Origin of the sequence: Nostoc sp. DedSLP03, from assembly GCF_034530815.1 — a bacterium.
GTDB lineage: Bacteria > Cyanobacteriota > Cyanobacteriia > Cyanobacteriales > Nostocaceae > Nostoc.
The window spans coordinates 81,419-139,089 of the sequence record NZ_JAVRCK010000003.1; the positions used below are offsets into that span (position 1 = coordinate 81,419).

50 protein-coding genes (2 of these 50 running past the window's edge) are annotated in these 57,671 nt (G+C 40.9%); 29 read left to right on the forward strand and 21 right to left on the reverse strand.

The window, feature by feature from the left end; all coding sequences use genetic code 11:
• Positions 1 to 479, reverse strand: the 5' portion of a protein-coding gene (locus RM368_RS02350; protein WP_322692550.1) for a Uma2 family endonuclease. It extends 211 nt beyond the left edge of the window; only the first 479 of its 690 coding nucleotides appear in the window; the start codon lies at positions 477 to 479; its stop codon lies beyond the left edge, outside the window.
• Positions 480 to 1,043: 564 nt separating this feature from the next.
• Here RM368_RS02350 and bchB point away from each other — a divergent pair.
• On the forward strand, positions 1,044 to 2,570 hold the full coding sequence (gene bchB, locus RM368_RS02355; RefSeq protein ID WP_322692551.1) for a ferredoxin:protochlorophyllide reductase (ATP-dependent) subunit B: 1,527 nt from the start codon (positions 1,044 to 1,046) through the stop codon (positions 2,568 to 2,570).
• A 60-nt stretch (positions 2,571 to 2,630) separates the two neighbouring features.
• Here bchB and RM368_RS02360 read toward each other — a convergent pair whose 3' ends face one another.
• The 4 genes from RM368_RS02360 to RM368_RS02375 form a co-directional block, all read right to left on the reverse strand.
• Positions 2,631 to 3,056: a PIN domain-containing protein gene (locus RM368_RS02360; protein ID WP_322692552.1), complete on the reverse strand. Its 426-nt coding sequence runs from the start codon at positions 3,054 to 3,056 to the stop codon at positions 2,631 to 2,633.
• Positions 3,046 to 3,303, reverse strand: coding sequence for a hypothetical protein (locus RM368_RS02365; RefSeq protein ID WP_322692553.1), 258 nt, complete (start codon positions 3,301 to 3,303; stop codon positions 3,046 to 3,048). Before RM368_RS02365 ends, RM368_RS02360 begins: the two co-directional genes overlap by 11 nt.
• 626 nt (positions 3,304 to 3,929) lie before the next feature.
• Positions 3,930 to 4,733 carry a hypothetical protein gene (locus RM368_RS02370; RefSeq protein WP_322692554.1) on the reverse strand — a complete coding sequence of 268 codons (804 nt, stop codon included), beginning with the start codon at positions 4,731 to 4,733 and terminating at the stop codon, positions 3,930 to 3,932.
• Between the two features lie 549 nt (positions 4,734 to 5,282).
• Positions 5,283 to 5,705, reverse strand: a complete 423-nt coding sequence (locus RM368_RS02375) for a DUF4278 domain-containing protein (protein ID WP_322692555.1) — start codon at positions 5,703 to 5,705, stop codon at positions 5,283 to 5,285.
• Between the two features lie 664 nt (positions 5,706 to 6,369).
• Here RM368_RS02375 and RM368_RS02380 point away from each other — a divergent pair.
• The 4 genes from RM368_RS02380 to RM368_RS02390 all read left to right on the forward strand — a co-directional run bounded on the left by RM368_RS02380 (position 6,370) and on the right by RM368_RS02390 (position 12,207).
• Complete coding sequence (locus RM368_RS02380; protein ID WP_322692556.1) at positions 6,370 to 9,540, forward strand: plasmid replication protein, CyRepA1 family; 3,171 nt, start codon at positions 6,370 to 6,372, stop codon at positions 9,538 to 9,540.
• A gap of 89 nt (positions 9,541 to 9,629) precedes the next feature.
• Positions 9,630 to 9,806 carry a DUF6888 family protein gene (locus tag RM368_RS38680; RefSeq protein ID WP_416212207.1) on the forward strand — a complete coding sequence of 59 codons (177 nt, stop codon included), beginning with the start codon at positions 9,630 to 9,632 and terminating at the stop codon, positions 9,804 to 9,806.
• Positions 9,803 to 9,991, forward strand: a complete 189-nt coding sequence (locus tag RM368_RS02385; RefSeq protein WP_322692557.1) for a DUF6887 family protein — start codon at positions 9,803 to 9,805, stop codon at positions 9,989 to 9,991. The genes RM368_RS38680 and RM368_RS02385 overlap by 4 nt, the downstream gene beginning before the upstream one ends.
• Positions 9,992 to 10,389: 398 nt before the next feature.
• Positions 10,390 to 12,207: a tetratricopeptide repeat protein gene (locus RM368_RS02390; protein WP_322692558.1), complete on the forward strand. Its 1,818-nt coding sequence runs from the start codon at positions 10,390 to 10,392 to the stop codon at positions 12,205 to 12,207.
• A gap of 88 nt (positions 12,208 to 12,295) precedes the next feature.
• Here the strand turns inward: RM368_RS02390 and RM368_RS02395 are convergent, their stop codons facing one another.
• Complete coding sequence (locus RM368_RS02395; protein ID WP_322692639.1) at positions 12,296 to 13,498, reverse strand: FAD-dependent oxidoreductase; 1,203 nt, start codon at positions 13,496 to 13,498, stop codon at positions 12,296 to 12,298.
• Positions 13,499 to 13,788: 290 nt separating this feature from the next.
• Between RM368_RS02395 and RM368_RS02400 the strand changes: the two genes are divergently transcribed.
• Positions 13,789 to 14,499 (forward strand): pentapeptide repeat-containing protein, encoded by a 711-nt coding sequence (locus RM368_RS02400; protein ID WP_322692559.1) that lies wholly within the window; start codon positions 13,789 to 13,791, stop codon positions 14,497 to 14,499.
• A 270-nt stretch (positions 14,500 to 14,769) separates the two neighbouring features.
• Entirely contained in the window at positions 14,770 to 16,245 is a 1,476-nt protein-coding gene (locus tag RM368_RS02405) for a pentapeptide repeat-containing protein (RefSeq protein ID WP_322692560.1), read from the forward strand.
• Positions 16,246 to 16,500: 255 nt separating this feature from the next.
• On the opposite strand, the gene RM368_RS02410 is transcribed toward RM368_RS02405, so the two are convergent.
• Positions 16,501 to 16,770, reverse strand: a complete 270-nt coding sequence (locus RM368_RS02410) for a hypothetical protein (protein ID WP_322692561.1) — start codon at positions 16,768 to 16,770, stop codon at positions 16,501 to 16,503.
• A gap of 40 nt (positions 16,771 to 16,810) precedes the next feature.
• Here RM368_RS02410 and RM368_RS02415 point away from each other — a divergent pair, with 40 nt between their 5' ends.
• From RM368_RS02415 to RM368_RS02435, 5 genes are all read left to right on the forward strand, one after another.
• Complete coding sequence (locus RM368_RS02415) at positions 16,811 to 17,050, forward strand: helix-turn-helix transcriptional regulator (protein ID WP_322692562.1); 240 nt, start codon at positions 16,811 to 16,813, stop codon at positions 17,048 to 17,050.
• Between the two features lie 4 nt (positions 17,051 to 17,054).
• Complete coding sequence (locus RM368_RS02420; protein ID WP_322692563.1) at positions 17,055 to 20,189, forward strand: PAS domain S-box protein; 3,135 nt, start codon at positions 17,055 to 17,057, stop codon at positions 20,187 to 20,189.
• Positions 20,186 to 20,662: a response regulator gene (locus RM368_RS02425; RefSeq protein WP_322692564.1), complete on the forward strand. Its 477-nt coding sequence runs from the start codon at positions 20,186 to 20,188 to the stop codon at positions 20,660 to 20,662. The genes RM368_RS02420 and RM368_RS02425 overlap by 4 nt, the downstream gene beginning before the upstream one ends.
• A complete protein-coding gene (locus tag RM368_RS02430) occupies positions 20,662 to 22,629 on the forward strand; it encodes a response regulator (protein ID WP_322692565.1) in 1,968 nt (655 codons plus the stop codon). Before RM368_RS02425 ends, RM368_RS02430 begins: the two co-directional genes overlap by 1 nt.
• 578 nt (positions 22,630 to 23,207) lie before the next feature.
• Entirely contained in the window at positions 23,208 to 24,434 is a 1,227-nt protein-coding gene (locus RM368_RS02435; protein ID WP_322692566.1) for a pentapeptide repeat-containing protein, read from the forward strand.
• Between the two features lie 54 nt (positions 24,435 to 24,488).
• Here the strand turns inward: RM368_RS02435 and RM368_RS02440 are convergent, their stop codons facing one another.
• Positions 24,489 to 24,671, reverse strand: a complete 183-nt coding sequence (locus RM368_RS02440; RefSeq protein ID WP_322692567.1) for a hypothetical protein — start codon at positions 24,669 to 24,671, stop codon at positions 24,489 to 24,491.
• A gap of 105 nt (positions 24,672 to 24,776) precedes the next feature.
• Here RM368_RS02440 and RM368_RS02445 point away from each other — a divergent pair, with 105 nt between their 5' ends.
• Positions 24,777 to 25,931 (forward strand): HlyD family efflux transporter periplasmic adaptor subunit, encoded by a 1,155-nt coding sequence (locus tag RM368_RS02445; RefSeq protein WP_322692568.1) that lies wholly within the window; start codon positions 24,777 to 24,779, stop codon positions 25,929 to 25,931.
• An 81-nt stretch (positions 25,932 to 26,012) separates the two neighbouring features.
• Here the strand turns inward: RM368_RS02445 and RM368_RS02450 are convergent, their stop codons facing one another.
• Positions 26,013 to 27,488 carry a cyclic nucleotide-binding domain-containing protein gene (locus RM368_RS02450; protein WP_322692569.1) on the reverse strand — a complete coding sequence of 492 codons (1,476 nt, stop codon included), beginning with the start codon at positions 27,486 to 27,488 and terminating at the stop codon, positions 26,013 to 26,015.
• A gap of 59 nt (positions 27,489 to 27,547) precedes the next feature.
• Entirely contained in the window at positions 27,548 to 28,714 is a 1,167-nt protein-coding gene (gene devC, locus RM368_RS02455) for an ABC transporter permease DevC (RefSeq protein WP_322692570.1), read from the reverse strand.
• A gap of 108 nt (positions 28,715 to 28,822) precedes the next feature.
• Between devC and RM368_RS02460 the strand changes: the two genes are divergently transcribed.
• Entirely contained in the window at positions 28,823 to 30,100 is a 1,278-nt protein-coding gene (locus tag RM368_RS02460; RefSeq protein WP_322692571.1) for an oligosaccharide flippase family protein, read from the forward strand.
• Here the strand turns inward: RM368_RS02460 and RM368_RS02465 are convergent.
• Positions 30,089 to 31,204, reverse strand: a complete 1,116-nt coding sequence (locus RM368_RS02465) for an acyl-CoA desaturase (RefSeq protein WP_322692572.1) — start codon at positions 31,202 to 31,204, stop codon at positions 30,089 to 30,091. The two genes, RM368_RS02460 and RM368_RS02465, sit on opposite strands and share 12 nt — an antisense overlap.
• 304 nt (positions 31,205 to 31,508) lie before the next feature.
• Between RM368_RS02465 and RM368_RS02470 the strand changes: the two genes are divergently transcribed.
• The 3 genes from RM368_RS02470 (at position 31,509) to RM368_RS02480 (ending at position 35,620) form a co-directional block, all read left to right on the forward strand.
• Complete coding sequence (locus RM368_RS02470; RefSeq protein ID WP_322692573.1) at positions 31,509 to 32,273, forward strand: aspartyl/asparaginyl beta-hydroxylase domain-containing protein; 765 nt, start codon at positions 31,509 to 31,511, stop codon at positions 32,271 to 32,273.
• Between the two features lie 211 nt (positions 32,274 to 32,484).
• A complete protein-coding gene (locus RM368_RS02475) occupies positions 32,485 to 34,296 on the forward strand; it encodes a fatty acyl-AMP ligase (RefSeq protein ID WP_322692574.1) in 1,812 nt (603 codons plus the stop codon).
• Between the two features lie 13 nt (positions 34,297 to 34,309).
• Positions 34,310 to 35,620, forward strand: a complete 1,311-nt coding sequence (locus RM368_RS02480; RefSeq protein WP_322692575.1) for a hypothetical protein — start codon at positions 34,310 to 34,312, stop codon at positions 35,618 to 35,620.
• A 42-nt stretch (positions 35,621 to 35,662) separates the two neighbouring features.
• Here RM368_RS02480 and RM368_RS02485 read toward each other — a convergent pair whose 3' ends face one another.
• Positions 35,663 to 36,817, reverse strand: a complete 1,155-nt coding sequence (locus RM368_RS02485) for a glycosyltransferase (protein WP_322692576.1) — start codon at positions 36,815 to 36,817, stop codon at positions 35,663 to 35,665.
• A gap of 321 nt (positions 36,818 to 37,138) precedes the next feature.
• Between RM368_RS02485 and RM368_RS02490 the strand changes: the two genes are divergently transcribed.
• Genes RM368_RS02490 through RM368_RS02500 form a run of 3 tightly spaced genes read left to right on the forward strand, consistent with a single transcriptional unit; the run spans position 37,139 to position 38,666 of the window.
• A complete protein-coding gene (locus tag RM368_RS02490) occupies positions 37,139 to 37,975 on the forward strand; it encodes an abortive infection family protein (RefSeq protein WP_322692577.1) in 837 nt (278 codons plus the stop codon).
• A gap of 58 nt (positions 37,976 to 38,033) precedes the next feature.
• Positions 38,034 to 38,246, forward strand: a complete 213-nt coding sequence (locus tag RM368_RS02495) for a hypothetical protein (RefSeq protein ID WP_322692578.1) — start codon at positions 38,034 to 38,036, stop codon at positions 38,244 to 38,246.
• Positions 38,247 to 38,666, forward strand: a complete 420-nt coding sequence (locus RM368_RS02500) for a type II toxin-antitoxin system VapC family toxin (RefSeq protein ID WP_322692579.1) — start codon at positions 38,247 to 38,249, stop codon at positions 38,664 to 38,666.
• Between the two features lie 150 nt (positions 38,667 to 38,816).
• Here RM368_RS02500 and RM368_RS02505 read toward each other — a convergent pair whose 3' ends face one another.
• Both RM368_RS02505 and RM368_RS02510 read right to left on the reverse strand, forming a co-directional pair.
• Positions 38,817 to 39,644, reverse strand: a complete 828-nt coding sequence (locus RM368_RS02505; protein WP_322692580.1) for an SDR family oxidoreductase — start codon at positions 39,642 to 39,644, stop codon at positions 38,817 to 38,819.
• The gene (locus RM368_RS02510; RefSeq protein ID WP_322692581.1) at positions 39,637 to 42,909 is read right to left on the reverse strand and encodes an aminotransferase class I/II-fold pyridoxal phosphate-dependent enzyme; all 3,273 of its coding nucleotides are present in this window, start codon (positions 42,907 to 42,909) and stop codon (positions 39,637 to 39,639) included. The genes RM368_RS02505 and RM368_RS02510 overlap by 8 nt, the downstream gene beginning before the upstream one ends.
• A gap of 549 nt (positions 42,910 to 43,458) precedes the next feature.
• On the opposite strand from RM368_RS02510, the gene RM368_RS02520 reads away from it, so the two are divergent.
• Complete coding sequence (locus tag RM368_RS02520) at positions 43,459 to 44,988, forward strand: YifB family Mg chelatase-like AAA ATPase (protein WP_322692582.1); 1,530 nt, start codon at positions 43,459 to 43,461, stop codon at positions 44,986 to 44,988.
• Between the two features lie 16 nt (positions 44,989 to 45,004).
• Here the strand turns inward: RM368_RS02520 and RM368_RS02525 are convergent, their stop codons facing one another.
• Positions 45,005 to 45,643 carry a type I restriction endonuclease gene (locus RM368_RS02525; RefSeq protein WP_322692583.1) on the reverse strand — a complete coding sequence of 213 codons (639 nt, stop codon included), beginning with the start codon at positions 45,641 to 45,643 and terminating at the stop codon, positions 45,005 to 45,007.
• A gap of 232 nt (positions 45,644 to 45,875) precedes the next feature.
• On the opposite strand from RM368_RS02525, the gene RM368_RS02530 reads away from it, so the two are divergent.
• The 4 genes from RM368_RS02530 to RM368_RS02545 all read left to right on the forward strand — a co-directional run bounded on the left by RM368_RS02530 (position 45,876) and on the right by RM368_RS02545 (position 50,085).
• Positions 45,876 to 46,892, forward strand: a complete 1,017-nt coding sequence (locus RM368_RS02530) for a YihY/virulence factor BrkB family protein (RefSeq protein ID WP_322692584.1) — start codon at positions 45,876 to 45,878, stop codon at positions 46,890 to 46,892.
• A gap of 185 nt (positions 46,893 to 47,077) precedes the next feature.
• Positions 47,078 to 47,629, forward strand: a complete 552-nt coding sequence (locus RM368_RS02535; protein ID WP_322692585.1) for a DUF421 domain-containing protein — start codon at positions 47,078 to 47,080, stop codon at positions 47,627 to 47,629.
• A gap of 40 nt (positions 47,630 to 47,669) precedes the next feature.
• On the forward strand, positions 47,670 to 48,965 hold the full coding sequence (gene purB, locus RM368_RS02540; RefSeq protein WP_322692586.1) for an adenylosuccinate lyase: 1,296 nt from the start codon (positions 47,670 to 47,672) through the stop codon (positions 48,963 to 48,965).
• Between the two features lie 580 nt (positions 48,966 to 49,545).
• Entirely contained in the window at positions 49,546 to 50,085 is a 540-nt protein-coding gene (locus RM368_RS02545) for a DUF4126 domain-containing protein (RefSeq protein ID WP_322692587.1), read from the forward strand.
• Between the two features lie 224 nt (positions 50,086 to 50,309).
• Here the strand turns inward: RM368_RS02545 and hemH are convergent, their stop codons facing one another.
• Positions 50,310 to 51,476, reverse strand: a complete 1,167-nt coding sequence (gene hemH / locus RM368_RS02550) for a ferrochelatase (RefSeq protein ID WP_322692588.1) — start codon at positions 51,474 to 51,476, stop codon at positions 50,310 to 50,312.
• A 93-nt stretch (positions 51,477 to 51,569) separates the two neighbouring features.
• Here hemH and RM368_RS02555 point away from each other — a divergent pair, with 93 nt between their 5' ends.
• A complete protein-coding gene (locus tag RM368_RS02555; protein WP_322692589.1) occupies positions 51,570 to 52,193 on the forward strand; it encodes a class I SAM-dependent methyltransferase in 624 nt (207 codons plus the stop codon).
• Positions 52,194 to 52,288: 95 nt separating this feature from the next.
• Positions 52,289 to 52,807, forward strand: a complete 519-nt coding sequence (locus RM368_RS02560; RefSeq protein WP_322692590.1) for a DUF29 family protein — start codon at positions 52,289 to 52,291, stop codon at positions 52,805 to 52,807.
• Positions 52,808 to 53,149: 342 nt separating this feature from the next.
• Here RM368_RS02560 and RM368_RS02565 read toward each other — a convergent pair whose 3' ends face one another.
• The gene (locus RM368_RS02565) at positions 53,150 to 53,881 is read right to left on the reverse strand and encodes a hypothetical protein (RefSeq protein WP_322692591.1); all 732 of its coding nucleotides are present in this window, start codon (positions 53,879 to 53,881) and stop codon (positions 53,150 to 53,152) included.
• An 88-nt stretch (positions 53,882 to 53,969) separates the two neighbouring features.
• Here RM368_RS02565 and RM368_RS02570 point away from each other — a divergent pair, with 88 nt between their 5' ends.
• Both RM368_RS02570 and RM368_RS02575 read left to right on the forward strand, forming a co-directional pair.
• Positions 53,970 to 54,290 (forward strand): hypothetical protein, encoded by a 321-nt coding sequence (locus RM368_RS02570; RefSeq protein ID WP_322692592.1) that lies wholly within the window; start codon positions 53,970 to 53,972, stop codon positions 54,288 to 54,290.
• Between the two features lie 86 nt (positions 54,291 to 54,376).
• Positions 54,377 to 55,207 carry a dienelactone hydrolase family protein gene (locus RM368_RS02575; protein WP_322692640.1) on the forward strand — a complete coding sequence of 277 codons (831 nt, stop codon included), beginning with the start codon at positions 54,377 to 54,379 and terminating at the stop codon, positions 55,205 to 55,207.
• A gap of 12 nt (positions 55,208 to 55,219) precedes the next feature.
• Here RM368_RS02575 and RM368_RS02580 read toward each other — a convergent pair whose 3' ends face one another.
• The 4 genes from RM368_RS02580 to RM368_RS02595 form a co-directional block, all read right to left on the reverse strand.
• Positions 55,220 to 56,161, reverse strand: coding sequence for an alpha/beta hydrolase family esterase (locus RM368_RS02580; protein ID WP_322692593.1), 942 nt, complete (start codon positions 56,159 to 56,161; stop codon positions 55,220 to 55,222).
• Positions 56,162 to 56,274: 113 nt separating this feature from the next.
• Positions 56,275 to 56,517: a hypothetical protein gene (locus RM368_RS02585; protein WP_322692594.1), complete on the reverse strand. Its 243-nt coding sequence runs from the start codon at positions 56,515 to 56,517 to the stop codon at positions 56,275 to 56,277.
• Positions 56,518 to 56,794: 277 nt separating this feature from the next.
• Positions 56,795 to 57,067 (reverse strand): hypothetical protein, encoded by a 273-nt coding sequence (locus RM368_RS02590; RefSeq protein ID WP_322672721.1) that lies wholly within the window; start codon positions 57,065 to 57,067, stop codon positions 56,795 to 56,797.
• A gap of 290 nt (positions 57,068 to 57,357) precedes the next feature.
• A protein-coding gene (locus tag RM368_RS02595; protein ID WP_322692595.1) for an MFS transporter crosses the window boundary here: on the reverse strand, positions 57,358 to 57,671 show its final stretch. 2,800 nt of this gene lie beyond the right edge of the window; only the last 314 of its 3,114 coding nucleotides appear in the window; its start codon lies off the right edge, out of view; its stop codon occupies positions 57,358 to 57,360.

The following is a 57,671-nucleotide window of genomic DNA, read 5'->3' on the forward strand; positions in this document are numbered from 1 at the left end:
TGGTCTAAAACTTGCCAAACAATATATTCTTTGACACCATTGCGACGATAAGCCTGTTTTTTGCCATGAAGATCGATAGCTGCGCTACTAGCAGCAATTTCCACAACTAACTCTGGCGCACCTTCAATATAATCATCTTCACTCAGCCGCGTTTGACCACCGGCTTCCGGTACAATCAACAGAACAACATCGGGTTGAGGTTCGTTATCTAAGTCTAAGCGGACGGTAGGTTCAACTCCCAACGCTACACCAGGAGTCGCAGCTTCGTAAGTACCAAGGCATGTCAAAATCCAACCATGCGGTTGACCGTGACTTCGGAAACGCAAAGCAGCAGGCATAATATAGACAATCCCTTCGATTAATTCAGCTTTTTTCAGGTTAGGGGTGGCATTGTAGCGACGCTCAAATTCGTAGCGGGTGAGTTTGTCGCCATTTTCCAAAGGAGGAATTGTCCAAAGCTGGGAGGGTGTTTTCACCATATTTGTTGTGAAAATGAGCTTGTGTACATCTTAGCGAATTAGGTAAAAACGCTGCCGAGTAGGGAATGAGAGATTATTGAAGAAGAATTCAGAAGTCAGTATTCAGGAATCAGAATCACTCTTTGCGGGGATTCAGACTCGCCATTAATAGCGGGTAGAGTACAGAATTAATTTTGAATTCTGACCCCTGACTCCTGAATTCTGTTTGAACATTAAGATTTTTTTACAAAATCATCAGCAATGTGGTTGAAATTGATAGCTGTATCCCAAGCAGTAAAAAGGTTTCAGCTATATCGCCTCACCTAAAACCCGCAACAAACCTTATTTTTTTTCAGCCAGCAGGTTTGAGAAAATCAGAAACGATTTAATAATCAAGTACTTATAAGTAAATGGGCTGAATTCAAAGATAATACCTCTCTCCAAACCTCTCCCCTTCCCTGCTAAGGGCACGCTGGGCGATGCCTACGGCGGTAAACTACGCACGAAGGGGTTGATGGTAAGCTCTCATCTTATTTTTTTACGCCCACTTACTTAGTTATTTGAGTTTAAAAGGGAGACACAAACATGAAATTGGCTTACTGGATGTATGCTGGCCCAGCCCACATCGGCACTCTGCGAATCGCTAGCTCTTTTAAAAATGTTCATGCGATCATGCACGCCCCACTTGGCGATGACTACTTTAACGTCATGCGCTCCATGCTATCGCGGGAAAGGGATTTTACTCCGGTGACAACCAGTGTCGTCGATCGCAACGTTTTGGCCCGCGGTTCCCAAGAAAAGGTGGTAGATAACATTACCCGCAAGGATGCTGAGGAACACCCAGATTTGATTGTGTTAACTCCCACCTGCACCTCCAGCATTTTGCAAGAGGATTTGCACAACTTTGTCGAACGGGCGCAGTTGGAAGCGAAAGGTGATGTCATGCTGGCGGATGTGAACCACTACCGCTACAACGAACTGCAAGCCGCCGATCGCACTTTGGATCAAATTGTCCAATACTACATTGAAAAAGCCCGGAAGCGGGGCGAATTGGCAGAGGGCAAAACAGCAAAACCCTCAGTTAACATTATCGGTACTACCACCCTTGGCTTCCACAACAATCACGACTGCACCGAACTCAAACGGCTGATGGCTGACTTGGGAATTGAGGTAAATACCTTAATTCCTGAAGGTGCTTCGGTGAATGACTTGAAAAAGATGTCCCAAGCCTGGTTTAACTTAGTGCCTTACCGCGAACTCGGTTTGACCACAGCCCGTTACCTGGAAGAACAATTTGGCACACCTTATATAGACATTACTCCAATGGGTGTAGTGGAAACTGCCCGTTGTATTCGCAAGATTCAGCAGGTAATTAACGCTCAAGGTGCAGAAGTTGACTATGAAGACTTCATCAATGAGCAAACCCTCCATGTATCTCAGGCTGCTTGGTTCTCTCGTTCGATTGACTGTCAAAACTTGACTGGCAAAAAAGCTGTGGTTTTTGGTGACAATACCCACGCCGCCGCTATTACCAAGATTCTGGCGCGAGAAATGGGAATTCATGTTGTTTGGGCTGGAACTTACTGTAAATATGATGCAGATTGGTTCCGCGAACAAGTGAGCGAATATTGCGATGAGGTGCTGATTACAGACGATCATGGTGTAATTGGGGATGCGATCGCTCGTGTCGAACCCTCTGCCATTTTCGGCACGCAAATGGAACGCCACGTTGGTAAGCGCTTGGATATTCCCTGTGGCGTAATTGCTGCACCCATCCACGTCCAAAACTTCCCCATTGGTTACAAACCATTTATGGGTTACGAAGGCACGAATCAGATTACAGATTTGATCTACAATTCCTTTACTTTGGGAATGGAAGATCACCTGTTAGAAATCTTCGGTGGTCACGATACCAAAGAAGTTATTACTAGAGGAATTTCTGCTGATTCTGATTTGAATTGGACAAAAGATGGTCAAGCAGAATTGAATAAGATTCCGGGATTTGTGCGCGGCAAAGTGAAGCGAAATACTGAAAAATTTGCGCGCGATCGCGGTTTCAAAGAAATCAATGCTGAGGTGTTGTACGCTGCGAAGGAAGCTGTTGGAGCGTAAGTTAGCGGGTTAGCGATTCTTAATAATAAAGGGCATATCTTAATGAATGCCTTTTATTATTTATTCTGACTTCAGCAAACGAATAAAGCCAGCTTGTTCAAAGTGGCGATCTGTGGTTAATGCCTCTTTAATGCCAAGCTGTTGCATGACTATAAAAGAAGTGCTATCCACCAAAGACCAAGCTTTATCTTCTCTAGTTTTGAGTAGTTCCCACGCTGCTGAATCTATTGCTGGTTCAATGTAAATCAAGTTGATATAAGGAGCAGTTCTGACAGCTTCTACATATTTAAATAACTGCGAACGAGGTACGCGTAAAGGGCTATTCAGCAAAGCCACTAGTTCAATAACAATATAATTAGTTGTTACCATTGCTTGATTTTGCTGACGTTTATATTGAAACCACTGCTTTGCTTGTTCGTGGTAGGACTCAGTTGCAATAAATAAATTAGCCCAGCCCGATGTATCTATAAAGACTTTATTTGTCAATTTTCAACTCCTGCTGCAAAGTTTGCTGGAGATATTGATCGTGGTTTTCTCCTACATTAGAATTCTCAAATTTCAATGTGCCTAGTAAAGGTAAAATTGGATCGAATTCGGAGATATTTTCCTGTTTAGCTGACTGAGATAATGATTGCAGAATTAAATCTTCTAAAGATAGATTCAGTTTTTGCGCCTGAGCAGTTAATTTACTTTCTAATTCATCTGACAACTGTATTGTTAATATTTTAGCCATTTTATTCATCAGTTACGGATGTTTATAATCCCATTATATGCACGTGTAGCAAGTAGAAGACAGTGTTTGTCTTGCGTGGAAACAATCGCAACTATTTGTAAAATGTGAATTAAAGGTTTTACGGGCTATTTAGTAATAATTTCAGTTAACAATAAATCTATTGCGACACCAACAAATATTTATCTGCGATCGCGTTTTCAAGGAAATCAACGCTGAGGTATTGTACGCTGCGAAAGAAGCTGTCGGGGCGTAGATTTGGGATTAGCTAGCAGACTTTGATTGATATAGGGGCGTTACTTAGATAAAGTCAAGTTCATCAGAAGGTGAAGGATCATAATATGAATTATCTATAAGCTCTGATAAATCATCACCATAACCACTACTCAGATAATTAGAACTAATTCCATTAATTCCGCCTTGCATTGTAACACCCTCTAAACTCACACTTCAATCGTATTTTTTAGCTCAACGAGTTACCTCAGAAAATCTTCGGTTAACAATGCAATAAATAAGTTAGTCCATCTCGATGTATCTAGGAAAGTAAAAGTACTGTTTTTTTAAAAGACTGAAAAACAAGAAGCTTTTCAGTCCGTGATAATTTTTTGCACAGTTGGGTTAACTGAAGCTTAATTTAGTGTTTGTTTTTGGATTTGTTCCCATTCTCCTTGAATAGTTTGTAATGTCTTCAAGCTACGATTTAAACGAGCTTTCTTTAACTCAGGAGGCTCTTTTTGGAATAAACTCGGAGAATTTATTACTTTATGTAGTTCAGATTGAGTAGAATGCAAGCGATCGCTCAAACAGCGTTTAAAGATTTCACCATTATCACTACTCACATTTTCTACTAATTGACGATATATATAGTCTTTAGAACTGATTTTATCTTTGAGGTCAGTATTAATAATTTCCTCAATTAACTTGTGGTAGCAGTCAGATAGTGCGGTTAGCATAGGTTCTGCTGCTAGATTATTTGTTTCAGAAGTAGATGGATCGGATATTTCTTCTTTAGTTGGCGTTACGAAAGTTTCCTCAGAAGTAGGGGATTCTTCTTTAGTGGGTGTTGGTAAAGTTTTCCGAGAATTTGTAGGTGAAGAATTTGCTTTATAATTAGATAAATAATAATCTGCTAAAGAGCCGCAGAGAAATTCTTCACGAAAGCGGTTTATTTTGGCACGTGACTGGATTTTGTGGTAACGACGTTTCTGATACCATAAACCAGAAACTAGTAAGCCTGCGATCGCTCCGATGCCAACTCCTACCATAGCAACTTTAGCATCTTCTAAACTTTGATTTTGTTGCCCAGATTCAACAGTCTGATTGGAAGATGTACTTTCAGCAATAGCATAGTTACTCACTGAACTTAGCTGCACGCTAGTGGCGATCGCCGCAGCCGACAGTATCAATCTAAATACTAACTTTGATTTCCACATAATTTTACACTTTAAAAATATGTTGTCTATTTCTGGAGACTAACCGCCTCCCCAAGGAGTGAATAGTTAATAATCAAACTAACTAGATATCTCTTTTACTAAAGAAGTTCCACTTCACTTATATAAAAAATAAACTTTCTCAATAGTAGTATCCACAATATTTTCTTATTTTTTAACATTATTTGCGGTTTAGGAATCTTGACAAAGCCATAGTATTAATACCATTTCTCAAAGTATCTGTATGAGGTATTTCGTAAAATGGTTGTGATTTATAGCGATCGCATAATCAAGCAGCATTGAGTTCGGTAGGCAATAGTCGAGGATGTGCGATCGCTGCTAGGCTGTCTCTTGATATCGCATGTTGCTGGGCATAAAGTCTATAATGACATTAAATTGCAGGTGCTACAGCAGAATTTAGCATAAATAGCACCAGTACCTCATCGGTAGTGTAGTGTTAGCGATCGTTATCGCCCATTGTAGACATCGCCTCTTGGATTTGGAAGGTATGAGCCAATAAAATGTAAACTTTCAAAGACTTGCACCAAGTTTCTAACCACTTTGCTCTTTAATTTCTCTGTGTGTAGTTCTATTTATAGAATAGGTACTTCCTCGAAAGCTCAACTTATGAGTTACTTGTGGTGTAATGATTCCAGTCGATTGAATATTAGGATCGGCGCCAACAACATAAGTACATCCCCGAAAGCTCAACTTATGGGTTACTGATGCTGTGGTTTCCCCATCTAATTTGGGGTTGAGGTCATGACGATAGGAAGCTCCACGGTAGATTAAGTGATAATCTGGTTCTGATTTGAGTACTGGCTGTTGTGTAGATTGTGTTTCTCTGTTGACTATTTTGTTTGTATGATACTCATAGCTTGCACTGATAAGAATAAGAATTAATAGTAGAAGTAAAATCTGCCAAGGAGCTAACATTAAACCCAAAATCAGGCTGATAGCTGCAAATACAGTCACTAAATGTGAGATTTCATTATTTCTATTTTTGAATAAAAAATAGCCGGTGATGAAACAAGCACACGGAAAAATGAAAAAGTACAAAGCCATATTTCCTACATTCGCAACTAAAAGCAAAGGGTTTATAAAGCAGATTGAACTTATTTTAAAAGTTGTTGTTTATTTTACCTCCAATCAGCTTGAGAAGTTACCGTACTACTGGAGTAAAAGTTTTACGTTGAGGTATCTGTATTAGCTGCGATCGCAAAGAAAAATTAATACTCAAGACTATCTCAAACCTTTGGAGCAGAGTTCAAGGGCTATGTAGAGTGAGCGTTTTGTATTTATTCAGAGAGGTTACAAGCGTGATATAGAGTGGATGCTCAGTGTAAAGCCTTTGCTGAAGGATATGAAGATATTATCTCATAGCGATGTTATAAGGCGATCGCATTCCTTAACGCAGAAATTTACTGATAAATAAAAATTAAAAACGAACAAATATCACAATACAAAATTATTACTTCGGGGATCTAATAGGCAGAATAACCCACTACAGCTTTAACCGATGTGTCTCCGGCAACGAAGTAAAAAAAGCATCATAAAAGCATCGCAATCTCGCGTATTAAAAAAAAGCAGATGCATGTTACTGTTTTAATCTCATTGTCTTCCCTTCGCGCCTTTCCCTATGCATCTGCACTATTTACACCCCCAACACCTTGAAGAATTAGTCAAGAGTAGTGGTATAGACTTACACTTAGTGCATCTCAATTTTAGGTCGCTTCAAGGTGTAACAGCTTATGAGTACCTGTTGATTTCTGAGCTACTTCCCCGCACCAATACCGGAATGGTGAAAAGTAGTTGGTTGCAGCGTTACGCTCACATTACAGAAGGTGGTTGGTGGTGTTCGGGACTAGACCCTCTGAATAATTGGCAAATGATGGAATGGGGATGTTTTAAGCCAAACCAACCCCGACAAAATCACAATGGCAAGTCTATCAAATACGAGCATCCCCCTAGCACGCCAACGCGGGTGTTTTGTTTGCGGGTAACATTGCAAGTGTGGCAGCAAGTCGCTGGGCGTTACAATCTGGTCATGCCTGATAATATCACCATTACTCCTGATGGCGAGGCTGGAGGCTTTTGGCAATGGGTGATGCAACAAAACATTCCCCTTATCATCTGCGAGGGTGTAAAGAAAGCAGCCACATTGTTGACGCAAGGATATGTAGCCATTGCCATTCCTGGAATTACCAGTGGTTATCGGGTTGTAAAAGATGAATTTGGTAAAGTTACCCGTCGTCAGCTAATTCCTGATTTAGCCGCGTTTGCGATTACAAAGCGCAGCTTTTACATTTGCTTTGATTTTGAAACTCAACCCAAGACAATTGCTGCTGTAAATAATGCTATTTCTCAACTTGGCTGTTTATTTCAGCAAAAAAATTGTCCTGTAAAAGTCATCGAACTTCCAGGAATAGAAAAAGGGGTTGATGAGTTTATTGTTGCTAAGGGTGCAAATAATTTTGAAAGAGTTTATCGCCAAAGTGTTGATTTAGAAATCTATCTTGCTCAAACCAAACCCCACACCGAGTTAAGTATTCCTGCTGCACTTACCTTCAACCGTCCTTATATAGGTGAAATACCTTTCCCCACCTCTGGATTAGTAGGAGTCAAATCAGCGAAAGGAACGGGGAAAACTACGGCACTACAAGGCGTTGTTCAACAAGCAAAAAGTCGAAACCAACCCGTTTTGTTAATTACTCACAGAATCGTACTTGGACGATTCTTATGTGAAAAGATTGGTATTCAATGGGGAACACATAAAGAAGATGGGGAGAAAAAGATTAATAAAACACTTACCCCTGCTGCTCCTCCCATCTTACGCTCTCTATTCCTTCAGCAATCTCTCGGCTTGTGCGTTGATTCGATTTGGAAACTTAATCCAGAACATTGGCAAGGAGCAATAATAATTCTAGATGAAGTGGAGCAATCTTTATGGCATCTTTTAAATAGTAATACTTGTAAGCACAAACGTGTAAAAATATTAAAACTATTCCAGCAACTAATAGAGACAGTTTTAACAAGTGGAGGGTTAGTAATTGCTCAAGATGCTGATTTGTCAGATGTTTCACTAGAATATTTGCAGGGATTGGCAGGAATAAAATTAACACCTTGGGTAGTCCTCAATCAATGGAAGCCTCAACAAGGTTGGGACGTAACTTTTTATGATTCACCAAACCCAACACCGTTAATTCACCAACTAGAATTAGATTTACTTGCTGGACGTAAATGTTATGTTACTACCGATAGTCGCGCTGGGCGTTATAGTTGTGAAACAATTGAACGGTATTTGAAAGAAAGGCTACAAAAATTACGGCGACAATTTCCTAAAACGCTGGTGGTTAGTAGTCATACAACAAATACACCTGGGCACGCAGCAGTTGATTTTATAGCAGCGATTAATCAAAAAATATCGGAATATGACGGCGTTTTTGTGACTCCTAGCCTTGGTACGGGAATTAGTATTGATGTCCAACATTTCGACCGTGTTTATGGCATTTTTCAAGGGGTAATTCCTGACTCAGAAGCAAGACAAGCGTTAGCAAGAGTCCGGGATGATGTACCGCGTGTTGTCTGGTGTGCTAAACGAGGTATTGGTTTAATTGGTAGTGGGAGTACAAATTATCGCTTGTTATCTGATTGGTATCAAGAAAATCAAAAAGAAAACTTAGCTTTGTTGAGTCCTCTACATAAAATAGATGTGGATTTGCCCTTAGTTTATGACCCAATTCATTTGCGAACTTGGGCAAAGTTATCTGCAAGGGTAAATGCTTCTATTCGCCTCTATCGGCAATCGATGCAAGATGGTTTGATTGCTGATGGACATCAAATTCAGGTACGAAGTAATGCAGTTCACAATAATATTATTCGAGATTTGCGTCTGGCATTTTTGGCAACCGATGCCGATGATTTAGCTACGCGCAAAAGGTTAATTTTAGAAATTGTTAAAGTTCAAAAAGATTGGGCACAAACTCGTCAAAAAGCTAAAGAAATTAAACGCAAAATTAAAGAAATTAAGCAGCAAAACCAACTATCGGTAGCAACTGCTGTCGCTAATGCTAAAGATATCGATTATGTAGAATATGAGCAGATGTTAGTTAAGCATTCTCTAACGGATGGAGAACGCAACCAAATTAACAAATATATTCTCAGACAGAGGTATGGTGTAGAAATTACTCCTTGGCTGAAATTGCAAGATGAACAAGGATATTATAGTCAACTTTTAATTCACTATTATTTAACTCACGAGAGCGAGTATTTTCACGTTAAAGATGAGCAAGAATGGCATCAGCAATTGTCTTGGGGTGAAGGGAAAGTTTTTCTCCCAGATTTAAAAACTTATACGCTCAAGGTTGAAGCTATGAGAGCATTAGGAATGCTTCAGTTTCTCGAAGAAAAACGCAAATTTACTGAAAACGATCCAGATTTAATATTGTTGAAAAATATTGCTTTTCAGCATAGTAAGCATATTAAAAGAGCGCTCGGTATTAATTTAGTCGGCGAAAAAGAGCAGGTTTCAGCAATCAAAATACTTGGGCGACTATTAAATTTGTTGGGTTTGAAGCTGAAACGAGTGAATCAGGTTTATCAAATTGATTTAGAAACACTATATGATGGCAGAGAAAAAATATTTGCTGTTTGGCGTCAACGAGATGAGGTGATGTTGGCTCACGTTAAGAGTGTTGGTTATGAGTTACCCGATTACTCTTCTGACTGGAAATTTGAAATTATGCAAACGAAGTCTGGGAAGGCCAACCAGATGGTGTCTATGCCCACTCTTCCGTTATCAACGATATAGTAATACCAATTGACTTATGAGAAAATACGGAACCCCAAAAACCCTAAAATAAAGGAGTTGAGTAGATTCTGAATAATAAATAAGGTGAAATGGAGCCAACACCAGAGCAGTTGAAATCCTTCTACCGAATATCAGTAAGGATGAGCAATTTGCTGCGACCAATAAATCTGGTGCGAATGGACGAAAGGATAAAACGCATAGTAATGTTGGTTGGAGAGACAATAGAGATAGAGATTTATCTTAACGGGGAGGTGGTTACAAAATGACACAGCCCAATTTTGCAAATATGACGGATACTGAATTACGAGCCTATGTATTGCAAAACCCTGAAAATACTGAAGCTTTTCATGCGTATGTCGATCGTTTGCACGCGGCTAATCCAAATCCAAGACTAATGTCGATTGAAGAGGCTGAAGCTGAATTGGAAAGGAGAGTTAATCAAGGTCAATAATAGTAAGTAAATTAAGAGTGCTGGGTGAAAATCTAGCGCTCTTTATTTTGTTTAAATCCCATTATCGGGAATCATTTATCTGAAAGTTTGTAGGATTTCAGTAGACATTATTCCCTAGTAAAACTCGTTTAAATTGTGCTACTTGAGCGATTGTTAGATTACAACAGCAAGGAATTGACCAAACACGCTTTAAATAGTTGACAGTTAACCGTTGATTAATTGTTTTAGAAGATAATTAAAGATGAAAGTTAAAAAATATATAGTGATAATTCGTTAGTCTCTGCTTTTAAATAAACCTCGTTACAACAGGTACAATAGTAGTTGGAATGATTTGAAAAACATATCGTTAACAATCCCGATGCTTTAGGCTAGAAAATGTCAAAAGCCAAAAAAATTATATGAATGCGGAAGATTTTTTCAACCAAGGATTAAACCAAAATTTGCAAGGTGACTATCAAGCAGCGATCGCAGCTTACACCCAAGCAATCAAGTTAAATCCTGATTATGCCGAAGCTTACCATAATCTAGGACTGATTTTAAGTGGTCTCAAAGATTATCGCAATGCGATCGCTAACTTCAATCGCGCCATCGAAATTAATCCTAATTTTGCCATAGCCTATTACAACCGCGCGAATGCTCGTTACTTTTTAGCCGATTATGAAGGCGCGATCGCCGATCATAACGTCGCATTACAAATCGATCCCAATCTGGCGCAATCTTACCACAGCCGCGGCAATGCCTACTTTGCTTTGGAAAACTACGATAAAGCAATCGCAGATTATATCCAAACTCTCGAAATGAGTACCCAATTAGCTGATAATATCAATATTGATATTGCCAATGCTTATCATAATCGCGGCGTAACTCGTTTTGAACGTGGCGATCGTCAAGGAGCCATCGCAGATTTTCAGCAAGCTTTACAATGGCATCCCCATTTTGCCGCAGCTTACAGCAATCGCGGCAATATTCACCATATTTTAGGCAATTATCAAGAAGCGATCGCTGACCATAACCAAGCATTACAATTAGATCCTAACTTGGCGGAAGCTTATCATAACCGAGGTAATGCCTACTACGCTTTAGCAGATTATCAAAGTGCGATTGCAGATTACAACCGCGCCTTAAAAATCAATCCCAACTTTGCCGGAGCGTACTATAATCGGGGTTTGGTGCTTGCTCACCTCAAAAACTATCATGAAGCAATCGAAGACTTTAACCAAGCATTAAAGCTGAATCCTAATGATGTGCAAGCTTATTGTGAGCGAGGTCTGGTTCGTAGTACTCTTGAAGACTATCAAGGTGCGATCGCAGATTACGATCGAGCATTACAAGAAAATCCGACTCTAGCTTTAGTATATGGCTTTCGCGCAAATGCTCGTCGGCGATTGGGAGATTATCAAGGTGCAATTGAAGATAGCAATCGCCTATTACAACTCAATCCTAATTTAGCAGAAGGATATTGCGATCGGGCGGCGGCTCGTCGTTCTATAGGAGATTATAAAGGCGCAATTAAAGATTACGATCGAGCATTGCAAATTAATGATAACTTAGCCGCAGCTTATTATGGTCGGAGTATTGCTCGTGAAGCCTTGCACGATTTACAGGGTGCAATTGATGATAACACTCAAGCTATAGAGCTTGTTCCTGACTTTTCTCAAGCGTATTGCAATCGGGGAAATGCTCGTCGTCTTTTAGGAGATGAACAAGGAGCGATCGCAGATTATAACCAAGCATTAAAAATTAATCCTGATTTAATTGAAGCATATTACAACCGAGGTTCCACTTATTATGCTTTAGAAGCTTATGAAAGTGCGATCGCAGATTACACCCAAGCTTTGCAAATAAATCCTCAATCTGCTGCATTTTACAGCGATCGCGCTAATGCTCGCTATGCTCTAGAAGATTATCAAGGGGCAATAGAAGATTACAGTCGAGCGATCGCGATCGACCCCAGCTTTGCCGAAGACTGGTACAATCGGGGTCGTAGCCGTTCTCTGTTGGGAGACTTACAAGGAGCGCTTGCAGACTTAAATCAAGCTTTACAGCGTCAGCCTAATTGGGCTTCAGCTTACATCCTGCGAGCAGATGTCTACCGAAATTTGGGAGACTCTCAAAGAGCAATTAGAGATTTCCAGAAATCCGCAGACTTGTATTATCAAGAAGGGAATATCCAATATTATCAACAAATTGTTGAGCTTATTGAACAGCTTAGATGAGGAGATTTGTCATTTGTCATTGGTTATTCTCCCCCTGCTCCCCCTGCCTCCCCTGCCTCCCCTGCTCCCCCTGCTTCTTACCCACTTTCTACTCTTTTGTTTTTTCAAAGCGAAAGCGTTCCATAAAGCGACGGTCAATCCAATCTTTGTAATGCCACAAGAGTTTGTGGGGTGGTAAAGTAAAAGTGCCTCGTGTTGCGATCGCTCGTTTATCTCCTGTACCAATTAAACTCAAATATTGTTTCTGTGGCTTATAAGGTTTGAGCGACTTATCTAATAAAATTCGCCGCAAATTCTCAAACAAAGGTTTACCTTGTCTAACAGCAAATACCCCAGCTTTTGGACGCGGATGATTTACCATTGTGGCAATGTCACCAGATGCAAATACCTGCGGGTGCGTTTGAGATTGCAACGTGTATTCTACCAAAATAAAACCTTGCTCATCAGTTGCTAGTCCAGCGTTTTTTAACCATTCGGGTGCTGATGCTTGTGTTACCCAAAAAATCTTGTTGCACTCTACTGTCAAACCAGATTCACATTTAATTTCAAATACTTCTTTAGCTTCATTCTCGGTTTTAGGTGCAATTTTACACACAGATTCTCTCAGATGTAACTTAATCCCTCGGTCGGTTAAAATTTGCTGAAGTTGATGCCGTACTGATTGATGATAATTGGGCATCAGTTCTTGTCCGCGCTGGAATAAATGAATTTCTAGGTTTTGAATAGGTTGTTGAGTTTCATCTAAAATCCGATGTAAACGAGATTGCATCGATAGCGCTAATTCTACACCGCCAGCGCCACCACCTACGATCGCAATCCTAATTGGTTCTTGAGGATTTTTACCTACAGCTTCAATTAGTTCATACCAATGCTCTAATAACTGCGATACTGGTTTAGCTGCGATCGCATATTCTGCCGCACCTGATACAGACAGTATGGCTGGAGTGCTGCCAATATCAATAGACAGCACATCAAAATCTACCGCAAGTCCGTTATCACAAAGAACTTTGTTGTTTTTTAAGTCAAGGGCAACTACTGTGTCAATATACAATTGTACTTGAGCAAAGTTCGCCAAGCGTTGCAAGTCAATATGACATTCATTGTGGCTGTAAAATCCGGCAATATGTCCAGGTAACATCCCAGAGTAGGCTGTCTCTGATGCTGTGGTAATCAGTATCAAACGTACTCCTGTTAACGGTTTGATACCAAACATTTTTATAACAATAGCATGGCTGTGACCGCCACCAATTAATACCAGATTTTTAAGTATTGGTTGTATATTTTGTTGGATTTTAATAGTCATCTTTAGTTAATGAATGATTATAAATAAATCAGAATTATCATGACGAGAGTTAATTGTCCGTGAAGAAGAAAGACTAGTGAATACAACTGATTATTGGGAATGGCAAGAGTAGGTATGCTTATGTTTACTTACTTAGAAGTTATATTTTCCATTTTGTTTGTTACATAAAAATTTTTCATTACTAAATATGTATGAAACAATAGCAGACGTAAATAATTTATTCAATAAAAATTAGATATTAAAATTCATTTTCGTTAATTATTAATGTCTTTAATGCCATGAAAAACATTTTATCAAAAAGTCACATCCAGCTATCCCAAATATTCCTGCGGATACCTGTTTTTCAGAAACAAGTTAAACAAAATCAGCATCAGTCGCTAAAACGACGCTTCCGAATAGCAAGCGAACAGCTAGAAAATAATACTCTAGAAATCAGTCTAGCTGTAATTAATGATTTAGAACAAATTGCTTATAGCTATCCACAGTACCATTGGACGATCGTAGATATTCTTACTAGTTTTGTCCGAAAAAATGCTTTTTATATGCCCCAAGAGGAAATAACCAGCCACCTGTCAACAAAAATTCGTTTAGATATTCAAGCCGCGCTAACTGTTATCGCCAGAAGAGATGCAAACAAAGACCCAGTAAATGAGCAACTTGATTTGAGCTTCACGGATATCAGAGGAGCAAACTTGAAAGGGGCGAATCTACAACAGATAAATCTCTATCAAGCAAATCTAGCTGGGGCTAATCTTAGAGAAGCAAATCTAGCGGGGGCAATACTTAGTGCAGCTAATCTAGAAGGAGCTAATTTATATCTAGCGAACTTAGAAGGAGCAATCCTCAGTGCAGCTAATCTAGAGAAAGCTAACCTTTCTGAAGCTAACCTGCATCGTGCCAGTTTATATCTAGCTAGCTTGCATGGAGCAATTCTCTATGACACCATACTTGATGAAGCAAACCTCAGAGAAACCAAATTTTCTGAGTAATATCATATCCGCTTGATTGCTGATTGAAAAATTTTTCCCTACTCTTTAGTAGAGACGCAATTAATCGCGTCTCTCCTCATTCTCTATTTTCAGCATAATTCGGAATTTTTGTAGCGTAAGTGTTTCTTGATGTGTGACGTAAAATTATATTAGATATAATTCCCTAGTTCAATAAGTGTTTTGACACCTATTATAAATTTCTGCTAAATGCTATACTATTTTTCCTCAACATCTAAGTAATAATTCTAGGTTGTAAGGAAAAATTTTACCATGTCTTCTAAAAAGACAGACGCTCTTTTGAATTGGTTGATAACTTTAACAGCTATATTTGGCTGCTCGTTGACTGTAATTTTCTTTGCCTTGTCCAATATTAAAGAATTGTCAATTCAAGAAAAAATCCAGTATAGAAACCAAGCTTTAACAACTACTGCAATAGTTTTTCTGGCATCGGCAGCAATGTTTAATACTTATTATGCAGCAAGGCGTGCCCAAGCGATGCAGAAGAGTGCGATCGCATCTGAGAAAAACTTAGAAATTGGCTTGCAAAATGCCAAACTCAATCAAGATAGATTGATTGCAGAGCGCTTTATGGGCGCAATTGCCCAGCTTGGCCATGAAAAGGTGGAAACTCGGACAGGTGCAATTTATGCTTTAGAAAGGGTTGCTCAGGATTTTCCTCAAGAACACTGGACAATTATGGAAATTCTCACTGCCTTTGTGCGAGAGAATGCACCCATCCAGCACCTAAAAGGCGAGCAACAAAAGCCAGAATATCAAGGAGCAATTTACTCAAGTCGGCGTAAAATTGGGTCGCGTCCAACGCCGCAGTTGGAGCAAAATCTCCATGAAGAATTTCCCAAAATACGCACTGATATTCAAGCAGCCCTGACTGTTATCGGTAGGCGTAATTTACTCGAAGACCCAAAAGATCAAAAACTTGATTTACGTAACACCGACATTAGACAAGCAGACCTACTAAAAACCAACCTGCAACAAGCAGACCTGCGTGGGGCTGACTTGAGTGGGGCTGACCTGCGTGGGGCTGACTTGAGTGGATGTGACCTTACTGGCGCTAAACTCATTAGGTCGATTCTTTATGAAACCAAGTTACTAAAAGCTAGTTTATATGGAGCCAACCTTTGTTGGGCTAACCTGAATCGCACTAACCTCTCTGGAGCTAACCTGCGTGCAGCCAACCTCTCTGGTGCAAGTCTGCGTGCAGCTAATTTACAGGGGGCGAACCTTTATAAAGCTAACTTGCAACAAGCGACCTTAAAAGTCGCTAACCTCTCTGGAGCAAAGTTGTTTTTAGCTAACTTGCAAGGAGCAAAATTGGGTAAAGCCAACTTGCAGCAAACGGGTTTGATTGGTGCTAACCTCTGTGGAGCGAACTTAAATGGAGCTAACCTTTCTGGAGCTAACTTAAATGCAGCCAAACTCCACCAAACAGAAGTCTATTTTGCCAATCTCTCAGAAGCTAGCTTAACGGAAGCTGACTTATATCAGGCTAATCTAATTGGAGCAAACCTGTATAGGGCAACCTTTTATCAAGCTAACCTGACTCAGGCAAACCTCATGGGAGCTAACTTTTCACAAGCTAATCTCAATGATGTCAAACTGGAAGGGACTATTTTGACAGGAGCAAAAAACTTAGAGTTGCATCAGATTAGAGAGGCAGTTGGCGATCGCACCACTCGCCTACCTGATTATATCGAAGCACCGGCACATTGGCGGCAATTGGGTTAAGCGATCGTAGCATCATTAGTTATTTGGGCGTATTCTACCGTTTTCACTTAGTGGGATAGTTTTTACCAAAATTCTCCGTAAAATCTTGGAGATGAAGAAGATGAAAGCTATATTCAATAACAAGACAGACATACCGAGAAATTTGTTTATAATTCTAATTTTTAGTAGATCGAATTAAACTCATTCTTCTGGCGATCGCACAACCATCCTACCGAAAAATCTTCAACTACCCGAATATTGGAGAAAGCTCAAGTTTCACCCTTGGATACTGAAACTTGAAGCTTTGAGCTTCATCGTTGAACCTTTGAGCTTCATCGCCGAACCTTTGAGCTTCATCGTTGAACCTTTGAGCTTCATAGCTGAACCTCTGAGCTTCATCGTTGAACCTTTGAGCTTCACCGTTGAACCTTTGAGCTTCATAGCTGAACCTCTGAGCTTCACCGTTGAGCCTTCGATCTCAAATGGTTTGGTTAGAGACAAAAACAGAGAAAATATTCCCTGAGTAAGAGACAATGAATAAGACATCTGTCCTACGCTAATTATCCTATGGGGATAAAACACAGAGATGTCTCTAACAAAGCGGCTGGAAATTTTAGATTTAATTCGGGAACTTCGTCAGCAGCTCAATCTTTCTCAGAAACAGTTTGCTGCTAAAGTAGGAGTTTCATTCAAAACAGTCAACCGTTGGGAGAATGGGCATACAGTCCCTTCACGCATAGCGCTAAAACTAATAGAAGAAATGTTACGGAAGATGGGTGAACCTGGCAAAAAACTGCTAACTCAGTATTTTCCAGAAGCAGAGTAGGGTTATGAGTCGTAAGGCAAGGGCATCTGAATCGCAAACAATCTTTGCTGGCACTAGAGACAAGGGCGCATTCATCCGGGAGAAACTGCTGCACTATGGTGTTGCTTCCCTATCCGTTGCCTTAGCCCTATGGGCAACTCTGCTACTTAATCCATATCTCACGCCAACGCCTGCGGCACTGTTTTTTGCTGCGGTGATGGTAAGTGCTTGGTATGGTGGCTTGGGGCCAGGGTTACTTGCTACCCTTTTGTCTACTTTTGCAGTCAATTACTTCTTTTTTAAGCTACTCCACGCGCAGAACATTACAAATTTGAATATTCTAGTTCCCTTGGTAGTGTTCATGCTGACAGCAGGGTTAATCAGCTGGCTTAACGAATCACGCCGCACAGCCCAACGGCAAGCAGAGGCGAGCCTGAAGTCACTACGCGAAAGTGAGGCACGGTTTAGTCGCTTAACCGAGTCCAATATTATTGGGATGATTGTGGCTAATCTGAACGGCTTAATCATTGAAGCCAATGATGCCTTTCTCAAAATGCTCAATTATACACGCGAGGATTTGCGCTCTGGTCGAATCCGGTGGGGCGAGATCGTTCCGCTCGAATATATTGAGGTAAGCGAGCAAGCGATTCAAGAACTGACAATGACTGGGAGTTGTAAGCCTTTTGAGCAGGAATACATCGGCAAAGACGGCTCTTTAGTTCCCGTTCTAGTTGGTTTTGCTAAACAGGGAGATCGGACAATCATTGGTTTTGTACTTGACTTAAGCGAACGCAAACAAGCCCAAGCAGAAGCCCAGCATCGCTCCCGCCAAGCAGAAGAAGCCCAAAGCATTTTACAAATGCTCCTAGAACACGTCCCAGAGGGAATTACGATCGCTGGCGGCCCTCCTGATTTTCCAATCATCGCTAACAGCAAACTCGCGCAAAAACTTTTAGGCAGACCGAGTGAATCTCTTGTTGGCATGTCTTCTGAATCTTATGTTCAGCTTTACAGTCTGTTCTTGGCTGATGGTGTAACGCCTCTCACCTTAGAGCAACTACCTTTATACCGTGCAACGCACTATGGTGAAATCATCCGCGATGAAGAATGCATCATTGAACGTCCAGATGGTACTACAATTACAGCGATCGCCAATGTCGTACCAATTCGAGATTCCCAAGGTGAGATTATTGGTGCAATAGATTGCTGGCGCGATATCACCAACCGTAAGCTCATAGAAGAAGCACTGCGCCAACGAGAAACAGAACTTCGTTTAATTACAGATACGCTGCCAGTTCTGATTACCTTTGTAGATTCAGAACAACGCTACCGCTTCAACAATCAAGCCTATCAAGATTGGTTTGGGCATTCAACGGCAGAAGTTTATGGAAAGCATCTTTGGCAAGTTTTGGGTGAATCCGCTTATGAAGTGATTCGTCCTTATGTGGAACAAGTACTAGCAGGAGAGCAGGTAACATTTGAAAGTCAAGTTCCTTATAAAGATGGTGGCACGCGTTACATTAATGCCATTTACGTTCCCCAGTTTAATAAACAGGGAATCGTTGAAGGGTATGCGGCGTTAGTCACTGACATCAGCGAACAGCAAGCTGCGCTACGCGATCGCAACCAAGCAGAAGCAGCGTTGCGCGAAAGTGAAGCCCGCTTTCGCCAAATGGCAGACACTGCTCCCGTACTGATTTGGATGTCCGGCACTGACAAACTTTGTAACTACTTTAATAAACCCTGGCTAGATTTTACCGGGCAGACTCTGGAGCAAGAGATGGGCAAAGGGTGGACTGAAGGCATTCATCCTGATGATTTTCAACGTTGCTTAGATACATACACCCATGCTTTTGATGCCCGACAAAATTTTCAAATCGAATATCGCCTCAGACATTGTGATGGCCAATATCGTTGGGTTTTTGATACTGGTGTGCCTCGGTTTGCACCAAGCGGGGAATTTCTCGGCTATATCGGCTCCTGTGTTGATATCCACGATCGCAAGTTGGCAGAAGAAGCGCTACGTGACAGCGAGGAGCGATACCGAATTTTAACGGAAGTCTCACCACAGGCTATTTGGATGGGCAGTAGTGATGGTGGTATTACCTATTGCAATCAACACTGGTTAGATTTCACCGGACTGACAATGGAGCAGACTACAGGCTATGGCTGGATTTATGTCATTCACCCCGACGATCGCGATCGCGTCTTTAAAAGTTCGATGCAGGCTGTTGCTAACGGCACCGACTACGAAATAGAAATTCGCTTTCGTCAAGTTTCTGATGGTAGCTATCGTTGGCATATTGTCCGGGGTTTACCATTTCGAGATCCAAGCGGACAGATTATCAAATGGGTGGGCATCGCCAGCGACATTCACGATCGCAAAGTTGCCGAAGCCTCCCTGCAACAACTCAACGAAATGCTAGAGCAACGAATTCAAGAGCGCACTGCCCAACTCGAAGCCTCTAATAAAGAACTCGAATCCTTCTCTTACTCAGTCTCTCACGACTTGCGGGCACCACTGCGCCACATCGCCGGATTTGTCGAATTGCTTCAGAAGCGCCAGAGCTCAACAAGCTTAGATCAAACAAGTCAGCGCTATTTGAAAATAATTGCCGATACTGCCAAACAGGCAGGAATACTGATCGATGAGTTGCTGACATTTTCTCGGATGGGGCGCACCGAAATGCGCTACATCAACTTGAATATGCAGGAATTGGTACATGAGGTAAAACGCGATTTAATTGCAGAAACTTCAGGACGCACAATCCATTGGCACATAGAGCCACTGCTAGAAGCGCAAGGCGATCCCTCGATGCTGCGACTGGTGCTTCGCAACTTGATAGGCAATGCCGTAAAATATAGCCAGACTCGAAACCCAGCAGAAATTACTGTTGGCAGTATTGACAATGAAAACGAAGTTATCTTTTCTGTACAAGATAACGGTGTAGGCTTTAATATGCAATATGTCCACAAGCTATTCGGAGTATTTCAACGCCTGCATAGCGACCCACAATTTGAAGGCACTGGTGTTGGATTGGCAAACGTGCAACGCATTATTCATCGGCATAATGGTCGAGTTTGGGCAGAGGCTGTAGTTGACAGTGGCGCCACTTTTTATTTCTCGCTGCCTAAATTGTCCAAGAAGGAGAGTGAATGAAAGAATTGAAGCGAATTTTGCTAATTGAAGACAGTGCCAACGATGCCGAGTTAATCCTAGCCGCCTTGTCAGAAAACCATCTCGCCAATGAAGTAGTGGTGGTACGTGATGGCGAAGAAGCATTAGATTATCTTTATCGCCGGGGATTGTTCCGGTTGCGAATGGAAGGGTATCCTGTTGTAGTGTTGCTCGATTTGAAACTGCCTAAAGTTGATGGACTAGAAGTGCTGGCGCAACTCAAATCCGATCCAGTAATGCGAGTAATTCCAGTGGTGGTACTGACTTCTTCCCGCGAAGAGCCTGACCTAGTTCGCTGCTACGAGTTAGGGGTGAATGCTTATATTGTCAAACCAGTAGATTACCGTGATTTTGCCGATTCTATTAAAGGTGTTGGCTTGTTTTGGGCAGTGATCAATCAGCCTCCAGTTGGGGCTTTACCTCCAGCACCTCATCCACAAAAGGAGAGCAACTGATGAATGTTCTCCGTTTTCTCCTTTTGGAAGACAGCCTGTTAGATGCAGAGCTTGCTCAAATGATATTAACCGAAGGGGGAATTAATTGCGAACTGATCAGAGTCGAAACCGGTGCTGATTTCCTAGCTGCCTTGGAAACAGACGCTTTCGATTTAATTCTTGCCGATTATGCCTTGCCCTCTTTTGATGGAATTTCTGCCTTGGAAATTGCCCGCAACCGTTGTCCTGAGATTCCTTTTATCTTTGTCTCTGCCGTACTGGGTGAAGAATTAGCGATCGAAGCTTTGAAGAACGGTGCAACCGATTATGTATTAAAGCAACGAATAGGGCGGTTAGTTCCCTCGGTGCAACGCGCATTGCGGGAAGCTAAGGAGCGGCGTAAGCGCAAGCAAGCAGAGGAGTCTTTACAAAAGAGTGAAGCCAAGTATCGCCGAATTGTTGATACCTCTTATGAGGGAATCTGGATGATTGACTCCCAAACCCGAACAGAGTTTGTGAATCAGCGGATATCTCAGATGTTGGGTTATCCGGCAGCAGAAATACTCGGTCGTTCTATATTTGATTTTATGGATCTGGCTGATGAGATCGCCGATGAAGCAAAACTGGAGTGGTTCAAAGGAGAAGAGAGCGATCTCAAAGAAGGGCGATTGCTTTGCCAAGATGGTTCGTACATCTGGACACTGATTTCTACCAGAGCGATTTTGAACGAACGAGGTGAGTGCTTGGGTGCGATCGCCATGCTAACTGATATCACCGATCGCAAACGCAGCGAATCAGAACGCGATCGCCTTTTGCAACTTGAGCAAATAGCTAGGGCGGAAGCTGAGGCTGCTAACCGAATCAAAGATGAGTTTTTGGCAGTACTTTCTCATGAATTGCGATCGCCCTTGAATCCGATTCTCGGTTGGGCAAAACTATTGCAGAGCCGGAAATTTGATGAGGCATCGCTCAACAAAGCACTGAAAACTATTGAGCGCAATGCCAAATTACAAGCTCAATTAATTGAAGACTTACTAGATGTTTCTCGCATCCTCCAAGGCAAACTCAGCCTCAACACGATTCCAGTCGATCTGGTATCCACCATTGAAGCCGCAATGGAAACAGTGCATTTAGCAGCAGAGGCTAAAACTATTCAGATTGAGACGATGCTCGATCTAAATGTAGGGAAAGTTTTGGGCGATCCAGCCCGCTTACAGCAAGTTTTCTGGAATCTTTTATCGAATGCCGTCAAGTTTACTAAGACTGAGGGAAAAGTAAATGTGCAATTGCAGCGCATCGACGCTCAAGCGCAGATTACCATCAGCGATACAGGTAAGGGCATTCACCCTGACTTTTTACCTCATGTATTTGACTATTTCCGTCAGGGTGACAGTACAACAACTAGAAGGTTTGGTGGATTAGGGTTAGGTTTAGCGATCGCTCGTCACTTGATCGAAATGCACGGAGGAACGATTGGGGCGGAAAGTCCTGGCGAGGACAAAGGAGCGATTTTTACAGTTAAGTTGCCGCTAATCAAAGATAGTGCGACGATCGAGGATGACACAAATACTGATTTCTCAACTGCCGCTTTTTCCTCCTCTCCCCTGATGGGTTTACAAGTGCTGGTTGTGGATGACAATGATGATACCCGCGACTTTTTCAGCTTTGTGCTGCAACAGTTTGGCGCGATCGTCACCGCAGTAGCATCAGGAGATGAAGCATTACAAGCGCTAACTCAGTCAAAGCCAGATATCTTACTCAGCGATATTGGAATGCCAGAGATGAACGGCTATATGTTGATGCAACAGGTGCGGACTTTGGAAGCAAAAGTCGGGGGAAAAAAGATGCCTGCGATCGCTCTGACTGCTTATGCAGGCGAAATCAATCAGCAGTACGCACTAAAAGCAGGATTTCAACAGCACATCGTTAAGCCTGTAGCACCAGAGGAATTGCTCGTGGCGATTTCTAACTTAGTCCAATCTACTTAAGTTAGGGTTTGCGAGTAATCTGAGTAATTGAACTGGTTTAAGGTTACAGATTTGAAACTATTCTTCACAAGTAATATGGTTTTTTTAATTCCCTGGAATACTCCTGGTAATCCCGAAAAATATTGTGCCCCAACAGCGTGTTGATATAAAAAGTTTATTCTCTTGCAAAAATTTATCTCATCCTATTGACAGTACTTTTCAAGTAATTGAACTACACTACTTTTCATTCTCCGTCTGGATCGTGGACTAAATACCTGAAAATTTTATCAAATTAATCTGAGTGAAAAAGAGTGTAGAGATGTAGCATTACTAAATCTCTACACGGTTTCTGGATACAGCATATTTAATTTCATCAGATGTCTAATCATTCATGAATCATCAGATCCCTGACTTCTCTAGAAAGTCGATAATCTTGTCGAGCGTCAATGATTCAGGATTGGTATATAGATAATTTTTATCTATTAGATTTAATAGTTCGCCAATTTTATCCGTGTTTGTACTCTATCATAACTTTACGGATACTCTTAGAATCAACCTAAATTTATTTCCGTAAGGAGTCGGATATGAAGACTTATGACATGTCTTTCATAAGAACCAATGGACTCACGACCTTGTTGGCATTTGTCTCAGTTATATTTATTTTATCATTCACTTTAATTATATTATTTTTTGAAAATATTCAAGGATTTTCAAATCAAGAAAAAATTGAATACATCACTCAAGCTTTAACAACAATTGCCATAATTATTGGGGGATTGGCATTAATTCTTAATGCTTACTATACCTCTAAACTCTCTATAGATGAGAATCACAGCTTGTTAACGCAACTACTAGCTGGAACAATAGCTTGGGATAACAATATCGTAAATTGTATCAATCAGACACAACCAACTCCACAAGAAATTGTTTCCGAACGCTTTTCTAAAGCGATTGAACAACTGGGAAATGAAAAAATTGAAACGCGATTTGCTGCAATTTATGCTTTAGAACGAATTGCCAAAGATTCCCCGAAAGATCATTGGACAATCATGGAAATCCTCGCTGCTTTTATTCGCGAGAATGCCCCGGTGAATAGGGAATATGAGAATGAGTCACTGCAATCATCAAAACTTCCTACAGATATTCAAACAGCCTTAACTGTCATTGGCAGACGCGATTCGTCTAAAGATCCAATCAATCAGAAACTCGATTTACGCAATACAGACCTTAGCAATGCAGACTTAACAGAAGCGAATCTCTCTAGAGCAATTTTTGTCGGAGCTAACTTGCAATGGGTCAATTTTACCAAAGTAAACCTTTCTGAAGCAGACTTATCTGTTACCTGTCTTTGTGGCTCAATCTTTTATGAAGCCAACCTGCAAAAAGCAATTCTCCCAGAAGCCAATCTCCAAGGCGCAGTTCTTAGAAAAGCAAACCTTTCCCAAGCCATTCTTTACGATGCCAACTTGGAAGGGACAGTTCTTTGTGATGCCAACTTGAAAGGAGCAGTTCTTTGTGATGCCAACTTAGAAGGAGCAATTCTTTGTGATGCCAACTTAGAAGAAGTTAACTTTGAGGGTAGCAATCTCCAAGATACAAACTTGATTGGCAGTAACTTGCAAAGGGCAAAATTGGCTGGCGCTAATCTAGAAAGTGCATTACTGAGTACAGCTAACCTCCAAGAAGCTAATTTTCAAGAAGCTAACCTCTGTGGAGCCAACTTGAGCGGCTCGGAAAATGTAGAATCACAGCAGATTGAACAAGCAGTTGGCGATCGCACAACCACCCTACCGGAAAATCTGAAAATACCCCAACACTGGCGGTAATAACAAGCTAAAGTTTCAGCATCTAAAACTTGATTACACGATCGGGACGCACACCTATGCGTCCCGATCGTGTTTAATTTGGTACTCAAAACTAAATAAATTGCCAAAAACCTGATAAATATTCTCTATCAGCCTAAATTTGACGCAATTTAAATCACGAACAATTATGAAACGCCGAGAGGTTTTTAACACAGCTGCGATCGCCACTGCAACTGCTGCTAACTCAAATAGAGGCATTATTTTTACATCATATCTAAAACCGATATTTTGCACCAATCATCATTAATTTGTAAATAATAATGGGCAAAATAAGTACCTTGGCAAGCTAAATCTATACTGAATATGAAAGCGATCGCTTTGCTTTTGTCTACTGGTGTTGTTACTGTTTGTACTATTTTTGGTATTAGTTCGCGTAGTTATTTCAGTAGCAACCAAAACAACCTACAGGAAACCTCAAGTAATCAGCAGACTATAAGTCATGTAACAGCTTTGGGGCGCTTGGAACCTCAAGGAGATATCATTCATCTGTCTGCTCCAGCCTCTAACCAGCGTTTGGCTGAACTGCGCGTGCAGGAAGGCGACCAAGTTAGGGCAGGCCAAGTCATTGCGATTATGGACAATTTTAAACAGTATCAAGCCCTTGTTGAAAATGCTAGAGCAAAAGTGAACGTAGCGCGATCGCGTTTAGCTCAGGTGCAGGCTGGTGAGGAGTTTGGCCAAATTGAGTCCCAACGCAAGAAAGTTGCAGAAATGGAAGCTCAATTGCTTGAGGGTATAAAGGTTCAAAAAGCAGTCATTGCCCGTCAGCAAGTGGAAGTACGCAAAGCCGAAAATGACTATGAACGGTACAAAACTCTCTCGCAAGATGGGGCTGTTTCCGCAGTTGACACTGAAACCAGACGTTTGCAGGTAGAGATTGAGAAAGAAAAGTTGCAGGAAACAAAAGCAAAGCTGACTGAGCAAATTAGTACGGGTAAGGAGCGTGTCAAAGAGTCTCAAGCAACTTTGGAAAGTCTCAATCATGTGAAGCCAACAGATATTCTGTTAACCAAAGCAGAGTTGAATGAGTCGTTGTCTCAATTGCAAAAAGCAAAAGTCGATCTGGAATCTACATATATCCAAGCACCTGTAGCAGGACAAATATTAAGTGTCAACGCTAAAGTAGGTGAAGTTGTGGGTAGTGGTGGCATTGTTGACATTGGCCAGACACAGCAGATGTATGTGATGTCTGAAGTTTACGAAAGCGATATTCAATACATTAAGGTAAATCAACCTGCAATAATTGTCAGCGAGTATGGAGGGTTCACTGGCGAAATCAAAGGAGTTGTCGATCGCATTGGATTGCAAATCGATCAGCCGGGAATCGTGAATGATGACCCCTCTGCTAAAGCAGATGTCAGGATTGTGAAAGTTAAAATTCGTCTCCATCCAAATGACAGCGAACGGGTGAGAACCCTAAATAAGCTACAGGTAAGAGCATCGATTCAAATTCGTTAAACCAATTCACAATCACGCTGAACTAGAAAAGCTAAGAGAGGAGGACAGTATACCTTAGAGACTCTTTGCAAAACATCGATGTCAAAAATTCATCAATCGGTGACGAAGTACAGAAGCAACAATATCCTGATTTGTATTAGATTTGAAAATCAGGCTACAAAAACTTTCTCGATCGATTACCATTACTTCTACTTCGGTTAGTCCGGCTCGAACTGTAAAGGGATAGTTTTCCCCATTAACCAGCTGTGCATTACCAAAGTATTCCCCTGGTTTGAGCTTAGATGATGTGAATTTATCATGGCGATCGCTCATTAATGCTTCAACTTCTCCTTCTAATATCAGGTAGAATTTATCAGCGACTTCACCTTCTTTAACAAGAATAGAATTAGCTCCATATCTAATTACCTTTGCTTGAGCGGCAACTGCTATAATTTCAGATGGATCGACATTAGGTAGTGCATTTGAGAGATGACTTGTCATCACACGTTGATGCAAATGCCGCACAATGTCAGCTTTGGTTAATTCTGAATTGCCAAGGAAAAGCCGGAAAAGTTCTTCCTCAATCACCATCACTTTGACTTCTGAATTTCTAGCAACGCGTACTGTTGCTGTCCGTTTACCATCTCGAAGCAAACCAACTTCGCCAAAATAATCCCCGCGACTGAGATGATTTATCAGGCGAGGCGGTTCATCAGGCAATTCCTGGATAATTTCGACTTTACCTTCTAGAAGAATATAGAATTTATCGGCTGGCTCACCTTGATGAACAATTACTTGCTCTGATTCGTAAGTTAAAACGATTGGTTTAGTTGTTGCTTTTTCTAGCAAAGCTTCATCAAAACCAGGTAAGACCAGTGAAAGTTCTTGGTTGAAAGCTAAACCCAATTTACCATCTTCAACATTAACAATCCGATCTGCCAAATCAAGTATCCGATTATCATGGGTGACAATCAGAACAGCACTACTCTGCTCTTTAGCCAAACGATGCATTAACGCTACTACATTGCGTCCTGCTATTTTATCCAGAGATGCTGTCGGTTCATCGGCGAGTACTAACTTGGGTCGAGTTACCAAAGCACTAGCGATCGCTACCCGTTGCTTCTGTCCTCCAGAAAGATTAGCTGGATAGGCATTGAGCTTCTCTGCTAATCCAACAGCCTCCAATATAGCTGCTGTTTTTGCACGAGCTTCTTTAGGTGAGAAGTCTGGTTGCAATTCCAATGATATCTGAATATTCTGCTGAACTGTTAAGAAATCCAACAGATTACTTGATTGGGTAATATAACCAAAATTTCGACGCATTTGGACTAATTGCTCTCTGCTAGCACCATTTAGTTCCTGTCCTAGAATATTGAGGCTTCCTTGGCGAACAGAACGCAGACAACCAATTAAACTCAGCAATGTACTTTTTCCCGAACCTGAAGGCCCGGTCAAAATCACGAATTCTTTGGCTTTAACTTCCAGATTAATGTCAGATAAAACTTGTTTTTGGAGTTCACCTTCTCCAAAGAAGTAATTAAGATTTTGAATCGAAACAACTGTTTTGTCGTTTGTCATTGGTCATTAGTCATTGGTTATTTTTTCCTCATCCCACTCTCCATTCTCAAATTCTCAGTTCAAAACAAGTCTGCTGGGTTAGCATCTTTGAGTTTATTCATAGTAATAGTGCCGGATGTAAAGCACATAATAATTGTTAGTAAAAGTACTAATAATGCTCTTGTAAATGTCATGTACATAGGCAAAGCAGTTGCATCTTTGACAATTTCATATAATCCTATAGAAACAATTAGTCCAGGAATATAACCTAATACTGCTAAAATAAGCGCTTCCTGAAATAAAACATTTAAAAAATAACGATGCTTATAGCCTCTGGCTTTGAGAACAGCGTAGTCTGGTAAATGATCGGAAACTTCGCCATATAGAATTTGATAGACAATAATCACTCCTACTAGGAAACCAACGAAGACTCCTGTACTAAAAACAAATCCAATGGGAGCGCTGGTAGCCCAATAATGTTTTTCATAATCAATAAATTCTTGCCGTGTCATCACCTGAACATTACCGGGAAGTTGAGTGCTGATTTTTTTGGCGATCGCTTTTTGATCGACACCAGATTTAAGGTTCACTAACCCGATAGTGATATTGTTTGCAGAACGTTCTGGTAACAAATAATTAAAAGTCGTACTGCTGGTAATTACATTACCATCATCGGCAAAGGAAGCACCAGCAAAATCAACTAAACCGCTAATCCAAATTTGCCGATTGCCTATTTCTGCTGCAATTGATTTTCCTGAATCCAAATCCTTTAAAATATTGCCATATTCTTTTAAGTCAGAGTTGCGATCGAATAAAATCACACCTCTAGTCCTCAACAAATGAGCAACTTGATTGAATTTGGCAATTTTAAAGGGAGAATTATCTGGATTTATACCCAAGATAATAATTCCTTTTCCTCCACTAACATTGCCATACTTGAAAGAATTCTGTCCGTGATACACATAGTTAACAGAGTCAACTTCACTAAAATTAAGTGTGCGATACAAATGTTGTCGAGGAAAATCTCTGGTGTTAGCCAAAGTCTTCATTTCAGGGTTAATTAAAATCAAATCAGCTTTAAGACGAGTGTGTAATGCTGTTTGGCTATCGTAGAGGGAATCTAAAAAAGCCAATTGCATAAAAATGAGAATTGCTGCAAAAGCAATACCTATAATCGCTACCAACAGCCGCAGCTTATAGCGAGTGAGTTGCAACCAAGCTAAGGGGATTCTTCCAAAAGAATTCATGTATTATTTTTAAATCGAAATTGATTATATTGATTTGTTAGATCCCAACTTTACTAGTTTGCAATGATGAAGCGATGGTTTGCCGACAGTATTTTCCTCAGCAGAATTATGAAAAATGCTACTTGGCTGCTAGGGGGGCGCGTGATGACTGGAATCAGCAGCTTAGTCTATTTAAGTATAGTTACTCGTAATCTTGGTGTTACAGGTTTTGGCACGCTGGTTCTCATCCAAACTTATATTCAGATCGTTATAGATTTAACCACCTTTCAATCTTCTCAGGCAGTAATTCGTTACGGCACTATTTATCTTGAGCAAAACAATAAAGTAGCTTTGCAACAGTTATTAAAGTTTACCACCCTACTGGATTTACTAGGGGTGCTGATTGGTTTAGCGATCGCAGTTGTTTTTGCGCCTTATATTGGTTCCTATATGAGATGGAATCAAGCGACAATTGTTCAAGTTCAGTGGTGTAGCTTAATTATTCTTTTTACAAGCGTAGCAACACCTAGAGGCTTGTTACAGCTTTGCGATCGCTTTGATTTATTAGCGTTACAGATTACTGTTCCAACGTTTATTTCTATGTTCGCAGCGTTCGTCGCTGCTACTCTGAATGCTCCTCTATGGGGATATCTTTTAGTTTGGTTTATTTCACAGACATCTGGAGGGTTACTGTTATTCGTAATTGGTTGGCGAGAAGCCTGGAAACGAGGAATGTTAAAAAATATGAATTGGTCTGCGATCGAGTTGAGCCAGCATCATCGCGGCTTGTTGAAATTTTCCATCGTGTCTAACTTTGATTCTTCCCTTCCAACGATCATGAGACAAGCCAGCCCCTTAGCAGTGGGAATTTTCGCCACTCCCACAGCAGCAGGACTGTTCCAGGTAAGCTATGAATTGTCTACTCCACTCAAGGATCTAGCTCAGATTTTGACTCAATCTGTATATCCAGAACTGGCTCGGTTAGATGTTCAAAAAAAGTGGCGCTTGTTCGTGGTGTTGCTGCTCAAATCAAGTGCGATCGCCGCCGGAATTGGGCTAGCAATTTTGATTGCGATTGTTTGTCTGGGACAGATCGTCTTGAAGTATGCTTTTGGCGAGGCATTTATTTCTGCTTATGGTATTTTACTGCTGTTAGTAGCAGCAGAAGTCTTCACAATGGGAAATTGTGCTTTAGAACCTGCCTTCTATGCAATCGGTAAGCCCAGTTTTCCTTTGAGAGTAAATGCGATCGCTATTTTGGGAGTTTATTTGCCGTTGTTGTTGATTTTAACTCCATCTTTTGGCATTGTCGGTACAGGAATAGCAACCTTATCGTCTACAGCATTAATTCTAATTCTTAATAGCGTACTAATCTGGCGTCAGCTGCGTCAAAACTTACGAACATAGGCTGGGATTAGTGTTTATCTCTGTGGGCGGATCGCCCAACTTCTTCAACATAGAGTAGTGCGATTTGATTGCACTAAAAAATGTTGGGTAATAGTTGTATGGTACGCCATGTTTTTGAGCCACCTCACGTACAATTTGGCTGATTGTCGGATAGTGAATACTGCATACTTGTGGGAACAGATGATGCTCAATTTGGTAATTTAACCCACCGATAAACCAAGATAGCAATTGATTTTCATGGGCGAAATTAGCTGTAGTTAACATCTGATGAATCAACCACGTATGCTCGATAGCGTTGTTTTCATCTGGCACAGGGAATTCCAGCCCCTCAACTACGTGTGCTAACTGGAACACTACACCGAGAATGAGTCCTGCCGTGATATGCATGACTGTAAACCCAATGAGAAACTGCCACCAAGTTATATCCAAAATTAGCAGTGGAATTGCGATCGTGTAGGCGTAGACGAATAACTTTGTCCAAATCAGGTTTACGACCTCAGCACGAGAGTGTACTAAATCTTTGCATGGCCCAAAATCTCGCAGTTGAAAGCAAAGAAAATCCTTCATGAAAAGCCAGTTGAGCGTGGCGAAGCTGTACGCAAAAAAAGCATAGATATGCTGATATTTGTGAATAGGTTTTAGGGGAGTAGCCGATGAAAACCTGATCAGCGGCGAAACCATCAGGTCTTGATCTATTCCGGGGATGTTGGAATATGTGTGGTGGATAGTGTTATGAGCGATCTTCCATATATATCCGTTAGCACCCAGTAGATCGAAAGTATAGCCAATGAATTTGTTCACCTGTGGGTTTGGTGAGTAAGCTCCGTGCAAAGCATCATGTGCAATACAAAAGCCAATACCTGCTATTCCCACACCCATTAATACAGCCAGCCAGAGCATCTGCCATGCCGAAAATTGGTTGCTCAAGATTAGTCCATAGCTGCCGTAGGTGATTAAAAGAAAGATAATTGTTTTGAACACCATTCGCGAATCAGCCTTTGACGAGCGACCTGTTACTTCAAAATAATCTGCAACTTGTGTTTTGACTTCCTGTGCAAAAAGCGTAGCTTCATGGTTGGAAAAGCGGATCTTACTAATTTGCATAATTTCTCTCGTGGATAGCTAATGATTATGACAAACAAAGCGATTTCCAATTCAAAATCTAAAATCTAAGCGTATACTATAGCAGTCCTATTTGATTCGTGAAAAATATAGAAAAGTAAATGAACCGCCATATCTACGAGAGGCTTGTCTATGACACCTGCGCGTAGCTTGCTTCTCCTTAAAAGTACGCCAACGTGGAGCGTCTTTTTAGAGAAGGACTTCAAAAGAAGAAATAACAAAAAGATATATAATTTTTACAAATGATTTAAGATTGCTATAGTTTTATAGTTTAGGAGATAAACTAATGATTTCACCTCAAGAAATTAATGAATCTTACTTGCGAAAAAAATCTCGATTTCGGGATTTTTTCTTAAAGTACGGTGAAAAACTATTACGAAGTTTAGAAAGTCTGATTGGTGAATACTCTCTAATTGGCAATTCAACATTTTTTAATTCTCAAGATTTTAGCTGGGTTGAGAATGTAGAAGCAAACTGGATGAGAATTAGGGATGAGATGAATCTGCTATTAAATCAGCTAGATAATATCCCCAATTTTCAAGATATTTCAACCGATCAAGTAAGTATTACCTCTGACGATCGCTGGAAGACTTACTTTTTGTTTGCCTATGGAATTAAAGCCGAAAAAAATTGTCACAGATGTCCTGAAACAACTCGGCTCGTTGAACAAATTCCTGGAATGAAAACGGCATTCTTTTCTATTTTATTACCTCACAAACATATTCCAGAACATCGAGGCCCATACAAAGGCGTGGTTAGATATCACCTAGCCCTAAAAGTTCCTGAAAACAAAATAGACTGTAAAATTCGGGTTGGTGAAGATTTTCGTTATTGGGAAGAAGGAAAAAGCTTGATTTTTGATGATACATTTTATCATGAAGTTTGGAACGATACAGATGAAATTAGGGTGATTTTATTTTTAGATTTCATCCGACCTATGCCTTTTCCTTTCTCACTCCTTAATCAAGCGCTCGTGAAGTTAATTTCTTGGTCTCCTTACGTCCAAAGTGGAAAAAATAACTTCATCAAATGGGAGAATAAATTAGGGTAAGTTATTGAAAAGCATTTGTGATGGGCATAGTGAATTTGCATTATTTAGAAAGAAGGTTTGGGTTATCATATTAGAGTTGATGGGCGTAAGCTGCAAATACTGTTTAGCCAACTAAGCAATATTATTTAATATATCTAGAGAAAAGATATAAGGTATGTTTGTAAAGATTATATTTTCTGACGTTGCTCTCTAGTAGAAAAGTTTCGTTAAAGTGTTATCTAATTCTTTTAAATCCCTAATTGAACTCCTGAGCGATCGCGCTCAAAAACAACCCGATAATCAAGTTTTCACATTTCTTAAGGATGGAGAAATAGAGTCAGACAGCCTTACATATCAAGCCCTCGATCGCCAAGTTCGTGCTATTGCTGCTAGTCTTGAGTCTGTGACTTCGGTTGGCCATCGCGTTTTATTAGTTTATCCGTTCAACGCCTCTCTGGAGTTTATTGCAGCCTTGTTTGGCTGCTTCTATGCTGGCGCGATCGCTATACCGACAAGACCACCTCAAAATCCAGAAGAATGGGTAGATTTTGGCTTTCGCATCCAGGAATGTCAAGTGGGTATTGCTCTGACTTCTGCCGCACTCATAGATAAGTTACAGGATTCATGGTTAGGGTGGTTGGCTGAATCTTTGGATCGTCCACAACTGTCTTGGATAGCCACGGATCGAATTTCTTTAGATGCTAGCTTTAACTGGCAAAAGAGAGAAATCGATCGTGATGCGATCGCTTATTTTCAATACACCTCTGGTTCCACAGGTATTCCGAAAGCAGTGACAATTTCCCACGGCAATGTGTTGCAAAACTGCGCCAATTTTCAGCAGATATTTCCTACTTTTGATTTTCGAGGAGTGAATTGGTTGCCTTTAACCCATGACATGGGTTTGGTCGCTGGCATTATGCTAACCATTTATGCTGGAGCTTGTACTGCTTTAATGTCACCAATAGCCGTTTTTCAAAACCCCAGTCGTTGGCTCAAAGCAATTTCAACCCATAAAGCAACCATCAGTGGCGGCCCTAATTTTATCTACGATCTCTGCGTTCAAAGAGTTAAACCAGAACAAATCCCAAATCTCGATTTGAGTAGTTGGGAAATTGCCGGGAATGCGGCTGAACCTATACGACCTGAAACTTTGGAAAAGTTTACAGCCTTATTTGCACCTTATGGCTTTCGACGAGAAGCATTTTATTTATCCTATGGTATGGCAGAAGCAACTTTGGGGATCTCTGGAGGTTTTGTAAAAGAGCTATCAGCCATTCAGTTTGTAGATGAAAAAGCCTTAGAACAGAATCGAGTAGTTACCGTAACAGAAGGGCAACCTGGGGCGCGAATGCTGATTAGTTGCGGTCATCCGTGGCCGGGAAACCGAGTGATAATTGTCAACCCAAAGACTAAGAGTCCTTGTTTACCTGATGGTGTCGGTGAAATTTGGGTGCAAGGCGCTGGGCTGAGTCGCAGTTATTGGCATCGCCTTGAAGAAAGCGAGCAAACTTTTCAAAGTTATTTGGCAGATAGTAATGATGGCCCCTTTTTAAGAACTGGAGATTTAGGTTTTATTCATGATGACCAACTATTTATTACTGGTCGTCTCAAAGACATGATGATTTTTTGGGGACGCAATTTCTATCCTCAAACTCTGGAGCAAACCTCAGAAAATAGCCATCCAGCTTTATCAGTTAATGCCAGTGCTGCTTTTTCCGTAGATGTAGAGGGAGAAGAAAGACTAGTAATTGCTCAAGAAATCGATCGCCAAGCGCTCCGCAAATTAAATTCCGAGCAGATTGCAGAGATAATTGGTGCGATTCGGCAAACTATGGTGATGCAGCATTTAGTCGAAGTTTATGCGATCGCACTTTTAAAACCTGCTACTCTTCCTAAAACCCAAAGCGGCAAAGTACAACGCCGTCGCTGTCGAGATCGGTTTTTAGCAGGTACGCTAACGGTTGTTGAACAATGGTTCTGCCCGATATCGGAGCGATTAGATCCGACTGATTTGACTAGTTTACCAGGGATTGAAGAAGCTTGAACGCACAAATTATATGTCTGATGCCGCCAAAATTAAAATTTTGATTGTCTATGAGCGATCGGGAATGGGTCATGAAGTTATGGCTAATATTCTCACCAAGGAAATCTTACAGAATGGTAATTTTGAAATCATCAACTACACTATAACTGAATTACTGCAAGACCCTTTGAGCGAACTATTGACAAAAGCCTGGGTTAGTGCGTGGAATTTATTTATGCGCCATAACTGGATCGAGTTGGCGGATATATTAATTAATTATTTGATGCGCTTGATTTTATTGCCAATTGGTGAGGTTAGCTCAGTTGCAGCCATGCACCAGACTTTAGACCAAATTGCACCAGATATTCTAATTTGCACTGCCGATACTGCTGGTAAATGCTTGGGTAGTTGGGCTAAAGAAAAGCAAATCCCCTTTTTTCTCGTAATTACAGATTTGTCTATTTTTATAGATTTAGTTTACCCAAATGCTACCCATATTTGCTATTTTCCAGAAACTGCGAATGCTGTACAGAGTTTCCCCTTTACACTTACTTATTGGTCTTATAAGTTAACCCGTTATACTAGATTATCTGAGCAGATCCAATTTATTGGTAGATACCTTTATGATTTTGTGATTTGCTATCCACAGAATAGAATTTATCGAAATATAGATAGAGATTACAAACCCCAAAATCAGGCTCGTTGCGAGATAATTGGCCCTCTGCGTGAAACCAAGCATTTTCAAATTAGAGAGCGAAAAAAACTGCGCGATCGCTTTGAGCTATCCGCGACTGATACTTGCATTTTGATTGTTAGTGGTAGTTTTGGCGGCAACTTTTGTGTAAAATACCTGAAATGTTTACAAAACCTATTTATAGACTCATTAGTTGTGATTGTGGCTTGTGGTAGGGATGAGAATCTACGGATAAAAATCGAGCAGATAGCTGGACAAAAGCAAAATTGCAAAGTGCGAACACCTACAGTGTGTGAGACGCGAATGCTAGGTTTTGTAGATAATCTTGATGAATGGATGTCTGCTGTAGATATTATTCTGGCTCGTCCTTCAGCAGGTATTTTATTAGAAGCAATGCTTGCTCGTACACCATTGCTGCTTCCCAAAAAAGCAGCAGCTAACGATAGAGGAGCTATTAGCTTTGTCGAAAAATATCAATTAGGTGAGTGCTTTAGCGATCGCCAGGATTTGAATTTGAAAATAAGACGTTTGCTAGATGAAAAAGAACTCTACCAAAATCGTATCGATGCCTTACTCAAAAAGTATCCATCTACCTTTGAAGAACAAAGGGCAAACTTGTGTAGGATATTATTGCGATCGCTTGAGAGTTAAGTAATATCGTGCCTGTTTTTATTTATTGATAGAAGATAGCTTTTACTTGGTATCAATAATACGCTGTAAAATATCAGGAACTTCAAATACAGCTTGGTTTTGAATAGCTGCAAGATTCGCCTTGTAGCGAAGCCAATTCTCAGATTTTAAAAGTTCCTCAACGGCTGGAACAATCTGGCGAAAGCTTTTAATTGCCATACCAACTTGTTTTTCTAATATCCACTCAGCATTGTATTTTTCATTGATGAGTGTTGAAGAATTGTGTTCGACAATCACAGGTAAATTCATGACCATCGCTTCACTAATACTGACAGAACCAGGTTTGCCAATAAAAAAATCGGCTAGACTCATAAAATATGGCACTTCATCAGTAAAACCTTGTACGTGTTGCCTTAATGAAGTTGGGCGTTTTTGTAATGCTTGGGCAAGTTTTTGATTATAACCGCATAAAAAAATCAACTGCACTCGATCGCTGATACAATCTAAATGTTGGGCAATGTTGAGCATTGTTGTACAACCTTTTCCTCCAAACAAAACAATTCCCGTTACTCGGTCTGGATCTAATCCTAAACGCTGTCTTTCTACACGGTTATCTTCAGACATAGGTTGATAAAAAGTAGGATGTACAATCATTCCTGAAGTTTGCATAATGTGTTCTTCTGATACATCTAAAGAACGTGCTTGCTCAGTGGCGCGATCGGTTCCGCAGATTAAGTAACTTTTAGTTTTAGGTTCTATCCAGAAATGGGGAGGACTATCTGCAAAGTCAGTCATGATTGTAACCATTGGAGTGTTGACTTTAACTCGTTGCAGACTGTCCCAAATTGCTCGGTTATAGAGGGGAATTAAAGAAATGACTAAATCAGGGGGAAGTTGCTGTCGCCAATGTTGTTCGCCCAATTTAACACCAATGGGATGCAACAGGCGAATAAAAAACTTATCAAAAAACATCATCACTGGATGTAGCCATGTCCAATCTGCACCGATCATCTCGTTGTAAAGTTCATTACCGTCTGAACCGAATAGCTTTTTATAAGGGTCTAGCGGCTCTGATAGTTGACCGATATCTGTTACAGTGATTTGCCAAGGTCGTTTTTGTTGCTCGGCGATCGCACTTAAGGCTTTTAGGGTAGCGTAGTGCCCTCCACCTGCATTGAGTGTAAAAATATGCAGTGAAAAGGTTTTTTCATCACTCATAATTCATCCAAATTGTAACTGTGGGATTTGTTGACGCGGTAACTTATGACGTGCAAGCGATGTCTCCGACGGGCTATGCTTACGCGAATTTTTAAAGGTTGATATTCGGAATTATTCTGGACGATATCCACAATTGGTCAGCTATGCGGAAAACTTCTGTATAATGTCCGAAAAGGGATGTTACGGAGACAATTCTATATTACTACCCTACACTGAGGAGTTATGCGGAAAGGTCTTGTATAATAACTAGTTAAGTGGCTTATTCTTTGGTAATGACAGTACTTTAAAATTATCAGTATGGCACTCAAGGTGGGTTGAAGTGTGAAGATATCAGAACAAACAATATCAGCGCTCGGCTCTATTATCACTGGTGATGCAAAGCTTTCACCCTATCGCTCTGGTTCACAACTCGTTTTGTTTTTTAATGAATTTGGTTTAGAGAATATATACGGTAGTGGTTTTCCTTCTCGTTGGTATTACGCCGAAGAGAAGTTGCGTGAGTTCAATGACACGCCAACCATGAAAAATATAGTGATTGCCACATTTGATCCTCGTCATTTTCTTGGAAAAGAACACAGTATAAATGCTGCGGTTGAACACTTCAACCAATTTATTGAATTTGATAACTATCAATTGCGACCTGCGGGTAAGAAGTGGGAAGTTTACCAGCTAGGTGGCTCTCAAATTAATTTGTCACATCCCTACAATAATTCGGTTGAGATAACACACATTTTTATTGACGAGCAAATTAAAAAATGTGACAAAAAACTTACTGAAGGCGACTTTGATGGAGCAATAACTAACGCACGATCTTTCGTTGAAACAGTCTTATCTGCAATTGAAAAAGAGTTTGATATTAATCCACCAGAATATGATGGAAACCTTCCAAAGCTTTATAGGAGGGTTCAAAAACATTTGAATCTTTCTCCAGGTCAGGAAAATCTTGCAGAATGTTTGCAGCAAATTCTCTCAGGGCTAACAAGCATAATTTCTGGCTTGGCTACTTTGCGAAATACGATGAGTGATTCTCATGTCATTTCCTATAAACCATTGGAGTATCATGCAAGGTTAGCAGTTAATTCGGCTAAAACGCTGTGTGACTTTTTATTTGAAACGAAGGAGTATCAAATGCAGAAGAAGAAAAACAGCGCAACCTAACACTTCGGCACAGCGCACGAGCAAAATAAAATTAGAGTTCAAATGAGGTTTGTTGCCAATGCCAGAACAGTTAGAGGAACGGGTAGCCAATTTAGAAGCTGAAGTGGCACTGCTTAAAAACAAGGTAGAATCCAATTCATCTTCTATACCCTGGTGGGAGCAAATTGCTGGAACATTTGCTGACAACTCAGCTTATGATGAGGCAATGCGGTTGGGGCGTGAGTATCGTGACTCTCTGCGCCCAAGTTCTATACAGGCATCCGATGAGTAGATGTACATTTTCGATACTGATCATCTCAGTGTTTTAGATCGTGGAGGAGTTCAAGCTCAACGCCTGATGCAAAGACTGGCAAACGTCAGTTCCACTCAAGTAGCGGTGAGCATCATTAGCTACGAGGAACAAATGCGGGGGTGGTTGAGTTATGTAGCGAAAGCTCAGACTGTGGAACAGCAGGTTGAAGCGTACAAACAGTTAAGGCGACAACTAGCAAATTACTGCGCGATCCCGATTCTGGAATTTAATGAACAAGCTGCTCAAGAGTTTCAACGTCTCAGGAAAACGTATCTACGACTTGGCACGATGGATTTAAAAATTGCATCGGTTGCGCTGGTGAATCAAGCAGTTGTGTTGACTCGGAACAGCTCTGATTTTGGACAAATTGCAGGTTTATCCATTGAGGACTGGACATGAAAATGGTAGCTTTTTGCCAGCAGTACAACGATCCTGTTGGAGCCGATGGCATCAAGCAGAAATTATCGGCGGTAGCTCAACTTAGTCGGTAATATTGTTAATATTTTCCACTCATTTAATGTATTAAAAAAACTATAAAATTATTATCAATTACTCATTATTATCGCCTTTCTTGATATTGCGCGATCGCCACACAACACGGTCAAAATACCATTGCAATATCGGTGCAAAAAAACTGTGAAACTGCAACAGTAAAGACATTTCTATTCCTGGTGTAATTGCAAACACTTTTCGTTTTACTCTCAGTAAGATATCAAAGGCGACTTTCTCGGCTGTCATGGTTTGGGCGGATTGGGTAATCAGTTTGGTTTCCATTGGCTTTGTTTTATTTTCGGCTGCCAATTGAGGCGTATCGGTATCTGGTGGGTAAACAATGGAAATGTGGATACCTGCGGTTTTGAGTTCGCCCCGCAGCGACTCAGCTAATCCTCGCACAGCAAATTTACTGGGACTATATGGCGTATAACCGTATAAACCAATCAATCCGACTCCCGAAGAAATTACGACAATATGACCTTTTCCCTGGTGCATCATGCTGGGTAAGACAGCCTTAATACTATAAAGAGTCCCAAAGTAATTGATCGCCATTGTTTGTTCAAAAATCGTCACAGGTAGTTCGGCGAAATACCCTGGATGGGCAATCCCCGCAGAGGTAATCAATAAGTCCGGTACATCTAGCTGAATAATGGCAGATGCGATCGCATTTTCCACTTGTTCGCGTTCAGATACATCTGCGGAAATAACTAATATTTGCTGATTGGGATCGGTTTTAAAGGTTTCGAGTTCTGCTTTGGTAGAGTTGAGCTGAGTCTGAGTGCGAGCAATGATAGAGATACTACTACCAGATTGCACCAGAAGTTTAGCGATCGCTTTCCCAATACCACTGGAGCCACCAGTAATAATTGCGTGTTTATACATCTTCTATGCTATTAGGTACTTGGGTAAATGCGATCGCCAAGGCTGCGATTGTAGTGTTAATTTGTTCTTCTGTGTGAAGACAACTGATAAAAAATCGCAGACGTGCGGCATGATTGGCAACAGCTGGATAAATGATTGGTTGAACGTTAATACCTGCTTGAAAAAGAAGATGAGAAAGCTGAATACAGGTTAAAGAATTCCCCACCACAATGGGAATAATTGGAGAATTTTGGCTTGTGGCTGTATTCCAACCTTTAGCTTTAGCCTGTTTTAAAAAGTATTGCGAGCGCTGTTGTAAAATTTTAACTCGTGTGGGTTGGGCTTTAAGTAAACGCAAGGCTGTTAAGGCGGCGGCGGTATTGGCGGGGGATAATCCCACACTGTAAACAAAACCAGGGGCAGTATATTTTAAATAATTCACCAAGGCTTTAGACCCGGCAATATATCCCCCACAACTGGCAAAAGCTTTACTGAGAGTTCCCATCCATAGATCGACATTCGCTGGTTGCACACCAAAAAACTCACCAATACCCCGTCCTTGCTGACCCAGTACGCCAATAGAATGGGCTTCGTCTACCATGAGTAAAGCTTTGTGGCGTTGCTTCAGTTCAATAAACCGGGGCAAGTCCGGGATATCCCCATCCATGCTGTAAATGCCTTCAATGACAATCAGAACTCGCCGATAGTGTTGACGTTGGTCTTGCAACATCTGATCTAGAGCTTGCCAATCATTGTGGGGAAAAGGCACAGTCTTCGCACTGGATAAAGCGCAGCCTTGCAAAATACTATTGTGACTCAGGGCATCATAAAAGATTAAATCCTGGGAGTTAAACAGGTGTCCAATGGTAGTAACGTTGGTTGCATGACCGCTAACGTAAACAATGCAGTCTTCTACGCCAAGAAACTCGGCAATTTCTTGTTCTAGTTCTTGATGTAGAAGACGTTCACCTGATGCCAAACGGCTAGCACCAACCGATGTACCATAGCGATCGATCGCATCTTTAGCTGCTGCGGAAACTGCCGGATCTCCTGATAAGCCCAAATAGTTGTAAGTGGAATAATTAATCAGTGTACGTCCCTGAACTTGAGTGCAATCCCTAGTTAGGGATTCCTGCATCTGAAAATAAGGATTGGGGATTTCCAGAGTTTGAATTTGGATTAACCGTTGCTGGAGTTGTGCATATTCTGGAAAGCACTCAAATTGATAATGTTCAGGTGGAATTTGAGTTAAAGGCTGGTGATTGTGGTGAGCGAGTTCTTTAGTGAGATATTGGGCTAAAGTGGCGATCGCTCCAAATGTTTGCAGTGTAGAAATGTTGAGTAAATAACCTGACCAAGCCTCCAAGTCTTGAATAAATTTTGCTACTTGAATAGAATCCAAACCATAGGTTTCAAAAGATTCCTTTTGGTCAATAGATTGTATGGGAATATGCAATTTTGCAGCTAGCCACTGGGATATCCAATCTTGGATTGACTCTACACTATAGGGCTGGGCATACTTGTTGAGGTGAAGAGGAATATCTGTCGATTCTGAGTTTATCGATGACAAATTACCCGCTAATAAATTCTCCCGACAGATAAGGCGCTGAATCTTGCCACTGGAGGTTTTGGGGAGAGTTCCGGGTTTGAGCAGCAAAACTCGATAAACTTGTAGATCGTGTTCTCTTAATACTTCTTTTCTAATGACTTTCACAACCTCGTCAACATTGAGATTCCGTAGATAAGTTCGCTTCACTTCAGAAACAACAATCAAGCAATCGCTTCCAGCCATTTCCACAGTAAAGGCTGCACTACCGTGAAAGGCTAACCCTGGATGACTAATTTCCACTGTTTGTTCAATGTCTTGAGGATAATGATTTCGTCCTCGAATTACCAACAAATCCTTGAGACGACCCGTAATAAATAACCCAGCTTCATCCTCCCAAAAACCTAAATCTCCGGTTCGCAAAAACGGCCCCTCTCCCGTATCAGCCAGATAAGCACCAAATGTTTTCTGAGTTTCCTCAGATCGATTCCAATATCCCTGTGTGACACTCTCACCAGCAACCCAGATTTCTCCCACTTGTCCTGCTTCGCATTTTGTTAATGAAACTGGATTGGCGATCGCTACAATTTGCTTTAACCAAGGATGACCGCAACTAACTAATTTCCGATAAAGGCGATCGCGATCGCAGCTAACTACTTGGTTTTGCTCTAAAACCTTGGCATCGCAAACCTTGATGGTCGGTACTTCTGCTTTCTTCACTCCAGTTACTAGCAGGGTTGTCTCTGCCATTCCATAGCAGGTTTTAAAGCTACTGGGGCGAAATCCGTAGGGCGAAAATAGCTTGGTAAAAGACTCTATAGTTTCGGCTCGAATCGGTTCGGCACCATTGAGGGCAATTTCCCAACTGCTGAGATCGAGGTTGTCTAATTGCTCTGGCTTAATATTTTGCACGCAGAGATCGTAAGCAAAGTTAGGCGCTGGACTCACTGTTACCTTGTAAGTTGAGATTCCCTTTAGCCAACGCATCGGGTTTTGCAGAAATGCCAATGGTGGCATGAATATTAAAGGAAATCCCGCAGATAGAGGTTGGAGTATACCTCCGATTAATCCCATGTCATGGTAGGGCGGTAACCAAGAGAATCCAATATCGGGTTTTTTTTCAAAGAATTGACCGATGGCGGCGCAGTTGTGGATCAAATTGCCGTGGGAAACCATGACTCCCTTGGGAGTACCAGTTGAACCAGAGGTGTATTGTAATAAAGCTAGGGTGTTGGATTCCACCGCTACAGGGGTAAAGTCGTGGGAAGAAGTTACTATTCGATCGGTTAAAACCCAATGCAACTGTTTAAATGTCGGTTCATTTGTTCCATATTGCTCAATTACTTGGAACATATCTGCGGTGGTTAATAACAAGGTAGCTTGAGCGTCTCGAATAATCGCTTGCAATCGAGATAGTTTTTGATTTCGTTTGGGTGGATAGGCGGGAACGGCAACAATCCCTGCATACAGACAGGCGAAGAAGCCTGCGATAAAGTCTAATCCAGGTGGGTAAAGTAGCAAAGCTCTATCTCCTAGTGAAGAGAACGATTGGAGATCAGCCGCGATCGCCTTTACTTTATTTTCCAATTCCTGGTAGGTTAGACGGTTAGTTTCTATTTCACCATCTTGAAGAAATATGTAAGCTGGTTGATGCGGTTGGTTTTTAGCCCTTTGGTATAGCAAATCTATCAGTGTTCTTTCCTGTCCAAATAAATTAGATTTAGTTTGAAATTCGAGCATTATGATTATCAATTTAACAACTAGGTGTAAACAAAATCAACTATTACACTAATACCATTTCTCTATGAAGCTGCGCTAAATTATCAACAATGGTAAATTTGGTTTCAGAGTGATGGATTTAAGATTACAAGTTGAAATAAAAAAGAGTCAAGAAGAATTAGAAAAAGCGGTTAAATACGCTTATGAAGAAAGCAGCAAAGAGCGATAACCAATGCTCTACTCACGAAAACTTGGTCAGATGATGCTGAGACTGATGAAAGCTGTTTACGGACGCGCTCGCTTCTGTTATAGATGGAAGAAACAAATCAAATCCTCTTTGGTTGTTGAGCGTAGTCGAAACACTACCTCATAAAATTGCCACGCCACCCAAAGAAAAAGCCACCGGATACCCCAGCGACAGCAGTACCAAAGCACCAGCAAACATCACTGGCCCCAGCCATTCATAAGCCAACTAGCCTTAATTCCAAAAAATCGTCTATGTGGTTTCACTAATGACAATTTATCAACTCATCTGCTAGAGATGTCTATTGGTTTACTGTTATATAAGCAATGCTTGCTAGAGTCTGGAGTGCATCAATTGTGGGCATCGATGCCGTCAAAGTCGGCGTGGAAGTCGATGTGTCAGGGGGATTACCGGGAATTATTGTCTTGGGACTTCCAGATTCAGCGATTCAAGAATCCAGAGAAAGAGTCAAAGCAACTTTGAAAAATACTGGCTTTGCCTTTCCGATGCGAAAGATAGTAATTAATTTAACCCCGGCAGATTTGCGCAAAGAAGGCCCCTGTTTCGATTTGCCTATTAGTGTAGGAATTTTGGCGGCTTCTGAGCAAGTTAGCGCTGATTTGTTGGGGGATTATCTATTTTTGGGCGAGGTCTCTTTGGATGGCAGTTTACGTCCCGTGGCTGGTGTATTACCGATCGCAGCAGCAGCGCAAAAGATGGGAATTGCAGGTTTAGTTCTCCCTGCTGATAATGCCCAAGAAGCGGCAGTGGTTGAAGATTTAACTGTTTACGGCTGCAAACATCTGTCTGAGGTGGTGGATTTTTTAAATAATCCGGGGCGTTACAAACCTGTGCAGATAGATAGTACAACACAGACAACAACAGTATCCTACCCTGGCACAGATTTGCATGATGTCAAAGGACAAGCTCATGGGCGTCGTGCTTTAGAAATTGCTGCGGCTGGTGGGCATAATTTAATTTTTGTCGGGCCGCCCGGTAGTGGGAAGACGATGTTAGCAAGGCGCTTACCGGGAATTTTACCGCCATTGAGCTTTGCCGAATCTTTGGAAGTGACTCGCATTCATTCGGTAGCTGGTTTATTAAAAAATCGTGGTAAATTGGTACGCGATCGCCCTTTTCGCAGTCCCCACCACTCGGCATCCGGGCCTTCTCTTGTAGGCGGTGGTAGTTTCCCTCGTCCTGGCGAAATATCATTATCCCACAATGGGATCTTATTCTTGGACGAATTGACAGAATTTAAACGTGATGTTTTAGAGTTTCTGCGTCAACCTTTAGAAGATGGTTTTGTGACGATTTCCCGCACCAAATTATCAGTTGTTTTTCCCGCACAGTTTACTTTGGTAGCGAGTACCAACCCCTGTCCTTGCGGTTACTATGGCGATACTATCCAACAGTGTACTTGTTCTCTTCGGCAACGCGAGCAATATTGGGCAAAACTTTCCGGGCCGTTGATGGATCGGATTGATTTACAAGTGGCGGTGAATCGCTTGAAACCAGAAGAAATTACTCAACAACCGACGGGGGAAGCATCAACATCGGTGCGTCAACGAGTACAAGAAGCACGCGATCGCGCAATTACTCGTTTTCAAAAAGAAGCAAATCTGCGTTGCAATGCCCAAATGCAGAGTAGTCATCTGCAAAAATGGTGCAAGTTAGATGATGGAAGTCGCAATTTATTAGAAGCAGCAATTAGAAAATTAGGTTTATCGGCAAGAGCAAGCGATCGCATTCTCAAAGTAGCACGGACTATTGCAGATTTAGCAGGAGAAGATGAGCTACAAACCAATCATGTAGCGGAAGCGATTCAGTATCGCACGATAGATAGAATGCAATAAAAGGGAAAAGGGAACGCTAAGACGTAGGAGAAATTAACTGACCAATACGCTTGAGAATTTGCAAAATGGCGTACAGTTCTCTCGCGGATGTAAAGGGAGCAAAAACTCTTGACAAATCATACTGTGGTGTATTTGTTTGCGTCACTTTGATAAATAAAATATCGTCTCCATTCGTCACCATCCCAAACACAGGTTTATTGGGATTGGGGTTAACCATCATATAAGCTAGAGCTTGCGGTACAGCCGACCAAACTGAAAGTGTGGTTTTTTTCGACTCCAACACCATTACCCATAACCGATCTTGCAACACTAAAACATCAATCCGTCCACGCAGTGTCTCCTCGCCATCATCCAGAATTAGTTCCACGGGTGATTCAGCCTTAATTCTGAAAGGAGGATCGTAAAATCCAGAGAGTGCAAGTATTGGTGACACCAACAATATGACTGTCCCTTCTAGTAAATCACCTCCGGCACGGTGATAAAGATACCTGCGACGCACGACATCCACAGAAGCTTTTTCCGCTTCTGTAATTTCAGACAATCCCTCATACCACTCTGGGAAAAATTGCTCGTTTTCAACACGGACAAAACCAAATCGATTTTCTGCATCCTCTAGAGTGGTAATCGCTTCTGTAATTGCTGCGGTCTGTGTCATTGCTTCTAGGTAAAAATTACTTTGCTATATCAACATCAGCGCATCTTTATTATCGCCAATTAGCGCCGCAGCTACGCCCGCCCTTAGACATCGCATTGTCATATCACTATAAAATTCTAAATTCCTCCCCAAGGACGCTTCACAAACACCCTTGGGGGGATGCCGTAACTCAGCAAATCAGTATCCAATATAGCAGGGACTAAGCAACATCCCTTACAAGGAGACTGATTGGATGAATTTGCAAGAAATTTGGAAGTTACTACAAGAGACATTCAAAGAATGGAGTGACGATAAAGCCTCGCGGTTAGCGGCGGCGTTAGCTTATTACACGATTTTTTCCATTGCACCGTTGCTAATTATTGTAATTGCGATCGCAGGTGCAGTATTTGGAGAGGAAGCGGCAAGAGGTCAAATTGTCGGGCAAATTCAAGGTTTAGTCGGGGTAGATGGCGCCAAGTTTCTCGAAACAGCCATCCAAAATGCTAACCAACCAAAGACAGGAGCGATCGCTTCGATTATTAGTGTCCTAGTTTTGCTATTGGGCGCTACAGGCTTATTTACTGAGTTGCAAGATGCCATGAACACGATTTGGGAAGTGAAACCCAAACCTGGACGTGGCATAAATAACATGATTCGCCTCCGCGTTTTGTCCTTTGCAATGGTGATTGGAATTGGCTTTTTACTTTTAGTTTCTCTCGTAATTAGTACGATATTAGCGACCTTAGTAACATACTTTAGTAACTTATTGCCAGGTTTCGATTTCATCTGGCAGATTGCTAATTTAGTCATCTCTTTTGCAATAACTACAGTACTGTTTGGACTAATTTTTAAAGTTCTACCAGATGTCAAAATTGCATGGAGTGATGTTTTAATTGGAGCGTCTATCACCTCAGTTTTGTTCTCTATTGGGAGATTTTTATTAGGACAATATTTAGGTAATGGTAGTTTTGGCTCGACCTATGGTGCTGCTGGTTCACTGGTGGTGATTTTAGCTTGGGTTAACTATGCCGCACAAATTCTTTTCTTCGGTGCAGAATTTACTCAAGTTTATTCCCGAAGGCATGGCAGCGGCATAGTCCCAACTAAAAATGCTATACATGTATCTGATAACACAAACTATAATGGCAAGGCGCCAACAGAACAAGTATCGAATAAGAAGAAGCCATCTTCTCGCTTTATTAATCGCTTTTTTCAGTATTTTAGGAAGCCTAAACGCTTAAAAAAGAGAAGAAACAATCAGCGTTTTTAATCTTTAATTACTGGAGATTTATATTGATAAATCTGATAGATATTGAAGTATCTAATATCCCATCCAAGTAATTAGTTATTCTTGCCATAGGATATGAATAAAGTATTCAGTAATTCTGAATTCTGACTTTTTTTATACTGGATTTTTTCCAGAAGCCCATTGAACAAGGAAGAAAATCAGTACTAATGGAAAAATGGTTTTTTATCAATTGGCAAGCAATTTTTATTCCTAGCATCAGCATCTTTGAGTTGATTATCCGCGGATCGCTAGTCTATTTAGCGCTGTTCTCAGTGCTACGCCTACTTCCTAGCCGACAATTAGGAACACTAGGAATTACTGATTTACTCGTAGTTGTATTATTTGCGGAAGCTGCTCAAAATGCTATGGCAAGTAATTACACATCAATTACTGAAGGTGCTATCCTAGTAGGAACAGTGATTTTTTGGAGTTACTTGCTGAACTGGTTGGGTTACAAAATTCCCCAGTTCCAACGTTTCCTGAATCCGCCACCGCTGCTATTGGTAAAAAACGGTCGGATGATTGAACGCCATCTGCAACGAGAGTTAATTACAGATGATGAGTTAATGAGCAAGTTACGTCAGCAAGGTGTGGAATTTTTAGCTGATGTGAAGTTCGCCTATATGGAAGCTGATGGCAGGATTAGTATTATCATGTCGGATTCAAAAACTGCTTCCGTCTCTGAGCAAAAAGTAACGTTAAAAAGCGATCTACATTAATTAAACTGTAAAATATGACGGTTGTATTCTGTGCCGAACTGTGATTGAGCGTTATACTTTGCCCGAAATGGCTAATCTGTGGAGTGAAGCCTATAAACTAAAAACTTGGCTGCAAGTCGAAATTGCTGTTTGTGAGGCTCAAGCTGAACTTGGTTACATTCCATCTGAGGCGGTTGAGGAAATTAAGGCCAAGGCAGATTTTGATCCAAAGCGGGTGTTGGAAATTGAGGCTGTAGTCCGCCACGATGTCATTGCTTTTTTGACAAATGTCAATGAATATGTTGGTGATGCCGGACGCTACATTCACTTGGGTCTAACTAGTTCGGATGTTTTGGATACAGCTTTAGCACTGCAATTAGTTGCCAGTCTGGATATATTATTGCAACGTCTGGAAGATTTGATTCAGGTAATTCGCCAAAAAGCACGGGAACATCGTCATACAGTAATGGCTGGCCGATCGCACGGTATTCACGCTGAACCGATTACTTTTGGTTTTAAACTAGCTGGTTGGTTAGCAGAAGTGTTGCGACACCAAGAACGCCTGAGAATACTCCGCAAAACTATTGCGGTGGGTAAAATTTCTGGTGCAGTGGGAACATACGCGAATATTGAACCGCGCGTAGAAGCGATCGCTTGTCAAAAACTCGGACTCGAACCCGATACAGCCTCAACTCAAGTTATTTCCCGCGATCGCCACGCTGACTACGTGCAACAATTAGCTTTGGTAGCCGCAACCATTGAACGCTTTGCTGTAGAAATTCGCAATCTCCAAAAAACAGACGTTTTAGAAGTTGAAGAATTTTTCGCCAAAGGTCAAAAAGGCTCCTCAGCCATGCCACACAAGCGCAACCCCATCCGTTCGGAACGACTGACGGGAATGGCACGACTCGTCAGAAGTCATGCTGGTGCAGCTTTAGAAGACGTTGCTTTATGGCATGAGCGAGACATTTCTCACAGTTCTGTAGAACGGGTAATTTTGCCAGATGCTTGTACGTTGACGCATTTTATGTTGTCAGAAATAACCGATTTGGTGAAAAACTTGTTGGTCTATCCTGAGAACATGAAACGCAATCTCAACTGTTACGGTGGCGTTGTGTTCAGCCAAAAAGTGTTACTAGCTTTGATAGACAAGGGAAGCAGCCGAGAAGAAGCTTATGCGATCGTTCAAGAAAGCGCTCACGCCGCTTGGAATCAGCCAGAAGGAAACTTCCAAGACTTGATTAGCAAAGATCCGCGTGTTACCCAAAAGTTGTCTCCAGCAGAACTAGAGGTTTGTTTTGATCCCCAGCAACATCTGCGGCATTTAGAAGAAGTTTACCAACGATTAGGTATTTAAGATTAATTTACTTGTAGTAGGCGTTTAGGCGCTTACTATAAGTAAATTACCCCAAAAATATGCAGATATCATCAAAAAAGATATATAGCCGTAGCTATATAGGTTAGGACAATGTTGATTGCTAAAAGCCTTGATTTCACGCTTGTTTCTACTCAAGAACTGCCTTGAAAATAAGGCAGGAGGCAGGAGGAAAAGACATTTTCATTGTTCCTTGTGAGCGCAGCTCATGGAGTCTCTTGCAAAAATGTTTGCAATAAATTTTCTTGTGGGATGGGTGTCCTCACACGTCCGGGCGGGCTTTCCGGCCCACCCCACAAGAGCTAAATTTTATGGAAAAAGGAATAAAAAAACCTTTCCCCAATAAAGATGAGTCCCTTTTCCCGCAAGAGTGCAAAAGTTACTTTTGCAAGAGGTCTAATGTTTAGGATGAGCCTGTCAAGAAAAACTGCGCCTGAATTCTATTATATAAAGATACCAACAATATTTAATATTGCAATCTGTTTGATGCTCGAATTATTGCTAGCACTGGGTAGTATACATTACAAATACTTGCTTATTTATTAATACTACGAGTGCTTTGATGATTGAAATCCTAGCCACACTTTCTGCCTCTGCGGCAGCAGGAATGAGAATAGGTATACCTTTGCTAATTATTGGATTATTGCAGGGTAGCAACTTGTGGTCACAAGTCCCAATCTTATCTCACATTTCTCCACCAATATTATTATGTTGCCTCACCAGTTGGTCATTAATTGAATTATTAGCCTCAAAAAAGCTTTGGGGGCAAAGATTGCTCCAAGTGGTTCAGTTATTCATGTCTCCCCTTGTAGGCGCAATTATGGGGTTAGCAGTAGCTACAGCAACAGCAACCCCAAACTGGCTGATTGCCATAATTGGAGGTTTATTAGCTTTGGTACTCCAGCTCGTCCAAATTGGTTGGTTCTATCGGTTACGTGGCTTACCTTTGTGGGCAGTCTTCCTTCAAGATACCTTGTGCATTGCTCTAGTACTATTTGCCTTTGATGCTCCTTGGCAAGGAGGAGTAATTGCTTTAATACTGCTTTGGTTTGCAGTTCGTAGTGCTAAACAGTGGTATGACTGGTATCGGCTAAAAAGTTAGGAGTTAAAAGTGAGAAGTTAGGAATGAAGATAGAAGTTAAAAGTGAAGAATTAGCGAGAAAAAGAAAAGTTAGGAGTTAAAAGTGAGAAGTTAGGAATGAAGATAGAAGTTAAAAGTGAAGAGTTAGCAAGAAAAATTAAAAACTCCCAACTCCTAACTCCCAACTCCCACCCAACTCCCACCCAACTCCTAACTCTTAACTCTTAACTCCCAACTCTTTTCATTTACTGCAAAAGCCCAATCATGTGCAAGAAGCCGTGACCGGTAATCAGCTCTACGATTAAAGCAATAAAACCCAGCATTGCAATCCGACCATTCCATACTTCAGCACTAGTTGTCAGACCCCATTCCCAACGCTCTTGAGGGTACATTTTGACCATTTTTTTCATTTGAGCAGCTTGCGAAAGCTTGAAACTGGGGTTTCTCAGCGCATCAATCACTAATTCGGCTAGTGCATTAATAAATACTGGATGGGTATTAGGAGCAGGTACGCGGCGGAAGTTGTGAATTCCTGATTCTTCGGCTACTTCTCGATACTCAATATCAATTTCTTGTAGTGTCTCGATATGCTCTGAGACAAAACTAATTGGCACAACAACCAAATCTTTCACGCCTTGCGCGCCTAGTTCTTTGAGGGCATCTTCAGTATAGGGTTGCAGCCATTCTACTGGCCCGACACGACTTTGGTAAGCTAAGGTGTGGGCATTGGGTCGATTGAGAGTCTGCATAATCAACGCAGTACATTCTTCAATTTCCGCCTGGTAAGGGTCGCCTGCTTCTTCAACGTAGCTTTTCGGAACGCCATGAGCGCTGAAGAATATATGAACCTCATCCGGGTTGGGAAATTGCTCAAGTTCTTGGGCTATGAGTTGCGCCATTGCTTGAAGATAGCCCGGTTGTTTGTACCAAGAAGGAATAACGGTGTAATCAATCGGTTGAAGTTTTGGATCTTCTCGCCAAAGCTTGTCTAAAAGCCGGAAGCTGGAACCACTGGTGCTGATAGAAAACTGGGGATATAGTGGTAATATTACCAGGTGTTCTACCCGATCTTGGGTAATTTGTGCGATCGCCTCTTCTGTATAGGGATGCCAATAACGCATTCCCACGTAGATATTAACTTCTTGCCCCAAAGAATCTAACTGTTCTTTTAGAGCTTCCCCTTGGGCTTCTGTAATCCGCCGCAATGGGGAACCACCACCGATTTGCTTATAATTTTCTTGAGATGTTCTGGTTCGCCGTGTGGCAATAAACCAAGCTAGGGGCTTTTGCAACCAGCGAAATGGTAGGCGAATAATTTCCGGATCGGAAAATAGATTGTACAAAAACGGCCCGACATCTTCTAGCTTATCAGGGCCACCGAGATTGAGTAATAAGACGCCTACACGACCCATAGCAGTTACTTTCCCCCAATCTTTTCAGGTTTTTTACTAATGTTAACAATATATCTTTATTAAATATAAAGCTTAATAGCAAGGAAATATGCAATGGCAACAATTTTAAGAGATTGGAGTTACCGCTATCAGTGGTTCTATGATGGTATCTCTCGTTTAGCAGCCTTAAGTGTAGGTGGTGAAGCCCGTTTTCGGCAATTTGCTTTGCAAGGCTTAACAATTCACTCAGATTCTCAGGTTTTAGATTTATGTTGTGGTAGTGGCCAAACGACGGAGTTTTTAGTAAAAACTTCACAAAACGTAATAGGATTGGATGCTTCACCCAAGTCTTTGCAACGGGCGCGGTTAAATGTACCGAAAGCTTCATACATAGAAGCTTTTGCTGAAGAGATGCCATTTGCAGATAATTTGTTTGATGTGGTGCATACCAGCGTTGCATTACACGAGATGCAGCCTCAGCAATTACGAAAAATTATTAAGGAAGTTTATCGGGTGCTGAAGCCGGGAGGGGTGTTTACGTTGGTGGATTTTCACGCTCCGACAAATCCGATATTTTGGCCTGGGATATCGGTGTTTTTGTTGTTGTTTGAGACGGAAACGGCTTGGGAATTACTGAAAACTGATTTAGCTGAGTTGTTAGCTAAGACTGGCTTTAAAGTCAGTAAGTCTACTTTATATGCAGGTGGGAGTTTGCAAGTGATACAGGCGAATAAATGAACAATACTACTTTATTAATGGCAGCTAAGAGACTCTGCTATTAATAAAGTATGGGTGATTTTTTTATAGTACTTAAGCAGATAGGCGGTGAAAAAATGACGCAGGAACTAATAGACCTCAAAAAGAGTATTTTGGAAGGACGTTATACAGATGCTTTAGCAATTGTAGACGAATTTGAGGGAATGAGTAAACAAGCTATTATGCGGAATATCCGAGTTTATTTAAGGATTCTGCTGATTCATTTGATTAAGAACCAAGTAGAACAACTATTAACTGGTTCCTGGGCAAGTTCTATTCGTAATTCAATCAGAGAAATTAAAAGTCTTAATATCAAAGATAATAAAAAATCTTACTATATTAATTTATGTGAGTGGGAGAATTTGATAGAAGAGGATGTGATTGAAGATGCGATCGCTGATGCCAGTGATGAAGTGATGAACGGTAAATTTACTCGCTCTCAGTTGTCTGCGATGCTAGATAAAAGCCAGATTTTAAGTACAGCAACTAGTTTACTGGCTTTAACATATACTTATTCGCCAAAAGAATTATCAGCGATTATGGATGATCGTCTTAGTCAGTTAGCTGGTGGAGAAGATTGGATAAATCGGGGTTGAGGAGTGTTTCAATCCCTAATAGGGATTTTGATGAATTGCAATGTTGTGCCATAATTCATCCCGATGGCTTGTTAGTTTCAATCCCTAAAAATCGTGGTTGCGCTACGCGCAACCACGATTTTTCATTGGCGGTTGCACTAATTTTTGGATGAAAAGCACCCGGATTTTGATAACCGCAACTTGGGTTAATAGTACTTACAGCACCTACTAAAACTATTTTTTATTATCATGAAGTAATCTTTAAAAGGAGTAGTGTGACAGGTAAGAAAACGCTTCACTTAAATTCGCATTAGCGGAGATATAAATATATAAAAAATGATGATCGTAATATTTTTGGCTGCTTTATGGTGTCTTTGATTCGCCTTTTAAAACAGGTTGTACTTTAAATTTATTTGATTTTTCCTCTGGTGCATCATGCCAATATTGGTCATCTAATAAAATACTTCTACTATCTATATCTTGTTTAGAAATTACAAAGCTACTATGATTATTCTCGAAATCATAGACATGAAATTCCATTTCAGTAAAAGGAGCATATTTTCTTGCGACAATGAAAGGTACAAATACTATTTGTACTTGACTAGGTTGGAGAACAACCATCGACCTTACATGCTCTGTAGGAGGAACTTGTAAAATTCTAGATATTTTCTTTCCATCCGGTGTTATTTTTACTCCACGTCCTAATTCTCTTGCAGATATTACGACACCTTGATATTTATTTTTATCACCCTCAAAAGTTATAAATACTTCGACTTTCTTAACGGGAAAGTTCCCATTGACTGATGTAAAACCAATCCTGGGGTAGTATCCAATCCCTTCTACTTCACCTTCCTCGGAAGAAAAACTTGTGTTTAGAACAGATGAAAGACTAATCAATTTACCTTCTACTTGTGGCTTTTTGAATTGTTCATATACATAGGGAGAAAGCCAAGCAAATGCACCTATTAAACTTAGGGTTAATGTTGTTATTTCTTTCCAATGATTTGCTTTAAAAAATTGAGTTAATGCAGACCTTTTAGGTGTCTGTAAAGAAGTTGGTTGATTGGCATTCGGTGAAGAGGGTGGTTGATTCATATAGTAATTTTTATTAAATACTCAATTTATAACAAATCATTAAATATACAAATTATGAGTTAGGTGTAATGCCCTTGAGATCCCAAAAATGAAAGTAGACGGCAATGGACAAGGCAAAATATTAAGGAAAGACGAATTAAGGCGATTATTCACCGAGGGATTTTTGACCCCACGCGATCGCGCTCTGTTTGGCATCTGCCTATTTACTGGTTGTCGCGTATCAGAAGCGTTGGTTCTGTTGATGACTGATATCAAATCAGGAACCATCACTTTCCAAAAATGTACCACGAAAGGCAAGTACAAAACACGGATTAATAGGGATTTTGATGAATTGCAATTTGGCAGCGTAACCGCAACAATACTAATACAACAACTACTTAGACAGCAAATGAAGCTAATATTACAGTAAAATGATTCATAAATTGTAGTATTTGTTATCGTAGTATTGTACGTATAACAAAGAATAAAAGTTTTCGCCAATTCAACATAGAGATGATGAAAGAACTAACGCGCCGCAAATTTATTGCAACAGCGACAGTGGCGACAGGTTTTGCCCTTGCAGTACAACCCATTTCTGCCGGAGTCATCACTACTGATGCCAAGGGGTTAGTAGCTGGTGCAGTGAAAATTCCTGTCAAAGATGGCGAAATTCCTGCCTATAGAGCAGCACCAGCTACTGGTGATAATTTCCCAATCGTTCTGGTAATTCAGGAAATTTTTGGTGTACACGAGCATATCCAGGATATCACTCGTCGCTTTGCTCGGTTGGGATATTTAGCGATCGCACCTGAATTATTTATCCGTCAAGGTGATGTCTCGAAGTTAAGCAATATAGACGAAATTCGTCCAATTGTCGCCAAAGTACCAGATGCCCAAGTATTATCCGATCTTGATGCTACAGTAAATTGGGCAAAGAAGTCAGCTAAGGGTAATGGCGAGAAATTGGGAATTACAGGCTTCTGTTGGGGCGGTCGTATTACCTGGTTATATGCAGCACATAATCCCCAGGTAAAAGCTGGTGTAGCTTGGTATGGGCGACTTGTGGGCGATGCTACCGAACTTCAGCCCAAGTATCCTGTCGATATTGCATCAAAACTGACAGTTCCCGTTCTCGGACTCTATGGTGGCAAGGATACAGGTATTCCTGTTGATACAGTAGAACAAATGCGCGATCGCTTAAAGTCTAGCAGTAGCAAATCTGAAATTATCGTCTATCCCAATGCACCTCACGCATTTTTTGCCGATTATCGCCCCTCCTACCGCGAACAAGAAGCTCAAGATGGTTGGAAACGCCTCTTGGCATGGTTTAAGGAAAATGGTGTTTAAAAAATTAGCTACTTATGAACTGTGACGCTGAAAAAAGTCCCAAATTGTTTCACTGGCGTTCAGCCCCAACTTCGCATTGAATTTGTTTAGGTTCTCGTCAGTTGAAGAACCACCAGGCCAGAAATGTCCACCGTTGACTACCGCTAGCTGCCAAACTTCGGAATTGCCACTGCAACCTGTGTAGATAGCGGTTTTCACTTTATCTTCAGAAAAATTTGGAGATTTATTTGATAAGGTACATCGATCGTGCGATCGCCAAAACTGTACCATGTCTGAGATCGAAACCAGTGCTCCTCGTTGAGTGCGATCGTCACCTTCATAAAGTACATCGCGATCGTTTGTACCGTTGATCGTTAACATCGATATCGGAGTTTGAGGCTGGCAACTAGGTTTGAGTCTAACTGGGAGCGAACCAGCTACTGATGCAAAGCCAGCAATTTTATCAGGTAACTTACAAGCTAGTGCTTGGGTAAGTATACCACCTCTAGAAAAACCGGTGGCATAAACTTTATGACTATCAATATTAAGCTGCTGCTGAAGATGATTAATCAAAGCACTGACAAATAAAACATCATCTACCTTTCCTTGAGCGTTACCTCTAAGACTCCATTTTTGGTCAATTCCATCTGGATAAACAACAATAAATCCTTTTTGCTCTGCTAATTTATTGAAGCGAGTCACGTTACTGATAGACCGACCATTACTATCATCTCCATGAAACACTAAAACTAATGGTATCGGGCGGTGTCGGTTATAAGATTTTGGAGTGTAAAAATAGTAAGTACGTAACTTTCCTTGATCGTATAATTCTCCATAATTATCACCAATCAAGATTTTTTCTTTATTTATATTTTTTTCGTCAGCCTGAATGGAATCGCAGGCTGTTACAAAACTAATTCCTAGTACAAATATTACAAGCTTTTTTAAAAGATGAGATTTTTGAGATATATTCATGTTGATTAAATTGACTTATGTTAACTACTTGTATTTAATTATAAGTCTTCTTCCGCAATAAAGTTTTAACTAATAGAGGCTAACAACTAAAGTTGTTAGCCTCTATTTAGATATTAAACTCTGACATTTACATAACGAGCAGGAACTCTAACTTTAACCCATCTGTTACCGCGTCGTACTGTTTCCCAATGTGCAGGAATTAACTTCCGTTGGTATCGGACGACAACAGGTTTACGCACAATAGCAGTTCTATGAACATTGGGTCTGACAATGATTTCTGCTGCTGATGCTTGTGACGGTAAAGAGGAAATTGCAAATGGGAGAGCAAGTAATGTACCTAATAAAATACGTTTCATATTCAAATCTCCATCAATTAATTTGCTTGAGTTTTATACAGCATTTATCAATAATTCGCGAACAGATATTCTTACTCATTAGCTTTACAGTAAGCTTTGTTTGTTACACGACTTAATTGATTTGCTGTATTGCTCTCAGTTTAAAATGCTGAATAAGAAAACACAGTGTAATAAAGTCATAATATCAGTATGACTTTATTCACATTTTAAATTTTGGACAAAAAAAAGGAGTTTAGAATTCTCCTTTGAGTATTATTGATTACTTAATTAAGTATACTTACTGAATTCTGTATGCAATCATTCCAATTAATACGGCAAGACCTAGCGCTCTGCGAAAATAATTAACGCCTTGAAATAGCTCCATCCACGCCCAAGTAAACAATGCGCCATTTGCCACAAAGTCTAACACTGTATTGATTTTACCACTTGTAAAAACTAGAGTGAGTAAACTAGCTACTATCCAAAGAATAAGTGGGGGGTTTGGCATTTGAGCCACAACAATTTTGCCACTGCTGTCACGGAAGGTTTTATCAACTAACGTGTTTTCCATTGTTTGAAATTACTACTTAGGTAAAATTATTAACTTGCAAAAATTACAGAGTAATTTATTGATAATAGGCTGAGATTTAATTGCAAGTTATTTAAAAAAATTAAAACATTAAACCAATTCTATTTTCACCCATCTAATTGCTGAGATTAGAGCAGTAAAGGATATTCATATATGACTATATTGAAAGACATAATTACACAAATACCAATGCGTATTTCTTTATTCTCGACGTACTTAAAATAGAAAAGCCTCCCAGAATGGGAGGCTGAAAAGTTAGCGGAGACAACTTGTTAAACTACAGCGATCGCTCCTCCTAATGCAGAGAAAATGGCGGAGACAAATGCTGTGGCAAACAGCCACCACGCTGCTGTAGCTGCGGCTTTGCGGGTTTCTTCTGCTTGCCGCTGTGCTTGATGCTTTACCTGTTCTAGACGGCGTTGGGCTTCCTGCTGTATGCGTTCTGCACGTTGTAATACTGTGTTGCGCGCCCGTTCAATTTGGTCGATGATTCGGTTGGCATCTTCTTCGGAGATGTCCTCACGAGAACTCATGATTGCCACTAGGGTATCACGGTCAAAGGAGGACAAGCGATCGCGCAGGGCAT

Bases quoted from the DNA above. Each gene is read 5' to 3' on its own strand.
- bchB (WP_322692551.1), top strand. From the start codon at position 1,044: ATGAAATTGGCTTACTGGATGTATGCTGGCCCAGCCCACATCGGCACT.
- RM368_RS02365 (WP_322692553.1), bottom strand. From the start codon at position 3,303: ATGGCTAAAATATTAACAATACAGTTGTCAGATGAATTAGAAAGTAAA.
- RM368_RS02370 (WP_322692554.1), bottom strand. From the start codon at position 4,733: ATGTGGAAATCAAAGTTAGTATTTAGATTGATACTGTCGGCTGCGGCG.
- RM368_RS02380 (WP_322692556.1), top strand. From the start codon at position 6,370: ATGCATCTGCACTATTTACACCCCCAACACCTTGAAGAATTAGTCAAG.
- RM368_RS38680 (WP_416212207.1), top strand. From the start codon at position 9,630: ATGGAGCCAACACCAGAGCAGTTGAAATCCTTCTACCGAATATCAGTA.
- RM368_RS02385 (WP_322692557.1), top strand. From the start codon at position 9,803: ATGACACAGCCCAATTTTGCAAATATGACGGATACTGAATTACGAGCC.
- RM368_RS02390 (WP_322692558.1), top strand. From the start codon at position 10,390: ATGAATGCGGAAGATTTTTTCAACCAAGGATTAAACCAAAATTTGCAA.
- RM368_RS02400 (WP_322692559.1), top strand. From the start codon at position 13,789: ATGAAAAACATTTTATCAAAAAGTCACATCCAGCTATCCCAAATATTC.
- RM368_RS02405 (WP_322692560.1), top strand. From the start codon at position 14,770: ATGTCTTCTAAAAAGACAGACGCTCTTTTGAATTGGTTGATAACTTTA.
- RM368_RS02410 (WP_322692561.1), bottom strand. From the start codon at position 16,770: ATGTCTTATTCATTGTCTCTTACTCAGGGAATATTTTCTCTGTTTTTG.
- RM368_RS02415 (WP_322692562.1), top strand. From the start codon at position 16,811: ATGTCTCTAACAAAGCGGCTGGAAATTTTAGATTTAATTCGGGAACTT.
- RM368_RS02420 (WP_322692563.1), top strand. From the start codon at position 17,055: ATGAGTCGTAAGGCAAGGGCATCTGAATCGCAAACAATCTTTGCTGGC.
- RM368_RS02425 (WP_322692564.1), top strand. From the start codon at position 20,186: ATGAAAGAATTGAAGCGAATTTTGCTAATTGAAGACAGTGCCAACGAT.
- RM368_RS02430 (WP_322692565.1), top strand. From the start codon at position 20,662: ATGAATGTTCTCCGTTTTCTCCTTTTGGAAGACAGCCTGTTAGATGCA.
- RM368_RS02435 (WP_322692566.1), top strand. From the start codon at position 23,208: ATGTCTTTCATAAGAACCAATGGACTCACGACCTTGTTGGCATTTGTC.
- RM368_RS02440 (WP_322692567.1), bottom strand. From the start codon at position 24,671: ATGCCTCTATTTGAGTTAGCAGCAGTTGCAGTGGCGATCGCAGCTGTG.
- RM368_RS02445 (WP_322692568.1), top strand. From the start codon at position 24,777: ATGAAAGCGATCGCTTTGCTTTTGTCTACTGGTGTTGTTACTGTTTGT.
- RM368_RS02450 (WP_322692569.1), bottom strand. From the start codon at position 27,488: ATGACAAACGACAAAACAGTTGTTTCGATTCAAAATCTTAATTACTTC.
- devC (WP_322692570.1), bottom strand. From the start codon at position 28,714: ATGAATTCTTTTGGAAGAATCCCCTTAGCTTGGTTGCAACTCACTCGC.
- RM368_RS02460 (WP_322692571.1), top strand. From the start codon at position 28,823: ATGAAAAATGCTACTTGGCTGCTAGGGGGGCGCGTGATGACTGGAATC.
- RM368_RS02465 (WP_322692572.1), bottom strand. From the start codon at position 31,204: ATGCAAATTAGTAAGATCCGCTTTTCCAACCATGAAGCTACGCTTTTT.
- RM368_RS02470 (WP_322692573.1), top strand. From the start codon at position 31,509: ATGATTTCACCTCAAGAAATTAATGAATCTTACTTGCGAAAAAAATCT.
- RM368_RS02480 (WP_322692575.1), top strand. From the start codon at position 34,310: ATGTCTGATGCCGCCAAAATTAAAATTTTGATTGTCTATGAGCGATCG.
- RM368_RS02485 (WP_322692576.1), bottom strand. From the start codon at position 36,817: ATGAGTGATGAAAAAACCTTTTCACTGCATATTTTTACACTCAATGCA.
- RM368_RS02495 (WP_322692578.1), top strand. From the start codon at position 38,034: ATGCCAGAACAGTTAGAGGAACGGGTAGCCAATTTAGAAGCTGAAGTG.
- RM368_RS02500 (WP_322692579.1), top strand. From the start codon at position 38,247: ATGTACATTTTCGATACTGATCATCTCAGTGTTTTAGATCGTGGAGGA.
- RM368_RS02505 (WP_322692580.1), bottom strand. From the start codon at position 39,644: ATGTATAAACACGCAATTATTACTGGTGGCTCCAGTGGTATTGGGAAA.
- RM368_RS02510 (WP_322692581.1), bottom strand. From the start codon at position 42,909: ATGCTCGAATTTCAAACTAAATCTAATTTATTTGGACAGGAAAGAACA.
- RM368_RS02520 (WP_322692582.1), top strand. From the start codon at position 43,459: ATGCTTGCTAGAGTCTGGAGTGCATCAATTGTGGGCATCGATGCCGTC.
- RM368_RS02525 (WP_322692583.1), bottom strand. From the start codon at position 45,643: ATGACACAGACCGCAGCAATTACAGAAGCGATTACCACTCTAGAGGAT.
- RM368_RS02530 (WP_322692584.1), top strand. From the start codon at position 45,876: ATGAATTTGCAAGAAATTTGGAAGTTACTACAAGAGACATTCAAAGAA.
- RM368_RS02535 (WP_322692585.1), top strand. From the start codon at position 47,078: ATGGAAAAATGGTTTTTTATCAATTGGCAAGCAATTTTTATTCCTAGC.
- RM368_RS02545 (WP_322692587.1), top strand. From the start codon at position 49,546: ATGATTGAAATCCTAGCCACACTTTCTGCCTCTGCGGCAGCAGGAATG.
- hemH (WP_322692588.1), bottom strand. From the start codon at position 51,476: ATGGGTCGTGTAGGCGTCTTATTACTCAATCTCGGTGGCCCTGATAAG.
- RM368_RS02555 (WP_322692589.1), top strand. From the start codon at position 51,570: ATGGCAACAATTTTAAGAGATTGGAGTTACCGCTATCAGTGGTTCTAT.
- RM368_RS02560 (WP_322692590.1), top strand. From the start codon at position 52,289: ATGACGCAGGAACTAATAGACCTCAAAAAGAGTATTTTGGAAGGACGT.
- RM368_RS02565 (WP_322692591.1), bottom strand. From the start codon at position 53,881: ATGAATCAACCACCCTCTTCACCGAATGCCAATCAACCAACTTCTTTA.
- RM368_RS02570 (WP_322692592.1), top strand. From the start codon at position 53,970: ATGAAAGTAGACGGCAATGGACAAGGCAAAATATTAAGGAAAGACGAA.
- RM368_RS02575 (WP_322692640.1), top strand. From the start codon at position 54,377: ATGAAAGAACTAACGCGCCGCAAATTTATTGCAACAGCGACAGTGGCG.
- RM368_RS02580 (WP_322692593.1), bottom strand. From the start codon at position 56,161: ATGAATATATCTCAAAAATCTCATCTTTTAAAAAAGCTTGTAATATTT.
- RM368_RS02585 (WP_322692594.1), bottom strand. From the start codon at position 56,517: ATGAAACGTATTTTATTAGGTACATTACTTGCTCTCCCATTTGCAATT.
- RM368_RS02590 (WP_322672721.1), bottom strand. From the start codon at position 57,067: ATGGAAAACACGTTAGTTGATAAAACCTTCCGTGACAGCAGTGGCAAA.